Genomic DNA, 46,650 nt, shown 5'->3' with positions numbered 1-46,650 from the left:
GGGGGCCCCCCCCGCGGGCCGGGGCGGGCTCGGGCCCCGCGCGCCCCCGGCCCCGCCCCCCCCCCCCGCCCCTGCGCGGCGGGGCGGGCCCGCGGGGGCCCCGGGGGGCCCCCCCCCCGTCCGTGGTCGAACGCGAACGCTCAGGCCTTGCGCATGTACGCCCGCACCGTGAGGGGCGCGAAGACCGCGACGATGACCGCCGCGCCGACGAGCGAGATCACGGCGTCCGCACCCAGAACCCCGTTGTTCGTCAGCTCGCGCACCGCGGTGACCAGGTGCGAGACCGGGTTGACGTTCACGAAGCCCTGGAGCCAACCAGGCATGGTGTCGGGCTGGACGAACGCGTTCGACAGGAACGTGAGCGGGAACAGGATGATCATCGAGATCCCCTGGACGCTCGACGCCGTCCGGGCGATCACGCCGAAGAACGCGAAGATCCAGCTCACGGCCCACGAGCACACGATCACGAGCAGGCCCGCCAGGACGACCGACCCCAGGCCGCCCTCGGGGCGGTAGCCCATGGCGTAGCCCATCGCGAACGTGAGGGTCGTCGCGATGCCGTACCGGACGGTGTCAGCGAGCAGCGCTCCGGACAACGGCGCGATGCGTGCGATCGGCAGCGAGCGGAACCGGTCGAACACGCCCTTGTCCATGTCCTCGCGGAGCTGGACGCCCGTGACGACCGACGTCGTGATGACGGTCTGCACGAGGATGCCCGGGATGATCGTGGGCAGGTAGCTCACGACGTCGCCCGCGATCGCGCCGCCGAAGATGTACGTGAACATGAGCGTGAACAGGATCGGCTGGACCGTCACGTCGACGAGCTGCTCGGGCGTCCGGCGGATCTTCAGGAGCCCGCGGTACGCCATGGTGAACGTGTTGCGGACCGTCTGACCGACGCTCGTGCGGTTGGACAGGCTGCGGTCGGAGCCGGCCTGGATCTGCTGACGGGGGGCGGTGAGGGTCGTGGTCATCGCAAGGCTTCCTCTCGCGTACTGGTGGTGGCGCGGGCGACGTCGCCAGCGGCGGCCGTGCCTGCGGTGTCGTCCTCGCCGTCGCCCGCGACGCCGTGGCCCGTGAGGGTCAGGAACACCTCGTCCAGGCTCGGCTTGTCCATGCTGATCGAGTCGACCGCGATGCGGGCCTCGCGCAGCCGGACCAGGAGGTCCGTGACCTCGTCGGGGCCCGTCACCGGGACCGTGATGCGCCGGGCCTCGGGGGACGTGGTCGCTGGCACGCCGAACGTCGTCACGATGTCGAGCGCCGACCCCAGGTCTGCGGCCGCGACCAGCCCGAGCTGCAGCGACTGGTTGCCCACGGCGTCCTTGAGCTCGTCGGCCGTGCCCTCCGCGACGACGCGCCCGCGGTCGATGACCGCGATCCGGTCGGCGAGCTGGTCGGCCTCGTCGAGGTACTGCGTCGTGAGCACGACCGTCGAGCCCGTCGCGACGAGCTCGCGGATCGTGTCCCACATCTGCGCGCGGGTGCGCGGGTCGAGGCCTGTCGTGGGCTCGTCGAGGAAGATCAGCGGCGGCTGGGCGATGAGGCTCGCCGCGAGGTCCAGACGACGGCGCATGCCGCCCGAGAAGTTCTTGAGCGGGCGCGTGGCCGCCTCGGTCAGGCCGAACGTCTCGAGGAGCTCGGCGGCCTTGCGTCGAGCCTCGGCCCGACCCAGGCCGAGCAGGCGCGAGAAGATCACGAGGTTCTCGGTCGCGCTCAGCGTCTCGTCGACCGATGCGTACTGGCCCGTGACGCCGATGAGCTGGCGCACGACCTGGGCCTCGCGGACGACGTCGTGCCCGAAGACCCGGGCCTCGCCCGCGTCGGGGCGCAGGAGCGTCGCGAGCATGCTGATGGTGGTGGTCTTGCCGGCGCCGTTCGGGCCGAGCACGCCGTACACCGAGCCGGTGCGGATGCTCAGGTCGACGCCGTCGACCGCCCGGTTGTCGCCGAACGTCCTGACGAGGCCGTGTGCCTCGACCGCCCATTCGTGGGTCATGGATTCCTCCTGGTGGCTGATGGACCCAGCCTCCGGGAGGTGCCTGTCACGCCGGTGTCAGGGCGCTGTCACGTCGCTGTCGCCGCCCGGGACTCGCCCGGGACTCGCCCGGGGTTCCCAGAGACACAGAAGGGCCGCCGTCCCCGAGGGGACGACGGCCCTTCTCGAACGCCGCGGGCGGCGCTCGGAGCGTTCAGTCGCGGACGCGGAACGAGAGCAGCGTCCAGGTGAGCGACGTGACGAGCAGACCCGCCCCCAGCATGTGCGCCGCGACCAGGATCTCCGGCAGTCCCGTGAAGTACTGGACGTAGCCGATCAGGCCCTGCAGGAGCGTCACTGCGATCAGCACGACGACGGCCTTGCGGGCTCGGGCGGGCGCGTCCGTCTGCCGGAGGACCCGCACCGCGAGCACGACGAGCACGATCAGGAACAGCCACACCGAGGCCGCGTGGAGCTTGCTGACGAGCGCCGGGTCGAGCGCGAAGCGGTACGCGACCTCGTCGTCGCCCCCGTGCGGGCCCGAGCCCGTGGCCAGGACGCCCAGGACGAGGAGCGGTACCGAGACGGCCGCGAGCACGCGGCCCACGACACGGGTGCCCGGGTCGACGACGGTCACCGGGGCCTTGTCGCCCTCGCCGTGGCGGTAGAGGAGGTACGCCGAGACCCACACGAGCGCGGCCGAGACGAGGAAGTGGAACCCGACGACCGCGGGGTGCAGGTGCAGCAGCACCGTGATGCCGCCGATCACGGCCTGTGCCGCGACACCACCGAGCGGTGCCCAGCCGAGGCGTCGGTACGAGGACGAGCGCGAGGCGTCCGTCCACACGAGCAGCAGGAGCGCGACCGCGATGATCCCGAGCACGCCCGTGAGCGTGCGGTTGCCGAACTCGATGATCGGGTGGATCGACATCGCGGAGTGGAACTCGGGCGTGAAGCTCCCGGGCTCGCACAGCGGCCACGTCGAGCAGCCGAGCCCCGAGCCCGTCAGGCGCACCGCGCCCCCGGTCACGATGATGCCGATCTGGCCGACGAGGTTCGCGACGAGGACCGGACGGGTCCAGCGGCGGAACCGGTCGACCTTCGCGTACCAGGCGGGGGAGGTGGGTACGGGGGCGAGTTCTGCGCTGCTCACCGTCCAAAGGTAGCCGCGCGGGGAGCGGCCCCCGCTATCCGGACCCGGCCTCCGGGTGTGATGTTGGCCCGGATCGGCAGCGGCGCTGCGGGGGACCGAGCGACGACGTTCCCGGAGGCGAGCGTCTACCCGGCGAGTTCTTGACAAGACCGATACTCTGACGAGACTTTTTCTCGACCGTCCAGGGGGTTCGCATGGTTGCTCGCCGTCCGTCCGTCGTCGCCCGGCCCGGCCGCCTGCTGGCGACGACCCTGACCCTGGTCGTCCTCGCAGGCTGCACCTCGGGCGGAGAGCCGCAGCCCGGCCCGACTGCAGCACACGAGGCGGACCGCAGCCGGACGAGCGCACCGCCGGACCCGACGCCGAGCCCGACGTCGCCCGCCGCGGACGGAACGGGGGACGGCGCCCAGGAACCGTCCCCGGTGACAGGACCTGCGGACAGCCCCGACGAGTACGTGCCGGACCCCGAGGAGCTGCGCCGGGTGCTGGTCGAGACCTACACCCCGCTCATGGTGCTCCAGCCCCAGGGCTTCTCGGCGTCCCACCGGTTCCAGGCCCGGGACGGTTGGACCGTCCTGAGCTCCAACGGGAGGTGCGCCCTGTCCAGCCGTACGCTCGCGGCCCCGACGGACGGACCGACCGACGACGTCCCCGGCGCCGCGCGGGACGCGTCGTTCGCGGCGCTCCGGGACGTCCTCGCCGCCGAGCAAGGCGCGAAGAACGTGTCCGCGGAGTCGGAGTCCCTCGTGTTCGGGGAGGAGCGGACAGAGCCACGGAAGGGGACGAACGTCGCGACGCAGGACTGGACCGTCGAGCGCGCAGGATCGCCCGTCCGGAGCAGGGTCCTCGCCCGGGCGAGGACGTTCACGAGCTACTCCGGGGTGACGATGCGGGCCAGCACCGTCCTGTCCTTCGAGTGCACGGGAACGACGATCGACGAGAAGGCGTGGACCGGCGTGCTGGAGTGGCTGCGCCTGCCGGCCACGGCGGTGGAGGCCGCAGGGGTCTGGCCCGGCGCCTGAGGAGTCCTGGGCCGGCCCGGCCGGGTCCGACCCGGCCCGCGAGACGCCCGTCGGTCGCTGAGCGGCTCAGGGCAGGCGGACCGTCAGTGCCAGCGGAACAGCTTGCCCGCTCCCCACCCGAGGGCCGCGGTCCAGCCGAGCAGCACGACCACCGAGAACGCGGGCACCTCGCCGAGGAGCAGCGCGCCCCGCATCGCCTCGCCGAGCGCGCCCGACGGGAGCAGCAGCGCGACCTGCTCGAGCGCCCCGGGGAGCTGGGACGCAGGGACGAGCACGCCGCCCGCGACGGTCAGCAGGACGAGCAGCAGGTTCGCGACCGCGAGCACGCCCTCGGCGCGCAGCGTCCCCGCGAGCAGGAGCGCGAGGCTCGTGAACGCCGCGGTGCCGAGCAGCACCGCGAGCAGCGCGGGCAGGATGCCCGCCGGGTCCGGGGACCAGCCGAGCGCGAGCGCGACCCCGCCGAGCACGACCACCTGGACCACCTCGACCGCGAGCACCCCGAGGATCTTCCCCGCGAGCAGGCCTCCGCGGCCCAGCGGCGTCGTGGACAGCAGCCGTAGGACGCCGTTGCGGCGGTCGAACGCCGTCGCGATGGCCTGCGACGTGAACGCCGTCGACATGACGGCGAGGGCCAGGACGCCCGGTGTCACGAAGTCGATGCGCGAGTACCCCTGCGTGTCGAGGTCGATGAAGGACGTGCGCGCGAGCCCGACGAGCAGCATCACGGGCAGGATGATCGTCACGAGCAGCTGCTCGCCGTTGCGCAGGATCATGCGCGTCTCGAACGCCGTCTGCGACGCGACCCGGCGCCATGCGGGGGCGGCCCCGTCGGTCGGGGCCGGCGCGGCGGGGTCCGAGGCGACCGGTCCGGCCGTGGTCTGGTCGGTCATCGGAGCTCTCGTCCTGTCAGGTCGAGGAACACGTCCTCGAGGGTGCGGCGGCCGATCGTGAGGCGCGAGGCGAGCGCGCCCTCGTCCGCGAGCCACGCGGTCACGAGGGCGACGGTCGACGGGTCGACCGGCCCGGTCACGCTGTACGAGCCGGGCTGCGTCTCGGTGACGGTCCACGCGGAGGCGGGCGACGTCGTCGGGCCGGACTCGACCCGCTTGCGGAGCGCACCGGTGTCCAGGCCCTCGCGTGCCTCGAGGCGCAGCGTGCGGTTCCCGTCCGCGGACGGGCCCGCGTGCAGGAGCTCGGAGGTCGCGCCCGAGGCGATGACCTGTCCGTGGTCCACGATGTACACGTGGTCCGCGAGGTCCTCGGCCTCGTCCATGAGGTGGGTCGTCAGGACGATCCCGACGCCGTCCGCGCGCAGCTCGCGCACGAGCTCCCACACCGCGTGCCGGCTCTGGGGGTCCATGCCCGCGCTCGGCTCGTCGAGGAACACGACCTCGGGGCGGCCCACGATCGCCGCGGCGAGCGCGAGGCGCTGACGCTGACCGCCCGACAGCCGCCGGACCGTCGTCCGGGCGAAGCTCGCGAGCCCCAGGCGTTCCGTGATCTCCGCCACGTCGCGAGGGTTCGCGTACATCGACGCGACGTGGTGCAGCATCTCGAGCGCGCGCACGCCCGTGGGCAGGCCACCGTCCTGGAGCATGACGCCGACGCGCGGGCGCAGGTCGCGCGCGTTCAGCAGCGGGTCGAGCCCGAGGACCTGCACGCTGCCCTCGTCGGGGGCGCGCAGGCCTTCGCAGCACTCGATCGTGGTGGTCTTGCCGGCCCCGTTGGGGCCGAGGACGGCGGTCACGGCGCCTCGGGAGGCGGTCAGGCTCAGGTGGTCGACGACCGCCCGGCCGTCATAACGCTTGACCACGTCCTGGAGGACGACGGCGGGGGAGTCGGGCACGGTGGCGATTGTAGGGGAGCGGGCTGGGGGCGGCTGTGAGGTACGCCTTGCTTGCGTCGGAACAATTAGCGCATGAGACTGTTACCTATATCGATGACGCCTCCCGGGACCGTGCGCGCCCGCGGACCAGGCGGAAGGAACCCAGCAGGCCGACGACGTGGAGGTGAGGCATGAGCGACGACGCACGTACCGCCCGCGCCGTGCCGCCCGCAGGCCCCGTCGCCCTCCAGGGCCCGAACGACACGCACGTCCCCGTCGACGGTGACGGCACCACGCGCGAGCGCGTCCTCGCGCTCATCGTCTCCGACGGTCCCGTGAGCGCTGCCTCGCTCGCGACCGACCTCGGCCTCACGCCCGCAGGCGTCCGCCGTCACCTCGCCCAGCTCGAGACCGACGGGCTCATCGCCGTCCACGAGTCGGGCGCGGGCACCGGGATGCGCGGGCGCCCTGCCCGCCACTACGTTGCGACGAACCGCGGCCAGTCCGAGCTCTCGGGCGCCTACCCCGACCTCGCGACCCAGGCGCTGCGCTACCTGCGCGACGTCGCCGGGGAGGACGCGGTCGAGGAGTTCGCCCACCGTCGCCTCGAGGAGCTCACCGACCGCTACGCGAGCCGCATCACGGCCGACGACGTCGCGGGCCGGGCCGAGCAGCTCGCGGCCGTCCTCGCGGAGGACGGGTTCGCGGCGAGCGTGCGACCCGTCGCCGGCACCGCGACCGTGCAGCTCTGCCAGGGACACTGCCCGGTCCAGCACGTCGCCGAGGAGTTCCCCCAGCTCTGCGACGCCGAGGCCCAGGTCTTCTCCCAGCTCCTCGGCTCGCACGTCCAGCGGCTCGCGACCCTCGCGGGCGGCGGGCACGCCTGCACGACCAACGTCCCCGTGCTCCCTGCGGCGACCCGCGTACCCGAGGCGAGCGACGCCGTCGGGCACCAGACCACCGGACGCCGTGCCACCGCGCGCGGACCGCGCGCCCCGGCGCACCCCCCAGCACGACACCCCGAACCGACAGGTTCATCGACCACCGCCCCACCGCCCCCCTCCGTCGTCGACGGAACGTGGAAGGAATGACATGAGCGCTCCCACCCAGGACACCGCCGGCGTGTCCCAGAGCACCGGCCAGTCCGACGAGGAGATCATCGCCTCGATCGGCTCCTACGGCTACGGCTGGCACGACAAGGACGACGCCGGCGCGACGGCGCAGCGTGGCCTCTCCGAGGCGGTCGTGCGCAACATCTCCGCGCTCAAGAGCGAGCCCGAGTGGATGCTGAACTACCGCCTCAAGGCCCTGCGCCTGTTCGACAAGAAGCCCATGCCCAACTGGGGCAGCGACCTGTCGGGCATCGACTTCGACAACATCAAGTACTTCGTGCGGTCCACCGAGAAGCAGGCGACCTCGTGGGACGACCTGCCCGAGGACATCAAGGAGACCTACGACAAGCTCGGCATCCCCGAGGCGGAGAAGCAGCGCCTCGTCGCCGGCGTCGCGGCCCAGTACGAGTCCGAGGTGGTCTACCACCAGATCAACGAGGAGCTCGAGAAGCAGGGCGTCATCTTCCTCGACACCGACACCGCGCTGCGCGAGCACCCCGAGCTCTTCCAGGAGTACTTCGGCACCGTCATCCCCTCGGGCGACAACAAGTTCGCCGCGCTCAACTCGGCCGTGTGGTCCGGCGGCTCGTTCGTCTACGTCCCCCCGGGCGTCCACGTCGAGATCCCGCTCCAGGCCTACTTCCGCATCAACACGGAGAACATGGGCCAGTTCGAGCGCACGCTGATCATCGCGGACGAGGGCTCGTACGTGCACTACGTCGAGGGCTGCACCGCCCCGATCTACTCGAGCGACTCGCTGCACTCCGCGGTCGTCGAGATCATCGTCAAGAAGAACGCCCGCGTGCGCTACACGACCATCCAAAACTGGTCGAACAACGTGTACAACCTCGTCACCAAGCGTGCGACGGCCGCCGAGGGCGCGACGATGGAGTGGGTCGACGGCAACATCGGCTCCAAGGTCACCATGAAGTACCCCGCGATCTACCTGCTCGGCGAGCACGCCAAGGGCGAGACGCTGTCGATCGCGTTCGCGGGCGAGGGCCAGCACCAGGACGCGGGCGCCAAGATGGTGCACGCCGCCCCTAACACGTCCTCCTCGATCGTCTCGAAGTCCGTGGCGCGCGGCGGTGGGCGCACGTCCTACCGCGGCCTCGTCCAGGTCCTCGAGGGAGCGGAGCACTCCGCCTCCACCGTTCTGTGCGACGCGCTGCTCGTCGACCAGATCTCCCGGTCCGACACCTACCCGTACGTCGACGTCCGCGAGGACGACGTCTCGATGGGTCACGAGGCGACCGTGTCGCGCGTGAGCGAGGACCAGCTGTTCTACCTCATGTCCCGAGGCATGGCAGAGACCGAGGCCATGGCCATGATCGTGCGCGGGTTCGTCGAGCCCATCGCCCGTGAGCTGCCCATGGAGTACGCGCTCGAGCTCAACCGCCTCATCGAACTGCAGATGGAAGGGTCCGTCGGCTAAATGACTACTACTGCGAGCACCACACAGACCGAGCCGGTCGGCCTGAGCACGGACCACTCCCAGGCCGTCCAGGACGGCGCTCACTCGCACGGGGTCGGCGGCACGCCGCAGGGCTCCCGCGCCGAGCGCATCACCTCGTTCGACCCGGCCGTCATCACCGAGCCCACAGGCCGCGAGGAGGAGTGGCGCTTCTCCCCGGTCAAGCGACTCGCCCCGCTGTTCTCGACGACGCTCGGCAGCGCCGGCGTGCGCACGACCGTGGTCGACGCGCCCGAGGTCACGGTCGAGATCGTCGGCCGCGACGACGAGCGGCTCGGCCGCGCGGGCGTCCCGGGCGACCGCACCGCCGTGACGGCGTGGAACGCGTTCGACGAGGCGACCGTCGTCACCATCCCGGCCGAGGCAGTGGCCAGCGACGTCACGTCCGTGCGCATCGAGGGCCTGTCCGACGAGCCCACCGCGACGCACCTGCTGATCCAGGCCGAGCGCCACAGCGAGTCCGTCGTGGTCATCGACCACGTCGGTTCCGCGACGCTCACCGAGACCGTCGAGATCGTCGTCGAGGACGGCGCGCACCTCACGGTCGTGTCCGTGCAGGACTGGAGCGCGGGCGCCGTGCACGCGAGCTCGCACCGCGCACGCATCGGCCGCGACGCCAAGCTCAAGCACGTCGTCGTGACGTTCGGCGGCGACGTCGTCCGCGTGACCCCCGACGCCGAGTTCACCGGCACCGGTGGCGAGGTCGAGATGGTCGGCCTGTACTTCGCGGACGCCGACCAGCACCAGGAGCACCGCCTCTTCGTCGACCACGCCGTCCCGAGCTGCAAGTCGCGCGTCACGTACAAGGGCGCGCTGCAGGGCGAGGGCGCGCACACGGTCTGGGTCGGCGACGTGCTGATCCGCACCGAGGCCGAGGGCACCGACACCTACGAGCTCAACCGCAACCTCGTCCTGTCGGACGGTGCGCGCGCGGACTCCGTGCCGAACCTCGAGATCGAGACCGGCCTCATCGAGGGGGCCGGGCACGCCTCGGCCACCGGTCGCTTCGACGACGAGCAGCTCTTCTACCTGCAGGCGCGCGGCATCCCCGAGACCGACGCGCGTCGCCTCGTGGTCCGCGGCTTCTTCGCCGAGCTCATCCAGGAGATCGGCGTCCCCTCGGTCGAGGAGCGCCTGCTCGAGTCGATCGAGGCCGAGCTCGCCAAGTCGATGAGCGTCATCGAAGGCCGGTGACCCGACCCGCATGACTGCACAGCTTGCTTGCATGACCGACGACGTGGCGCCCGAGGAGGCGCTGCGTGTGGAGCTCGAGGGCGAGAGCGGCCCCGTCGAGGTCGCGGTCGTCCGTGACGGCGACGGGAACTGGCACGCCATCTCGGACATCTGCTCCCACGGCGCGGTCTCGCTGTCCGACGGCGAGGTCGAGGGCTGCTTCATCGAGTGCTGGCTGCACGGCTCGCAGTTCGACCTGCGGACCGGCATGCCCACCGCGCTGCCCGCGATGCGCCCCGTGCCCGTCTACCCGGTCACGATCGACGGCGAGCGCGTGCTCGTCGACATCGACCAGACCGTCTCCCCGTCCTGACCCCCTGAACTTTCTCGAATACTGGAGAACACCACATGTCCACTCTGGAGATCCGCGACCTGCACGTCAGCGTCGAGACCAAGGAAGGGCCGAAGCCGATCCTGCGCGGCGTCGACCTGACCATCAACGCGGGCGAGACCCACGCGATCATGGGCCCCAACGGCTCGGGCAAGTCGACCCTCGCGTACTCGATCGCCGGCCACCCCAAGTACACGATCACGAGCGGCACCGTGACGCTCGACGGTGAGGACGTCCTCGCGATGACCGTCGACGAGCGTGCCCGCGCGGGCATGTTCCTCGCCATGCAGTACCCGGTCGAGGTCCCCGGCGTGTCCGTCTCGAACTTCCTGCGCACCGCCAAGACCGCGATCGACGGCGAGGCCCCCGCGCTGCGCACGTGGGTCAAGGACGTCAAGGGCGCCATGGAGAACCTGCGCATGGACTCGTCCTTCGCGGAGCGCTCGGTCAACGAGGGTTTCTCCGGCGGTGAGAAGAAGCGCCACGAGATCCTGCAGATGGAGCTCCTCAAGCCCAGCATCGCGATCCTCGACGAGACCGACTCGGGCCTCGACGTCGACGCGCTGCGCATCGTCTCCGAGGGCGTCAACCGCGCCAAGGAGTCCACGGACGTCGGCGTGCTGCTCATCACGCACTACACGCGCATCCTGCGCTACATCAAGCCGGACTTCGTGCACGTGTTCGTCGACGGCCGCATCGCCGAGGAGGGTGGCCCGGAGCTCGCCGACCGCCTCGAGAACGAGGGCTACGACCGTTTCCTGACGACGGGCGCGGCCACGGCCTGACCTGTCCTGCCGCCCGCCGGTCCGCCGGCGGGCACCTGACACCTTGAGGAGACATCCGATGACCACCACCGACACCGTGCGGGCAGGGCTGAGCGCCACCGAGCTCGCCGCCGTGCGAGCCGACTTCCCGCTGCTCGCCCGCACGGTGCGGGGTGGCCGTCCGCTCGTCTACCTCGACTCGGGGGCCACGTCGCAGAAGCCGCAGGTCGTCCTCGACACCGAGGTCGACTTCTACGAGGAGCGCAACGCCGCGGTGCACCGCGGCGCGCACCAGCTCGCGGAGGAGGCGACCGAGGCGTTCGAGGACGCCCGGTCGGCGGTCGCCCGCTTCGTGGGGGCCGACGCCGACGAGATCGTCTGGACGTCCGGGGCGACGGCCGCGATCAACCTCGTCACGTACGCGCTGTCGAACGCGACGATCGGTCGTGGGGGAGAGGCTGCCCGCCGTTTCGCCCTGGCGCCGGGCGACGAGATCGTCCTGACCGAGGCCGAGCACCACGCCAACCTCGTGCCGTGGCAGGAGCTCGCCGCGCGCACGGGCGCCGTGCTGCGCTGGTTCGGCGTCGACGACGACGGGCGCATCCGCGTCGACGAGGCGGACTCGGTCATCACCGAGCGCACGCGCGTCGTCGCGTTCACGCACGCGTCCAACGTGACGGGCGCGATCACGCCCGTCGCGCCGATCGTGGCACGGGCCAAGGAGGTCGGGGCGCTCACGTTCCTCGACGCGTGCCAGTCCGTGCCGCACCTGCCCGTGGACCTGCACGCCCTCGACGTCGACTTCGCGGCGTTCTCGGGCCACAAGATGCTGGGGCCCACGGGCATCGGGGCGCTCTACGGGCGCCGCGAGCTGCTGGAGGCGCTGCCCCCGGTCACGACCGGCGGGTCGATGATCGAGGTCGTCACCATGACGGAGGCGACGTACATGCCGCCGCCGCAGCGCTTCGAGGCCGGCACGCAGGCCGTCGCGCAGATCGTCGGCCTCGGCGTCGCCGCGCAGTACCTCGACGAGCTGGGCATGGAGAACGTCGCGGCCCACGAGCACGACCTCGCGGTCGAGCTCCTCTCGATCGCCGACATCCCGGGCGTGCGGATCATCGGCCCGGCGGTGCCGGAGGACCGCCTCGCGGTCGTCTCGTTCGTCGTCGAGGGCGTCCACGCGCACGACGTGGGCCAGGTGCTCGACGCCGCCGGCATCGCCGTGCGGGTCGGTCACCACTGCGCCCAGCCGCTGCACCGCCGGTTCGGGATCGCCGCCACGGCGCGCGCCTCGGCCTCGGTGTACACGACGTCCGAGGACGTCACGGCGTTCCGGGAAGGTTTGGCGGGGGTCCGGGCGTTCTTCTCAGTGGACTGACACGCGCACGTCCACGTCGACCGTGGGCGTCTCGCGGCCTGTCTCGTCCCCGCTTTCCAGCGCACCGCAGGATGTACCGAAGGAGCAGGACCCCAGCAATGAGCAGCTCGTTGGAGCAGATGTACCAGCAGGTCATCCTCGACCACGCGAAGTCCCCGCACGGGCGAGGGTTCGTCGACCTGTCGGAGGGGCACCTCCACGGTGAGTCGCACCAGATCAACCCCACGTGCGGCGACGAGGTCACGATGCGCGTCGAGTTCGACACCGCCGACCCGAAGGTCCCGACCATCTCGAGCGTGAGCTGGGAGGGCCAGGGCTGCAGCATCTCGCAGGCCTCGCTGTCGGTGCTCACCGACCTCGTGACGGGCGCACCCGTCGCGGAGTCCGAGCACCTCGGCGACCTCTTCCGCCAGCTCATGCAGTCGCGCGGCAAGGGACTCGACGAGGACCTCGAGGACGAGCTCGGGGACGCCACGGCCTTCACCGGGGTCGCGCAGTTCCCGGCCCGCATCAAGTGCGCGCTGCTCGGCTGGGCCGCGCTGCGTGACACCCTGGCGACGTCGGGAGTCCTCGTCGGCCCGAGCGCCACCACCGCCGACCAGTCCTCGGCCGACACCCCCTTGCCCGCCCAGTCACCTCAGGCACCCCAGGAGAACCGATGACGACCGAGACCCCCGCCGCCGCTGCGGCGCCGACTCCGCCGACCGCGGCCGACGTCGAGGAGGCCATGCGCGACGTCATCGACCCCGAGCTCGGGATCAACGTCGTCGACCTCGGCCTCGTCTACGGCATCCAGGTCGACCAGAACAACCACGCTGTCATCGACATGACGCTCACCTCGGCGGCCTGCCCGCTCACGGACGTCATCGAGGACCAGTCGGCGCAGGCCCTCGACGGGCTCGTCGACGGCTTCCGCATGAACTGGGTCTGGATGCCGCCGTGGGGCCCCGAGAAGATCACGCAGGACGGCAAGGACCAGCTGCGCGCGCTGGGCTTCAACGTCTGACGCTCGCCTCAGGGTCTTGCGTCGAAGGGGCCGTCGTTCCTCCCGGGACGGCGGCCCCTTCGACGTGCCCGTCGGCTCACGCCACCGCGAGCCAGGGGACGGGGGCGGCGGCAGCCGGGCACCCGAAGCGAGCGGTGCCGCCCGACGTCACTTCGAGTGCTTGTGGTTCGTCCCCGGGTAGACGGCGTCCACCTCGACCTCGACGAGCCACCCGTTGACCGGAAGGTTCTCGATCTCGAGCGCGAAACGCGAGGGACGCGCCTCGTTGACGACCATCGGCTTGGTCGTCACGGAGCCGAGCTGGACGTCGAGCGTCGCGCCCGTCGCGAGGTTCGTGTTGGCGAAGAACTGCCGGTACGCCCGGTTCCACCCGGCGAAGTCCATCTTCGCCTCGCCCTCGGGGTTCTGGAGGAAGACCCGCATCGAGACGACGTCCTCGTAGGACAGCCCGGCCTTCGTGAGGTTCTCACCGATGCGCATGAGGACGTTGATGCCCTGGGCCTCGGTGAGGGTGACCCCGGCCGGCAGCTGCCCCCCGGGGAAGACGTCGGTCGGGATGTACCGGGCCTCGGCGGACACGCCGGGGGCCGTGTTCATCGCCGACGGACCGAGTCCCGAGGACTTGTACCAGGAGACGTTCTTGCCGATCGCGACGCCGTCGGCGATCGAGGCGGTGTCCCCCGTGATGAACGAGACGGCCTCGGTCGGCGCGGGCTCGAAGAGGTTGGCCTTCGCGTAGGCGGTGCCCGGGACGGCGACGGCTGCGGTCACGACGACCGCGGCGACGATCTTGACGCTGTTCTTCATGAGGACCTCCAGTGGCGGTGCAGCGCGCGGAGCGCCTGGCACGTGTCGGTCCGGTGGGTACCGGATGGCGAGGACCGTAGTGAGGTGCCGTTTCGGCGCGATGAACGCCGAGGTTCGGGCGGAAGTCGGGCCGATGCCTCGTATCGCCGGATCCGCCTGCAGAGGGCATCCGGCAGGAACCTCGCGAAACAGACTTGTTACCCCCGGCAACTGTCAGGAAACGCCGAGGAACCGTCCAGGGAACCTGGGGCGCCTAGCGTCACGCACGGTGCTGGCGGCGGCACCTGGCGCTCGCGGCCGTGGACCCCGTCCGTCAGACCGACAAGACGAGAGGTAGGGCATCGTGGTCTCAGAAAACGGCTCCTCCGGCGTCTCGCGCCGCAGCTTCCTCCAGGCAGTCGGCGTGGGCTCCAGCGCCGGCGTCATGTTCGCGACGATGGGCGCCGTCGGGCTCGCCCCGACGGCCGCGGCGCAACCGCGGAACGAGTCCTGGACACCCCCGAGGGGCAGCGACTTCTCGCTGACCGGGCGTTCCGCCAAGAAGGTCGTGGTCGTCGGTGCGGGACCCGCCGGGCTTGCGTCGGCGTACGAGCTGCAGAAGGCCGGCTACCGGGTGACGGTGCTCGAGGCCCGTCACCGGGCGGGTGGCCGGACGCTGACGATACGCAACGGCGACTCCGAGACGGACATCAACGGCGTCAAGCAGATCGCCCGGTTCTCCGACGGCACGTACATGAACGCGGGCGCCGGGCGCATCGCCCAGTGGATGGTGACCATGGACTACCTGCGCGAGCTGGGGGTGCCGTACGAGGTCTTCACCAACGCCAACGCCGACGCCTACCTCTACAACGAGCGCTCGGGCGCCACCCCGGGCAACCCGGTCCGGTACCGCACGGCCAAGGCCGACGTGTTCGGCTACACCTCGGAGCTGCTGAGCATGGCGGCCGACCAGGGCGCGCTCGACCAGAAGCTGACCGCCGCGGACAAGGAGAACCTGCGGTCCTTCCTGCGCAGCTGGGGGTCGCTGACGACCGACGGGAAGTACCAGGGCGGGAGCAACCGCGGGTACTCGGTCTACCCGACGGCGTGGAACGAGCACGGCACGCCGCTGCCCGGACCGGGCACGGTCTCGGAGGTGCTCGCCTCGAAGGTGGGGCAGTACTTCCCGTTCGAGATCAACTGGGAGCAGTCGATGCTCATGTTCCAACCCAAGGGCGGCATGGACACGACCTACGAGTACTTCGTGCGCGCCATCGGCAAGCAGAACGTGCTCTTCAGCTCGCCGGTCACCGGGGTCGAGAACACGAGCCGCGGGGTCAAGGTCACCTACACGGCGGCGAACGGCAAGGCTCGCCAGATCGACGCCGACTTCGCGATCGTGTCCGCCCCGGCAGGGCTCATGCGTCGCTGGAGCACCAACTGGGGCCCGGACATCGACGCGGCGCTGGGCGAGTTCGCGGTCGGCTCTCCTGCGGGCAAGATCGGCCTCCAGTACCGGTCGCGCTTCTGGGAGGACGACCACCGCATCTACGGCGGCATCACCGAGACCGACATGGACCTGGCCCACATCTGGTACCCGTCCTACGGGTACGGGGAGCGCAAGGGCCTCGTCGTCGGCTACTACAACACGGGGGCCAACGCGCGGGCCTACGCGGACATGGCGCCCAAGCAGCGTGAGCTGCGCGCGGTCGAGCAGGGCGTCAAGATCCACGGCGAGAAGTACCGGACCGAGCTCGAGAGCTCGTTCTCGATCGCGTGGCACAAGGTGCCGTACATCGAGGGCGCCTGGGCGTACCCGAACACCGAGTCCGCGCGCTTCAAGCAGCTCCAGCAGGGCGCGGGCAACGTGTACTTCGCGGGGGACTGGATGTCCGAGATCTCCGCCTGGCAGCACGGTGCGTTCTGGTCGGCGCGGTACGCCGTGCAGAACCTCCACCAGCGCGTCATGTCGAGCTGATGCGCACGAGGTCCGGGTTCCTCGACTCGTTCGAGGAGCCCGGACCGGCTGCTCGTCCGGCACGCTCGTCGGCGCCTGGGCACGGGGCGCATCGCCCGTGCCCCGGAGCGCCGGACTCCAGCCCGACCCGGCGTGTTCACCCGTCCGCGGGCGCGAGCGGCGGGCCCTCCAGGACTCGTGGGCGGTACTCGACGATCTGGATGCCGGTGTCGAAGGTGTGGTGCTCGGTCATCTCGAGGGCGACGTCGGGGTACCCGTCGTAGATCCGTTCGGACCCGGTCGCGCCGGTGATCACGGGGAACATCCCGACCCGGAACCGGTCGACGAGCCCGGCCCGCAGCAGCGCACGTGCCACGCTGAGGCTGCCGATCGTGCTCAGGATGCCGGCCTCCTCGGCCTTCATGGCGCGGACCGCCTCGACCGCGTCGCCGCGCACCAGCGTGGAGTTCGGCCACGTCAGCGGCTCGGGGAGCGTGCTGGAGAAGACCACCTTCCGTGCCGCCGTGAGCTCGTCGACCGACGCCTCCTCGTCGGCCGTGAACTCGTCCGTCCCTTCGGGCATCTGACCGGCCGCGAAGCCCGACATCAGACGATAGGTGGTCGCGCCCATCAGGTACGTGACCTGGGGTTGCTCCTGCAGCCACCCGAGGTACTCAGGGCCTTCGAGCCCCCAGAACCCGGGCCAGCCCTCGCCCGACGCGTAGCCGTCGAGCGAGGTGATGAAGTCGACGAGCAGCTCAGCCATCGGTTCGTCCCCGTCCGTGTCGATCCCTGCGGTGGTGCCGCTCGGCGGCGGCCTGGTCTCACCACTGAGACGGCGGCACGACCGGAAACTCATCGGTCCGGTGGGGTGCTCACAGCGTCGACGCCTCGAGCGCGTTGCAGTCCTGGAACGTCCCGCCGTCGTAGCCCGTCATGAACCAGCGCTGGCGCTGGTCGCTCGACCCGTGTGTCCACGCCTCGGGGTTCACCGAGCCGGTCGCGGACTGCTGGATGCGGTCGTCGCCCACGGCGGACGCGGCGGAGAGGGCGTCCTTCAGCTGGTCCGGGGTGATCTCCTGCAGGAACGGCACGCCGCGCGTGGCGTCGATGTTCGTCGCGGCGTTCCCGGCCCACATCCCGGCCAGACAGTCGGCCATGAGCTCGATGCGCACCGAGTCGGACTCGGGGCCGGTCCCGGACCGGTCCGCCGACGCCATGACACCGGTGAGCTGCTCGATATGGTGTCCGAACTCGTGCGCCGTGACGTACTCCTCGGCGAGCGGGCCGCCCGAGGACCCGAAGCGGTCGCGCAGCTCGTCGAAGAACGAGACGTCGATGTACACGGTCTGGTCGGGCGGGCAGTAGAAGGGCCCGACCGCACTGGTCGCCGCGCCGCACCCGGTCTGCGTCGAGCCCGTGAAGCTGTAGACCTCCGGGACGACGTACTCGACGCCGACCTGCTGGGGCAGGGCCTCGGACCAGTAGTCGTCGAGCGAGAGCGCGGTGGCCGACAGCCGGCACTCCCGCTCGGTGTTGGCCTGCTCGACCGTGCACTCCTCGACGAACTGCTGCTGCGCGGTGTCCTCGGCCCCGGAAGGCTGGACCACCTGGTCGCTCACCGCGCCGAGCACGCTGCCCAGGTCACCACCGTTGAGGAGCGCGAACACGACCGCCACGAGCACGGCCGCGATGCCGCCGCCCGCGATCACCGGTCCCTTGCCGCGCCCGCCCTTGCGGACCCGACCACCCTCGAATGAGCCACCCTCGTTGAACGTCACGGGTCAACGCTACTCGTCGCCGCAGGTCACGGCGTCCTGCGGTGCAACGTCGGGCGAGGACGGCCCGTCGGTGGTACCGGCCCCGACGGCGCCGCCCACCTCGCCCCCGTCCCGCACCCGCCCGCAGCCCGCCCCCGGGCAGGCGGGGGCCGAGAACGGGCTTGAGGCCGCCATGGCCGCCGGAACGGCCACAACCCCGTTCTCGGCACCCCAGGCGCGACCAGCAGCCCGACTGTGACGGACCAGCCCGCGAAATCCCGTTCCGTCCGCGGGCTCCCGGCACTAGAATCGGTGGCGTTTGTGTCTCGCGCACAGCGCGACCGCGCGAACCCCTACGCCCCCTGAACACCTCACCATCCTGCCGGAGGAACTCTCTGTGATCACTGCCCACGCCGTCGAGCTGCGCGTCGGCGCCCGCGTCCTGCTGGACGAGGCGTCCTTCCGCATCGCAGCCGGAGACCGGATCGGCCTGGTGGGTCGCAACGGAGCGGGCAAGACCACCCTGACGAAGACCCTCGCGGGGGAGACCCAGCCCACGGCCGGGCAGATCGTGCGCACCGGAGACGTCGGCTACCTGCCGCAGGACCCGCGCACGGGCGACCTCGACGTCATCGCCATGGACCGCGTCCTCTCGGCGCGTGGCCTCGACGTGCTGGTCCGCAAGATGCGTGAGACCGAGGGGGAGATGGCGAGCGCCGACGAGGAGACCCACCTCGCCGCGATGGAGCGCTACCCCAAGCTCGAGGAGCGCTTCACGGCCGCGGGCGGGTATGCCGCGGAGAGCGAGGCGCAGCGCATCACGTCGAACCTGGGCCTCGACGACCGCATCCTCGCGCAGCCCCTCAAGACCCTCTCGGGTGGCCAGCGCCGACGCATCGAGCTCGCGCGCATCCTGTTCTCGGGCGTCGAGACCCTGCTGCTCGACGAGCCGACCAACCACCTCGACGCCGACTCGATCCTGTGGCTGCGCGACTACCTGAAGAACTACTCGGGCGGGTTCGTGGTCATCAGCCACGACGTCGAGCTGCTCTCGGCGACCGTCAACAAGGTCTTCTACCTCGACGCGACGCGCGGCGTCCTCGACCAGTACAACCTGGGCTACAAGGCGTACCTCGAGCAGCGCGAGACCGACGAGCGCCGCCGTCGCCGTGAGCGCGCCAACGCCGAGAAGAAGGCCGGCACGCTGCTCGCGCAGGCCGAGAAGATGCGCGCCAAGGCCACCAAGGCCGTGGCCGCGCAGAACATGATCAAGCGCGCCGAGCGCATGCTCTCGGGCCTCGAGGGCGAGCGCGTGAACGACAAGGTCGCCAAGCTGCGGTTCCCGACCCCGGCGCCGTGCGGGCGCACGCCCATCACGGCCGAGGGCCTGTCCAAGTCGTACGGCTCGCAGGAGATCTTCGCGGGCGTCGACCTCGCGATCGACCGCGGCAGCCGCGTCGTCGTCCTCGGGCTCAACGGTGCGGGCAAGACGACGCTGCTGCGCATCCTCGCGGGCGTCGAGAAGCCCGACACGGGCGAGGTCATCGCGGGGCACGGGCTCAAGCTGGGCTACTACGCCCAGGAGCACGACACGCTCGACATGGACGTGACGGTCGTCGAGAACCTGCGGCACGCCGCGCCGGACCTCACCGACACCCAGGTCCGCTCGGTCCTCGGTTCGTTCCTGTTCTCCGGCGACGACGCGAACAAGCCGACCAACGTCCTGTCCGGTGGCGAGAAGACGCGCCTCGCGCTCGCGACCATCGTGGTCTCCGGGGCGAACGTGCTGCTCCTCGACGAGCCCACCAACAACCTGGACCCGGCCTCGCGCGCCGAGATCCTCGACGCGCTCAAGAACTACGAGGGCGCGGTCGTCATGGTCACCCACGACGACGGTGCGGTCGAGGCGCTCTCCCCGGAGCGCGTCCTGCTGCTGCCCGACGGCGACGAGGACCTGTGGAACGACTCCTACGCGGAGCTCATCTCCCTGGCCTGAGCCGCTGGAACGACGAACGGCCCGCCTGCTCCTCGGAGCAGGCGGGCCGTTCGTCGTGTCTGGGCGCGCGGTCAGAGGCGGGTCTCGGGGAGCTGAGCGTCGATGAGCGCGTCCTCCTCCTCCTCGGCCGTGGGACCGCGCTTGCGGCGCGGCGCGGTCTCGCCCGGTGCACGGCCCGTCGCCCGCTGCTCGCCGAGCAGGTCGCCCGCGGTCACGGTCTCGCGCTTCTCGCGGCGGATCAGGATGAGGAACCCGCCGATCGCGCCCGCGGCGAAGACGAACCACTGGAACGTGTACGACAGGTGCGAGCCGGGGTCGGTGTCCGGTACCGGGAGCGGGCGCAGCGACGCGGAGGGGGCGGGGTCCTCGGCCCGGAGCGAGCCGTACGCGCCCACGGTCGCCCCCTCGGCCCACGCGGCGCCGTCGGGGCCCTCGGCGAGGACCTGGGCCGTGTTGATGGCCTGGACCTGACCGGCCGGGGCGTCGCGACGCGACGCGGGCTCGTCGGCGCGCAGGCTGACCGTCACCTCGACCGTGCCCGCCGGGGGAGCGGGTACCGCGTCGGGGGCGCTCGCGTCGGCACCCAGGGGCACGAAGCCGCGGTCGACGACCATGACGACCTTCTCGCCGCCGTCGGTCGGGGCCGTCACGAACGGCACCAGGACGTGGAAGCCGGCCTTGCCACCCGCCGGACGGTTGCGCAGCAGGACCGTGGCGTCCTCGACGTAGGAGCCCTCGAGCGTCACGCGCTGCCACACGTCCTGCGGGTCCAGGACGGCGCCCGGGCCGTCGAGCACGTCCGTGAGCGGCACGGGCTCCGCGTCGTAGTTCGACTCGATGATCTCGATCTGCGCCGAGCGCGACTCGTACCGGTGCCACTGCCACCGGCCCGCGAGGACGCACAGCGCGGCCACGAGCAGGACCCCGAGCGCGAGCGTGACCCACTGGCGCAGCGTCCGGGGCTCGGCCTTGGCGTCGCGCGACACGTCGAGCGCGAGCCGGGCGGCGTCGGGCTGCCGGGCGCCCTGCGGAGCGGCGGCCGCGTCCGGTCCGCCGGGTCCTGCGGGGTGGTCGGGGCCGGGGGAGGGCTGGGTCACAGCTCGGGCCGGCGCTCGAGGTCGGCGACGGGGACGGTCTGCTTCCAGAAGTCACGGGCACCGAGGAACGTCTCGAGGTGCTCGCGGTGGTCGTCGCACGCGAGCCAGACCTTGCGGCGCTCGGGCGTGTGCAGCTTGGGGTTGTTCCAGAGCAGCCCCCAGACGGCCTCGGCGCGGCAGCCCTTGCCGCTGCAGATCAGCTCACCCTCGTCGACGGGGTCGGCGAGGTGGAGGAGGTCAACCATCGTGCGGCTCCTGGTCGGTCGTTCGGTCGGTTCGGTCGGTCGTCGGGTCGGCGGCCTGGTCGGCGGTCCGGCCCGTGGGACGGTCGGCTGTCCGGTCGGTGTCCGCCGCGTCGGCAGCGCCCGCCGCGTCTGCCGTGTCCGCCGTGTCCGACGCGGCGGGCGCGTCGTCGCGCACCCGGCCCTCGTCGTCGAGCTCGACGACCCGCCCGAGGCCCGGGTGGTCGGGCGCGGCCTCGACCTGGAGGCGCTCCATGGGCGAGACGTCGTAGGACTTCTGGTCGCGTCCCGCGTTGACGAGCAGCACCGCGACGTACGGCAGGACGATCGCGGCGCCGATCAGGACGAACGAGAACCACCCGTGGACGATCACCGCCGCGAGGAAGCACACGAGCCGGATCCCCATCTGGATGAGGTAGCGCTTGGTGCGCCGCGCCTGGTCCTCCGCGAGCGACTCCGGTGCGTTCGAGATGCTCGGCACCTGGTTGTTGCTGCTCACCCCTCCATCCTACGTTTGTCGGAACCCGACAAAGGACCCCTGCCGCCTGTGATGGTCCCTGCGCGCACGCGGTCCGGGGCGCGGGGTACGGTCGTGGCGGCGACGTGCCGGCCGCGCGGGACCTCTCCCGCCGCAGGCGTCGCCTCCCAGCCACCCGAACGAGGAGATGTCGTGTCCGAAGCCCCCGCTTCCCCCGCCCCGCGCACCGTGGTCGTCACGGGCGCCAACCGGGGCATCGGCCGCTCGATCGCCGAGCGCTTCGTCGCCAACGGCGACCGTGTCGCGACGATCTACCGCAGCGGCGACCTCCCCGAGGGGGTCTTCGGCGTCGTGGGTGACATCACCGACACCGACGCGGTCGACGCGGCGTTCACCACGATCGAGGCCGAGCTCGGCCCGGTCGAGGTCCTCGTCGCGAACGCGGGCGTGACGCGCGACCAGCTCCTCATGCGCATGACCGACGACGAGTTCGAGTCGGTCATCGACGTGAACCTCACGGGGACGTTCCGCTGCGTGCGCCGCGTCTCCAAGGGCATGATCCGTCTGCGCCGCGGCCGCATCGTCCTCATCTCCTCGGTCGTGGGCCTGTACGGCGGCCCGGGACAGGTCAACTACTCGGCGTCCAAGGCCGCGCTGGTCGGCATGGCCCGCTCCATCACGCGCGAGCTGGGCGGGCGCGGCATCACCGCGAACGTCGTGGCCCCCGGCTTCATCGAGACCGCCATGACGGCCGAGCTGCCCGAGGAGCGCCAGAAGCAGTACAAGGCCAACATCCCGGCGGGGCGCTTCGCCCAGGCGGACGAGGTCGCGGGCGTCGTGCAGTTCCTGGCGTCGCCCGACGCGGGGTACATCAGCGGCGCCGTGATCCCCGTCGACGGCGGCCTCGGCATGGGCCACTGAGGCCACCGGCACGCGCGGAACGGGACAGCCCGAACCACCGCGCGCGCCACCGGGGAGCACGGCGTGTTCCTCGACACACCGCACGACCCCCCCAGAACTGTCGGTGCGGGTCGTCCATGAGTACGCTCAAGCAGCGCACGACGAAAGAACGGAAGAAGAACTGATGGGTCTGCTCGAAGGCAAGAAGCTCCTGGTCACCGGCGTCCTCACCGACTCCTCGATCGCGTTCCACGCGGCCCGGCTCGCGCAGGAGGAGGGGGCCACCGTCGTGCTCTCCTCGTTCGGTCGCCAGATGAAGCTCACGCAGGCGTTCGCCAAGCGTCTGCCGGTCGAGGCACCCGTCGTGCAGCTCGACGTGACGAACGAGGAGGACCTCGCAGGTCTGGCCGACGCGGTCCGTGAGCACGTCGACACGCTCGACGGCGTCGTGCACTCGATCGGGTTCGCGCCGCAGTCCGTCATGGGCGGCAACTTCCTCTCCGCGAGCTGGGAGGACGTCGCGACCGCTCTGCAGGTCTCGACCTTCTCCTACAAGTCCCTCGCCGTGGCCGCCAAGCCGCTCATGACGAACGGTGGCGCCGTGGTCGGGCTGACGTTCGACGCGCAGTTCGCCTGGCCCGTGTACGACTGGATGGGCGTCGCGAAGGCCGGGCTCGAGTCCGCGAACCGCTACCTCGCGCGCGACCTCGGCCCCGAGGGCATCCGCACGAACCTGGTCTCGGCCGGCCCGATCCGCACGACGGCCGCGAAGTCGATCCCCGGGTTCGAGCAGATGGAGGACGGCTGGCCCACGCGAGCCCCCCTCGGCTGGGACCAGATGACCGCAGAGCCCGCCGCACGCGCGGTCGTCGCTCTCCTGTCAGACTGGTTCCCGGCGACGACGGGGGAGATCGTGCACGTCGACGGCGGCGTGCACGCCATGGGTCTGTGACGAGAGGGACGAACGTGCGAGATGGCCGATCGGCGGCGGCGTTCGACGCCACCGGGTCCGGGGCACCGGGCCGTACGCACCGGTTGGTGCTGCTCCGGCACGCCAAGGCCGAGCCCGCCGGGGGCGTCGACGACGTCCTGCGGCCGCTCGCGCTCAACGGTCGGCGTCAGGCCGGCCGGGTCGGTGCCGCGCTCGCCCACTCCGCGCTCGTCCCCGAGCTCGTCCTGTGCTCCTCGGCGCTGCGCACGCGCCAGACCTGGGAGCTGCTCGCCGCGAACCTCGGCGACGTCGCGCCCGAGGTCGTGGTGACGGACACCCTGTACGCCGCGGGGGTCAAGGACGTCGTGGACCTGGTCCACGGCGCCGACTCCCGCGTGCGGACGCTCCTCGTGATCGGTCACGAGCCGACCATGGCGGCCGCGGCTGCGCACCTGGCTTCCTCCAGCTCGGACTCGGGCGCCCTGGCGCAGGTCCGCGTCGGGGTCCCGACCGCGACCTACAGCGTGCTGGAGTCCCTCACGGCGTGGAGCGAGTGGACCGACGGTGTCGCGGACCTGACGTACGTCGGGCGCCCCTCGAGCTGAGCAGGGCTGAGCAGAGCCCCGACGGGCAGGCAGCATGACGACGGTCCCTTCCCCCGCTGACCGGGGGAAGGGACCGTCGTCGTGCGCGCCTCAGGCTTGTGCGTCGATGATCTCCAGCACCGCGTCGAGGCGCGGCCCCGGCACCGAGTAGGGCGCCTGGGCGACGACGACGGGCTTGGCGGCGAACGCGATCCCGATCCCGGCGGCGCCGATCATGTCGAGGTCGTTGGCGCCGTCGCCGATCGCGACCGTGTCCGCCATGTCGACGCCCTCGGCGGCCGCGAGGTCGCGCAGGGTGACCTCCTTGGTGGCCCGGTCGATCACGGGGCCGGTCGTGCGCCCCGTGAGGCGGCCGTCCGACACCTCGAGGCGGTTCGCCCGGAAGTGCGTGATCCCCAGCCGCGCGGCCAGGGGGGCCACGATCTCCTCGAAGCCTCCGGACACGAGGGCCACGGTCCACCCACGGCTCTGGAGCTCGGCGACGAGCTCGGGGGCGCCGGGGGTGAGAGTGACCTTCTCGAGCACGTCCTCGAACGCGCTGACCGGGACCCCGGCCAGGGTCGCGACGCGTTCGCGCAGCGACTCGGCGAAGTCGATCTCTCCGCGCATCGCGCGCTCGGTGACGTCCGTGACGAGCTCGCGCGTCCCGGCGTGGTCGGCGAGCAGCTCGACGACCTCCTGCGTGATGAGCGTGGAGTCCACGTCCATCACGACGAGGCGGCGGGTCGAGGCGGGGCGGGCGGTCATGGTGCTATTCAACGATGGTTCCCTTGGGGACGACGGTGATGCCCGAGTCGGTGACCGTGAAGCCCCGGGCGCGGTCCTGCTCGGGGTCGAGGCCGATGCGGGCACGCTCGGTGACGATCACGTTCTTGTCGAGGATCGCGCGGTGGACCTGGGCGTGCCGCTCGACCTGGACGCCGTCCATGAGGACGGAGTCGGAGACGGACGACCAGGAGTGCAGGTAGACGCCGGGTGACAGGACGGAGCCCACGACGGTGGCGCCGGAGATGATGACGCCGGGGGAGACGAGCGAGTCCGCGGCGTGGCCCAGCCGTCCCTGGCCCGAGTGGACGAACTTGGCCGGCGGCAGGCCCACGTACCCGGTGTGCAGGGGCCACTCGTCGTTGTACAGGTTGAAGACGGGCGTGATCGAGATGAGGTCCTTGTTCGCGTCGTAGTACGCGTCGAGGGTCCCGACGTCGCGCCAGTAGTCGCGGTCCCGGTCGGTGGAGCCGGGGACGTCGTTGCGGATGAAGTCGTAGACGCCCGCGGTGCCGCGTGCGACGAAGGCCGGGACGATGTCGCCGCCCATGTCGTGGCGCGAGTCCGGGTCGCTCGCGTCGGCCGTCACGGCGGCCACGAGCGCGTCGGCGTCGATGACGTAGTTGCCCATCGAGGCGAGGATCTCGCCGGGGGAGTCGGCCAGGCCGACGGGGTCGGTCGGCTTCTCGAGGAACGCGCGGATCTTGGCCGGGTCCTCGGGGTCGGTGTCGATGACCCCGAACTGGTCGGCCATGGAGATGGGCTGGCGGATACCGGCGACGGTGAGCTCGGCGCCCGAGGCGATGTGGGCGTCGACCATCTGGGAGAAGTCCATGCGGTACACGTGGTCCGCACCGACGACCACGACGATGTCGGGGCGTTCGTCCTCGATGATGTTGAGGCACTGGTAGATCGCGTCGGCGCTGCCGAGGTACCAGTGCTTGCCCACCCGCTGCTGTGCCGGCACCGGCGCGACGAAGTTCCCGAGCAACGACGACATGCGCCACGTCTTGGTGATGTGGCGGTCGAGGCTGTGGGACTTGTACTGCGTCAGCACGACGATGTGCAGGTAGTGCGAGTTCACCAGGTTCGACAGCGCGAAGTCGACCAGGCGGTAGATACCGCCGAACGGTACGGCCGGCTTGGCGCGGTGGGCGGTGAGCGGCATGAGCCGGTTGCCCTCGCCACCGGCGAGGACGATTGCAAGGACACGTGGGGCGGCCATGGGCAAAACCTTAAGGCCCAGAGCGTGGTTCGCATCGCCCGAACCGCAGGGTGGGCGCGGTTCGTCCCACGACGTGGTGACGGCCGCCCGGGCGGGGCGGTGCGCACGAGTCCCGCGGACCGCGCTAGCGTGTGGCGCGTGAGAGTCGACCTGCTGACCCGTGAGTACCCGCCCTACGTCTACGGAGGCGCGGGCGTCCACGTCGCCGAGCTGTCCCGTGTGCTGCGCGAGCGCATCGACGTGCGCGTGCGCGCGTTCGACGGGCCGCGCGCCGAGGAGGGCGTGACGGGCTACTCGGTCCCCGGTTCGCTCGCGTCGGCGAACGCGGTCCTGGGCACCTTCGGCGTGGACCTCGCGATGGCCGACGACGTCGCGGGCGCGGACCTCGTGCACTCGCACACCTGGTACGCGAACCTCGCCGGCCACCTGGCCTCGCTCCTGCACGGGATCCCGCACGTGCTCAGCGCGCACTCGCTCGAGCCGTTGCGGCCGTGGAAGGCCGAGCAGCTCGGCGGCGGCTACGCGCTGTCCGGCTGGGCCGAGAAGACCGCCTACGAGGCGGCCGCGGGCATCATCGCGGTCTCGGCGGGCATGCGTGCGGACATCCTGCGCTGCTACCCGGACGTCGACCCGGCCAAGGTCCACGTGGTCCACAACGGGATCGACCTGGACGGCTGGCGCCGTCCGGAGTCCGAGGCGCAGGTCGCCGCGGCGGACCGCGTGGTCCGCGACCTCGGGATCGACCCCGAGCGTCCGGCCGTGGTCTTCGTGGGGCGCATCACGCGTCAGAAGGGCCTGCCGTACCTGCTGCGGGCGGCCGCGGAGCTGCCCCCCGAGGTCCAGCTGATCCTCTGTGCGGGCGCCCCCGACACCCCCGAGATCGCGACCGAGGTGAGCGACGCCGTCGCGCGCCTCGCGGAGCAGCGCACGGGCGTGGTCTGGATCGAGCAGATGCTCCCGCGCGAGGAGCTCGTCGCGGTCCTCGCGGCCTCGACGGTCTTCGTGTGCCCGTCGGTCTACGAGCCGCTCGGCATCGTCAACCTCGAGGCCATGGCCGTGGGGCTGCCGGTCGTGGGGTCCGCGACGGGCGGCATCCCCGAGGTGATCGACGACGGCGTCACGGGCCACCTGGTCCCGATCGAGCAGGTCGACGACGGGACGGGCACGCCCGTGGACCCGGACCGCTTCGTGGCCGACCTCGCCGCGGCGCTCGTCACGGTCGTCTCCGACCCCGAGCGGGCCCGCGAGATGGGCCGTGCGGCGCGCACCCGGGTCGAGGACCACTTCGCGTGGGACGCGATCGCGGACCGCACGCTCGAGGTCTACCGCAGCGTGCTCGGGTCCGGCCCGGTCGCGTAGCGAGCCGTCGCGGCGGACATCGCCCGCCGTGCGGCCCGATCGACCTCACGCAGGGCGGTCGAGCGCTGGTCGGCCTGCCACAGGTTGACCGCGCCGCCGTCGTCGGCCGTGGCGAGGTCGACGATGGCCCGCAGGCGCGCGGCCTGCGCGAGCACGCGCACGCGGCGCGCCTCGGCCTCTCCGCGTACCGCGGGCAGGGGCCAGTCGGGGGGAGTCGTGGACCGCAGCGACGCGATCGTCTCGGCGGCGTCCTCGCGCCAGCGCGCCACGTCCAGCGAGGCGAGGGCCTCGGTCGCGGTCAGGAGCGCCACGCGCAGGTCGCGCTCGGCGTCGGCCAGCGGCCCGACGGCGGCGAGCACCTGGGTGCGCCACGTCGGCACGGGCGTCACGTGCCAGGCGACGAGGTGACCCGTCTCGTAGACGCTCCCGAACTCCGTGATCTCGGGCACGAGCGCCCACGAGCCCTCGGGGGACTGCACGAGCAGGCACTCCTGCGCGTCGGTCGCGTCCGGGCTCACGGCGGCGGGTACCCCCAGGACGTCGCCGGGAGCCGGGAGGACCGCGCAGACCTCGACCGGACCGCGGGTCCAGCGCGTGAGGAGCTCGAGGAGCGTCGAGGCGTCGTCGGCCCCCTCGACGGTGTGAGGTTCGTCGTCCTGCCGGACGGCCGCGACGGCACGCCGGAGCAGCGCGTCGTCGGGCACCTGGGCCGCGCCGGGCTGCGGTGCCAGGGCCTGTACCCACAGGGCAAGGACGACGGCGCGGGGGAGCGGGAGGGTCGAGTGGGATTCCACGTCAGCCAACCTATAGGGTCGTGTCCCATGAGCTCGGTTCTGGACCTGCAGGCAGTCACGGTGCGCCGTGGCACGAAGACCATCCTCGACTCCGTGGACTGGCAGGTGAACGAGGGCGAGCGGTGGGTGATCCTGGGCCGCAACGGCGCCGGGAAGACGACCCTGCTGCAGATCGCGGCGGCACGCATGCACCCCACCTCGGGGACCGCGGACCTCCTGGGCGAGCGCATCGGGCGCACCGACGTGTTCGGGCTGCGCCCCCGCATCGGGCTCGCGAGCGCGGCGCTCGCGGAGCAGATCCCCGCGGCGGAGACCGTGCGCAACGTGGTGCTGACCGCGGCGTACGGCGTCACAGGGCGCTGGACCGAGACGTACGAGGACTTCGACGCCGAGCGTGCTGACGACCTCCTCGCGGCCTTCGACGTGCTGCCGCTCGCCGAGCGTCTGTTCGGGACCCTGAGCGAGGGCGAGCGCAAGCGCGTCCAGATCGCCCGCGCCCTCATGACCGACCCCGAGCTGCTGCTCCTCGACGAGCCCGCGGCAGGTCTCGACCTGGGCGGCCGCGAGGAGCTCGTCGGCGCGCTCTCCGAGCTCGCGGCGGACCCGGCCTCGCCCGTGCTGGTCCTGGTCACGCACCACGTCGAGGAGATCCCGCCGGGCTTCACGCACGTCCTGCTCCTCAAGGACGGCGCGGTGCACCGCGCCGGTCCGTTGACCGAGGTCCTCACGGCCCAGAACCTCAGCGAGGCGTTCGGGCTGCCTCTGCTCGTGGCTCACGGCGGCGGCCGCTGGATGGCGCGCGCGGCTCGCTGACGGGCCCCGCCGAGGGCACGCACGGTGGCGTACGCGACACGCCCGATAGGTGCACGGATCTCGTTCTTCCGGTAAAATCTGGGCAAAGAACGCAGGTGGTGTCGACACGTCGACGACGTGCAGCGAACGAGCCTCACGACGGAAGGAACCGTCATGGACTGGTTGTGGTGGGTAGGAGCAGGTCTGCTCTTCATCCTCATCGAGATCATCTCCCTCGACCTCGTGCTGATCATGTTCGCGGGCGGGGCGTTCGCCGCGGCCGGCGTGAACGCGGCCGGTGGCCCGCTGTGGCTCCAGATCATCACGTTCGCCGTGGTGTCGGCCGCGCTGCTGCTCTCGCTGCGTCCCTGGCTGCTGCGTCACCTGCGCCATCGCGTACCCCTCGCCGAGACCGGCGCCGCCGCCCAGATCGGCCGGACCGCCGTCGTCGTGGACCGTGTGACCGAGCTCAGCGGACGGATCAAGCTCCAGGGCGAGATCTGGAGCGCGCGGACGGTGGACGGGTCGCCCGAGCTGCCGATCGGCGCCGAGGTCCGGGTCGTGCGCATCGACGGCGCGACCGCGGTCGTCCAGTCGCTCGCCCCGGACAGCCACACGGTCTGAGCGTGGCCTCGGTGTCCGTCTCGGACGCCTCGGGGAGGCCGTGGAACCCCGCGGCGTCCCGTCCGTCGCCCGTGATCGTCTCGCCGGCGGCTCGCGCCGTCGCTCCACGGCCTCGTCGCACCGGACAGTTCCCCCGTCTTCCCCGCACCGCACCGCACGACCAGTACCGCGTGACCCGTCAGCCCACCGAGAACCATCCTCAGGAGAAGATCGATGAGTGACCCAGACCCCGGAATGATCGCCGTGTACGTCGTCCTCGGACTGATCCTGCTGTTCGTGATCATCGCGCTCGTGAAGGCCGTGCGGATCGTCCCGCAGGCGACCGCGCTGATCATCGAGCGGCTGGGCCGGTACTCGAGCACGCTCGAGCCGGGACTGCACCTGCTCATCCCGTTCGTCGACCGCGTGCGCGCCGGGGTCGACCTGCGCGAGCAGGTCGTGTCGTTCCCGCCGCAGCCCGTGATCACGTCCGACAACCTCGTGGTCAGCATCGACACCGTCATCTACTTCCAGGTCACCGAGCCCAAGTCCGCGGTCTACGAGATCGCGAACTACATCCAGGGCATCGAGCAGCTCACCGTCACCACGCTCCGTAACGTCGTGGGGTCCATGGACCTCGAGCAGACCCTGACGAGCCGTGACCAGATCAACGGCCAGCTCCGTGGTGTGCTCGACGAGGCGACGGGTCGCTGGGGCGTGCGCGTCAACCGCGTCGAGCTCAAGTCGATCGACCCGCCCGCGAGCGTGCAGGGCTCGATGGAGCAGCAGATGCGAGCCGAGCGTGACCGTCGTGCGACGATCCTCACGGCCGAGGGCATCAAGCAGTCCCAGGTGCTGACGGCCGAGGGTGAGAAGCAGGCTGCGATCCTGCGGGCGGAGGGCAACGCCCAGGCGGCGATCCTCAACGCCGAGGGTGAGGCCCGCGCCATCCTGCAGGTCTTCGACGCCATCCACGAGGGTGACGCCGACCCCAAGCTGCTCGCCTACCAGTACCTCCAGATGCTGCCGAAGATCGCCGACGGCACCGCGAGCAAGCTGTGGGTCGTCCCCACGGAGTTCACGGCCGCGCTGGGCTCGATCGCCCAGGGCTTCGGCGGAGTGCCGACCCCGTCCGGTGACGGTCTGGAGGCCTCCGAGGCCGCGCGCCGCGAGCGCGACCGCGACCGTGTGAAGTTCGGGACCCCGGCGCTGGTCGACCCCGCCGAGGCCCTCGCCGAGGCGCGTCGCCAGGCCGAGGCCGCCACGGCCGACGCCACGAGCGCAGGCACGCACTCGGGCCTGCCGTTCGACCAGCAGGCCGAGCGCGGGCAACGTCCCGGCGGCCCCGGTCAGCGCTTCGCGCCGGCCCCCGAGCCAGGCACGGCCGCGCCGCGCCCCCTCGGTGCGCCCCCGGCGGACGCACCCGAGGACGGCGGCGTGGAGGGCGGCACGGAGGAGCGCCCGTAGCGTCGGCTGGTACGCGTCCCACACGGCGCGGCAGGAACAGGGGTACCCGGAGGGGCGTCGCGCGAGCGGCGCCCCTCCGGCGTTCGGCGGTGCCCTGTGGGCTCCGGGCGCCACGCCCATCCGTTGCGCCGGGCAACCTTGACGAGTGAGTGCTCACTCACTTAGAGTCGGTGGCGTGACCACACCCTCGGGCCGAGCCCGACCCATGAGTCGCGACGACCGTCGCGCGGCGATCGCCACCGCGACCGTCCCGCTTCTCGCGCGCTACGGCGCCGCGGTGACGACCCGCCAGATCGCCGAGGCCGCGAACGTCGCAGAGGGCACCCTGTTCCGGGCCTTCGAGGACAAGGACGAGCTCCTCCACGCGGCCCTGGTCGCGGCCCTCGACCCCGCCCCGCTGGTCCGGGCGATCCACGACCTTCCGGAACGCGACTCGCTCGAGACGACCCTCGTCGCCCTGGCGGACCTCATCCAGGAGAGCCAGCGTGCGACGGCCAAGATCGTCCAGGTCGCCCACCAGTTCATGGGGGACCGGCACGGCAAGCCCGGCCAGCACGGCCAGCACACCCGACCCGGCGCCCCGGACGACGCCCCGCACCGCCGCCACGGCGAGCACGGCGAGCAGGGCGCGGACTCCCACCGGGACGCCCGGATGTCCGCCGTCCAGGACATCGTCGGCGCGATCGAGGCGCGCGTCGCACCGTTCGCCGCCGAACTGCGCACCGAGCCGCGCGTCGCGGCGAGCGTGTTCTTCTTCCTCGTCCACGGTCACGCGAGCCCCATGATGTCCCAGGGCGGGCCGCTCGACCCGACCCAGATCGTCGACGTCTTCCTGCACGGCGTCCTCGACGACCCGTGCCGGGCGAACGGCCCGCCCGTAGCCCCCGTCCCGACGGCGTCGCTCGCCTGACACCGCCGCCTCGCCCTCGCGGTCGTCGCCCCGGCGACGCATGCTGGACCGGTCGGCGAGGTCACCGAAACAGCTCGACGTGCGCTCCGCCGTCGGGCATCGTCGAGATCCCCGTCCTCCTCTCGCCCCCATCCCCGACAGGACCCCCCACATGCTCCTTCGTCTACTGAGGACGTACCTGCGTCCCTATCGGACGCCCATCGTGATCCTGCTCGTGCTCCAGCTCGTGCAGACCATCGCGACCCTCTACCTGCCCAGCCTCAACGCCGACATCATCGACAAGGGCGTCACGCAGGGCGACACCGCCTACATCGTGCGTACGGGCGGCGTCATGCTCGTCATCAGCCTCGGGCAGGTGATCTGCGCGATCGTCGCGGTGTACTTCGGCGCCAAGGTCGCCATGTCGTTCGGGCGCGACGTGCGCAACGGCCTCTTCACACGCGTCCAGTCCTTCTCCGCGCAGGAGATGGGCGTGCTCGGCGCCCCGTCGCTCATCACGCGCACCACGAACGACGTCCAGCAGGTCCAGATGGTCGTGCTCATGGCCTTCACCATCATGGTCATGGCGCCCATCATGCTCGTGGGCGGCGTCATCATGGCGCTCCAGGAGGACGTCGAGCTCTCGGCGCTGCTGCTGGTCGTCGTGCCCGTCCTGGGGATCGTGGTCGGGCTGATCGTGTCCCGCATGGTGCCGTACTTCCGCAAGATGCAGAAGCGCATCGACGCGATCAACGGCGTGCTGCGCGAACAGATCTCCGGCATCCGCGTCATCCGGGCGTTCGTGCGCGAGCGTCGCGAGGAGGAGCGGTTCGCCGTCGCGAACGACCGGCTCTACGACACGTCGCTGCGCGTGGGCAAGCTCATGGCGCTCATGTTCCCGACCGTCATGCTCGTCATGAACGCGACCAGCGTCGCCGTCCTGTGGTTCGGCGCGTACCGCGTCGAGAACGGGATGCAGATCGGCGCCCTGACCGCGTTCCTCAGCTACATCATGTACATCCTCATGGCAGTGATGATGTCGACCATGATCTTCATGATGGTCCCGCGCGCCGCGGTCTCGGCCGAGCGCATCGGCGAGGTCCTCGACACCGAGACGACCGTCGTCGAGCCCCAGGCGCCCGTGCGCCTGGCGGCCCGTGCCGACCGCACCGGCGTCATCACGTTCTCCGGCGTCGACTTCCGGTACCCCGGCGCCGAGGACCCCGTGCTCCACGACCTCACGTTCACGGCCCGACCGGGCGGGACGACCGCGATCATCGGGTCCACGGGCTCGGGCAAGACGACGCTGCTCCAGCTCGTCCCGCGGCTCTTCGACGCGACGGCCGGGTCCGTGCGGATCGACGGTACCGACGTCCGCGACGTCTCGCTCCAGGACCTGTGGTCGATGATCGGCTACGTGCCCCAGAAGGCGTACCTGTTCTCCGGGACCGTCGCGGAGAACGTCCGCTACGGCAAGGAGGACGCGACCGACGAGGAGGTGTGGGAGGCGCTCGAGGTCGCGCAGGCGCGCGAGTTCGTCGAGCAGCTCGACGGGCAGCTCGACGCCCCCGTCGCGCAGGGCGGCACCAACTTCTCCGGGGGCCAGCGCCAGCGGCTCGCGATCGCCCGCGCGATCGTCCGCAAGCCCAGCGTCTACCTGTTCGACGACTCGTTCTCGGCCCTCGACTACGCGACCGACGCGGCCCTGCGGCTCGCGCTCGCCCCGCGGACCCGTGAGGCCACGGTCCTGCTCGTCGCCCAGCGCGTCGCGACCATCCGGCACGCCGAGCAGATCGTCGTGCTCGACCACGGCCGCATCGTCGGCACCGGCACCCACGACGAGCTCCTGGAGACGTGCGAGACGTACCAGGAGATCGTGTACTCGCAGCTCTCGGCGCAGGAGGCAGCATGAGCACCCAGACCCCTCGCCCGAGCGACAACCCGGGCGACAAGAACGCCGAGCCGCACGTGACGCCGTCGGGCGGCGTGCAGGACGAACCCGCGGGCGACGCGCCCGACCTGTCCACGACGCGCCTCAAGGGGCGACCCCAGGGCGGCGGCCACGGCCCCATGGGCGGCATGGGCATGCCCACCGAGAAGGCGATGAACTTCACCGGCTCGCTCAAGCGCTTCGCGGGCTACCTGCGGGTCGAGCGGCTCGCGGTCGTGGCCATCACGGTCCTGTCGGTCCTGTCCGTGACGCTCGCCGTGCTGGGCCCCAAGCTGCTCGGCAACGGCACCAACGTCATCTTCGCGGGCGTGATCGGCTCGCAGATGCCCGCGGACATCACCAAGGCGCAGGCCGTGGACAACCTGCGTGCCACGGGGCAGGGCACGCAGGCCGACATGCTCGCGGCCATGGACGTCGTGCCCGGGCAGGGCATCGACTTCACCGCGCTGCGCGTCATCCTGCTGTGGGTCCTCGCGATCTACGTCGGCTCGTTCTTCTTCGGCTGGATCCAGGGCCGCGTGACGACGTCGGTCGTGCAGCGCACCGTGCGTCGCCTGCGCGCCGAGGTCGAGGCCAAGCTGGGCCGGCTGCCGCTGTCGTACTTCGACCGGCAGAAGAAGGGCGAGGTCCTCAGCCGCGTCACCAACGACATCGACAACGTCGCCCAGACGCTCCAGCAGACGCTCTCGCAGCTCGTGACCTCGGTCCTGACCGTGGTCGGCGTGCTCGCCATGATGTTCTGGATCTCGCCCCTGCTCGCGGTCATCGCGCTCGTGACGGTGCCCCTGTCGGTGCTCGTCACGGCGCTGATCGCCAAGCGTTCGCAGCCCCAGTTCATCAAGCAGTGGGCAGCGACCGGGCGCCTCAACGCGCACGTCGAGGAGATGTACACGGGCCACGCGCTCGTCAAGGTCTACGGCCACCAGCAGACGGCCGTCGACACGTTCACCGACGAGAACGCCGAGCTGTACGAGGCGAGCTTCAAGGCGCAGTTCATCTCGGGGATCATCCAGCCCGCGATGGGCTTCGTCGCAAACCTCAACTACGTCATCGTCGCGGTCGTCGGCGGCTTGCGCGTCGCGTCGGGCACGCTCTCGCTCGGTGACGTCCAGGCGTTCATCCAGTACTCGCGCCAGTTCACGCAGCCGATCACCCAGATCGCGTCGATGATGAACCTCCTGCAGTCGGGCGTCGCCTCCGCGGAGCGCGTGTTCGAGCTGCTCGACGCCGACGAGGAGTCCCCGGACCCGTCGCCCGCGGTCGTGGTCACGGACGTGCAGGGCCGGGTCGCGTTCGAGGACGTGTCGTTCCGCTACGTGCCCGACCGCCCGCTCATCGACGACCTCTCGATCGTCGCCGAGCCCGGCCAGACGGTCGCGATCGTCGGGCCCACCGGGGCCGGCAAGACGACTCTCGTGAACCTCATCATGCGGTTCTACGAGGTCGACGGCGGGCGCATCACGCTCGACGGCGTCGACACCCGCACCATGAGCCGCGACGGGCTGCGGTCCAACATCGGCATGGTGCTCCAGGACACCTGGCTCTTCAAGGGCACCATCGAGGAGAACCTGCGCTACGGCGTGCCAGACGGCGTCGAGGTCACCGAGGAGCAGTTCCTCGAGGCGACGCGGGCGACCCACGTGGACCCGTTCGTACGCACGCTGCCCGACGGGTACGCGACCGTGATCGACGACGAGGGCTCGGGTGTGAGCGCGGGGGAGAAGCAGCTCCTGACCATCGCGCGCGCATTCCTCGCCGACCCGGCGATCCTCATCCTCGACGAGGCGACGAGCTCGGTCGACACGCGCACCGAGGTGCTCGTGCAGCAGGCCATGAACGCGCTGCGCGCCGGGCGGACGTCGTTCGTCATCGCGCACCGGCTGTCGACCATCCGCGACGCCGACGTGATCCTCGTCATGGAGGACGGCGCGATCGTGGAGATGGGCAACCACGAGGTGCTCATCGAGCGGGGCGGCGCATACGCGCGGCTCTACGAGAGCCAGTTCGCGGCGGCCGCGGTCGAGGAGGTCGCCGAGGGCGAGATGACCCGCTGACGCGGGCGTCCCGTGAACGACGAGAGCCGGTGCCGCCTTCTGGGCGGTACCGGCTCTCGGGGTTTCGCCCGGGATGAGGGCGAGGTCGCTGCTGAGGGTCAGGAAGCGGTGTACCCGGCGTTGTCGCAGATCGTCTGGAGCTCGGCCACGGCCTCGGTCACCCCGGTGGTGTCGATCTCGGTCCCGGTCTCGTCGGCGATGTCGTCAGCCATCTGGAACGGGGTCTTGATCTTGCTGATGACGAGGTTGGTGTCCTCGGGCCCAGCGAGGCGCAGGATGGCCTCGAGCTGGATGTTGGTGCTGCGCATCGCGTTCGACTGGTCGTCCGTGAGGGCCGCCATGTCGAACTCGAGCTCGTCCGTGACGCGCTGCGCGACGGACGGCTCACCGCCGTCGAAGTACTTCGCGCACACCTGGAGGTTCGTCGCGCCCGCAGGGGTCTCGTCGGTGGAGGAGCCGCTGTCGGTCGTGGTGTCGGTACCGCACGCGCTCAGGAGCGCGATCGCGCCCACGGCAGCGAGTGCCATCATCTGCTTCTTCATGCATCCATGAAATCACGCGGGAACCGGGCCGAAAGTATGTATTAGTCGTACCAGGGTGCAAGAGTGAGCGACGTCTCACCTGAGAGTTCCGTGGGAGCGTGTCGTCGTGACGGCGATCACGTGCCGCCGTCAGGACGCACCTCACAGCGACCCCTCAGCCCGCACCTGCGCCCGGCACACGTGCGTTCCGTAGACCTGGGCGCATGACACACGACCAGCACCCCGGCACCCCGCTCGACGCTCCGCCCGACCGGCGCCGACGACGACGGCGTGCGTTCCTCGCGGGCGGCCTCGCCCTGACGCTGACCCTCGGCGGAGCGACCGCGTGGGCCCTCGACCGGTACGTGGTCGAGCACGTCGAGATCGCCGACGTCGCGGCCTACGAGGCGGACCAGGCGAGCGATGTCGGGACGGAGGGCGCGTCGTCGGGCGGCTCGTCCCGGACCTCGTCGGAGACGGCGGTCTCCGCCGACGCCTCGACCTCGTCCGACGGGACGAGCGTGAGCGTGCGGCAGGTCGTCGAAGGGTCGGGCGACGACACCGTGACGTACTACGTCGCGGACGTCGTCCTGGGTGACGCGACCGACCTGCGCTCGGCGTTCGCCCAGAACGCGTTCGGGGAGAACATCACCGAGAAGACCTCCGACATCGCGGCCGACAACGACGCCCTCCTCGCGATCAACGGCGACTACTACGGCTTCCGCTCGACGGGCATCGTGATCCGCAACGGCGTCGTCTACCGCGACGAGGGCGCGCGCGAGGGCCTCGCGTTCTACCGGGACGGGACCGTCGAGGTCTACGACGAGACCACCACGACCGCGCAGGAGCTTGTCGACGCGGGCGTGTGGAACACGCTGTCGTTCGGGCCCGCGCTGCTCGACGGCGGCGAGGTGGTCGACGGCATCGACGACGTCGAGGTCGACACCAACGTGGGCAACCACTCGATCCAGGGCGAGCAGCCCCGGACGGCGGTCGGCCTGGTCGACGAGAACCACCTGGTCTTCGTCGTCGTCGACGGACGCAGCGCGGGGTACAGCCGCGGCGTGACCATGATCGGGCTCGCCGAGATCATGCAGGACCTCGGGGCGACGACCGCGTACAACCTCGACGGCGGTGGGTCGTCGACCATGTACTACGACGGCGAGCTCGTCAACGACCCGCTCGGCCGCGGCGCCGAGCGCGGCACCTCCGACATCCTGTACGTCGGGGAGTGAGGCGCCGTGATCGTGCTGATCCCGGCCTACGAACCGGACGTGGCGCTCGTCCGCCTGGTCGCGGCGCTGCGCGCGACGCGTGAGGTACGGGGGATCGTCGTGGTCGACGACGGCAGCGGACCGGGCTCCCGCCCCGTGCTCGACGACGTCGCTCACCTCGGGGCCGTCGTCGTCGGGTTCCCTGCCAACCGTGGCAAGGGCGCGGCGCTGCGGTACGGGCTCGCCGAGGTCGCGCGACGCTGGCCCGGCGAGGACGTGGTGTGTGCCGACGCCGACGGGCAGCACGCCGTCGCCGACGTCCTCCGGGTCGGGGAGCGGGTCCGTGACGAAGGTACGGCCGTGGTGCTCGGTTCACGGACCTTCGCGGGAGACGTGCCGTTGCGCAGCCGGGTCGGCAACACCGTGACCCGGTGGCTGTTCCGGGCCGCGACCGGTCTGCGGGTCCAGGACACGCAGACCGGTCTGCGTGGGTACCCCGCCTCGATGATCGGCTGGCTGCTCGACGTGCGCGGGGACCGTTACGAGTACGAGCTCAACGTGCTGCTGGCCGCGGCCCGCGAGGGGCTGGCAGTGGTCGAGGTCGGGATCGAGACGATCTACCTCGACGACAACGCGTCCTCGCACTTCCGGCCGCTCGCCGACTCAGCCCGCATCTACGCGCCGCTGCTCGCGTTCTCGCTGTCGTCGCTGCTTGCCTTCGGGATCGACACCGCGGCGCTGCTCGTGCTCGACGCGGTGACGGGGTCGCTGCTGCTCTCCGTGGTCGGTGCGCGCGGGGTCAGCGGGGCCGTGAACTTCGTGGTGAACCGGCGGGTGCTCGCGGGTGCGGCTGGGGGCGGTGCGGGTGCGGGTGCTGGTGCTGTGGGCGGCCGTGCGGGCGTGGGCGAGGGTGCCTGTGCGCACGAGCTTGAGGGAGGGCGCTGGACCGGGAGAGGGCGCGGGCCCGGTTCCGGACGCCAGGCGGCGCTGCGGTACGCGGCGCTCGCGGTCGCGCTGCTGGCGGTCGGGTACGGAGCGCTCTGGGGCCTTACCGGGCTGGGGCTCGCGCTGCTGCCGGCCAAGGTCGTGACCGAGGTGCTGCTCTTCGCGACGAGCTACGAGGTGCAGCGACGGGTGGTGTTCGGGCGCGTGGCGCCGTCGGCCCCGCGAGATGCTGCTGGTTGTCGCCTCGGTGCGTCATCTGGCGACAACGAGCAGCATCTGGGTAATGGTGCGAGCGAGGTGGATCGGCCGGGCCTCCCGGCGGACGTCCGGCGGGCCGGCGAGGTGCGCTGAGGGTCGCCCGACCGCCGAGCACGAGGTTCCGCGCGTTCGACCACGAGGTTGAGGTCGCGAATGCCTTCAGAACGACCACAACCTCGTGCTCGGCACCGGGGGGCGATGCCAGGCCGCCTCCGTGGGTGCGGGAGAATCTGAGCGTGCAGATCATCCACGTGACCGACCCCGCCGACCCGCGCCTCGCCGACTACACGAACCTCACGGACGTCGAGCTCCGCTCGAAGAACGAGCCGGAGAAGGGCATGTACATCGCGGAGAGCACCACGGTGATCCACCGGGCGCTCGCGGCAGGGCACCGGCCACGCTCCTTCCTCATGGCGGAGAAGTGGCTCCCCGGGCTCGAGGAGGCGATCTCCGCCGTCGGGCTGGACGACGGGCCCGGCGGGACGGGCGAACCCGTGCCCGTGTACGTCGCCGAACCCGCCGTCCTGGAGTCGATCACCGGGTTCAACCTGCACCGTGGCGCGCTGTCCGCGATGCACCGGCCGGTCCTGCCGAGCGTGCACGAGCTGCTCACGACCGCCCGCGACGGGCAGGGTGCGCGGCGAGTGGCGGTGCTGGAGGACATCGTCGACCACACGAACGTCGGCGCGATCTTCCGCGGGGCGGCCGGGCTCGGCGTGGACGCGGTGCTCGTGTCACCGCGGTGCTCGGACCCGCTGTACCGGCGCAGCGTCCGGGTCTCGATGGGGACGGTGTTCCAGGTGCCGTGGACGCGGCTCGAGTCGTGGCCGGGCGGCGTCGAGGAGCTGCGCGAGCACGGGTTCACCGTCGCGGCGCTCGCGCTGTCGGACGACTCGCTCACCCTCGACGAGTACGTCGCGCGCGGGGACGAGAAGTCGGCGTTCGTGTTCGGGACCGAGGGGCACGGGCTGCACCGCTCGACGCTTGCGGCCGTCGACCACGTCGTGAAGATCCCGATGGCCGGGGGAGTGGACTCGCTCAACGTCGCAGCGAGCGCCGCGGTGGTGTTCTGGGCGACGCGATGACGTCGACGCGCAGACCGAGCCAGGACGGGGCCGGGGAGTCCGGCCCTGGCTCGGGTGTCACGGCAAGACTGCGCGCCGCGGCGGTCGCTGAGGCGCTCGCCTCGGTCGGCAGTCCCGACTACCGGGTGCGGGCGACGGCCGGAGCCGCCCTGGCGACCGTGCCCGACCTGACGAGCGTCAACGAGACGTTGCACCTGCTCCTGCTGGACCCCGAGGACACCTGGGTCACCGCGACGACGGCCGAGGCGCTCCTTGCCCGCGGGGACACGGCCGGGACTCGCGTCGTGCTGGAGGCGCTCGCTCGCGCCGACGGCTCCCACCTCGACGTGCTCAGCGACGCCGTGCTCTACCCGCGGAGCGCGCAGGAGCGGGACCAGCGGCGATCAGTGGTGAGGGAGCTCTGCCGGGACGCGGACCCGGACGTGGCGAGGGCGGCTTTCCTGCTGCTCGAATAGACCCGATGACATGCGCCGACGCCTGACGGTGCCCGCCCCTGATGCCTGCGACGGCACTTTGTGACGGAAAGCACAAAGTCGCCGCTGCGGCGCTCCGCACCAGACCAGCGCCCCGTTCTTCGGACGAAACGACCCGCGCGGACCGTGGCCCGCGCACGGGCCGCAGCCCGCCGTCGGGCACTGCGGGCCTCACGGGCCGCGGCCCGCCAGAGTTGATCCGCAACAACACCTCCGGCCTGCAAAGCACCAGGTCAACGGCCCTTACCGGCCCGTGTCCCGGTTCGGGACCAAGGACGCTGCGACGGGACCTAGGTCCCGGTACGCACGAGTGAGCTCGTCCATATGTTGTGGGTGCCCCCAGCCCCACTTCTCGGACGGAGACACCCGGTGGTCACAGCCGACGTAGCCCCCAGACCAGCACACCAGGTGAGCACCGACGCGCGCCGCGACCTCCTCGACTGGGACCCCAACGACCCCCAGCGCTGGGACTCGAAGGTCGCGTGGAGCACCCTCTGGGTCACGACGTTCAACCTCATGCTCGCGTTCATCATCTGGTACCTGCCGGGCGCCCTCATCCCCACGCTCGGCACGGTCACCGGGTGGGACCTGAGCGAGAGCCAGTCGTACTGGCTGCTCGCGATGCCCGGCCTGACGGGCGGGCTCCTGCGCATCGTCTGGATGATGCTGCCGCCCATGCTCGGGACCCGGAAGATGCTCACGCTGTCCGCGCTCCTCATGATCATCCCGTTCGTCGGCTGGACCTGGGTCGTGATGCTCCCGACGCAGCCCTCGTACGCGCTGCTCGTCGCGCTCGCGCTCGCCGCGGGCCTCGGCGGCGGCGTCTTCTCGGGCTACATGCCCTCGACGTCGTACTTCTTCCCCAAGAGCAAGCAGGGCACGGCCCTGGGCCTGCAGGCCGGCATCGGGAACTTCGGCGTCTCGGTCGTCCAGTTCGTCGTGCCGTGGGCCATCGGGTTCGGGATGTTCGGCCTCGCGGGCCAGCTCGCGCACCCGCAGAACGCCGAGCCCCGACAGGTCTGGCTGCAGAACCCGGGCCTCATCTTCATCCCGTTCGCCGTGGTCGGCGTCGTGCTCGCCTGGACCCTGCTCAAGTCGGTGCCGGTCAAGGCCAACCTCAAGCAGCAGTTCGACATCTTCCAGAACAAGCACACGTGGCTCATGACCATGGAGTACGTCCTGACGTTCGGGATCTTCTCCGGGCTCGCCGGCACGTTCGGCATGCTCCTCAAGCAGCAGTTCGGGCCCGAGTACCTGACGTGGGTCTTCCTCGGTGCGCTCGTCGGCTCGCTCGCCCGCATGTGCTGGGGGCCGCTGTGCGACCGCTTCGGCGGCGGCGTCTGGACCGTGGTGTCCGGGATCGGCGTCGCGGCCTCGGCCGGGCTCGTCCTGTTCGGCCAGGTCACGGTCGTGGACGGCGAGACGCCGAGCCTCCCGATCTTCATGACCGGGATGGTCCTGATCTTCTTCTTCTGCGGGATCGGCAACGCCGCGACCTTCAAGCAGATGCCCATGATCTTCCCGGCCCGTCAGGCGGGTGGCGTGATCGGCTGGACCGCCGCGATCGCGGCGTTCGGGCCGTTCCTGTTCTCGATGCTGTTCAACTACCTGCCGAGGACGGCCGTGTTCGGCGGGATCATCGCCTACGCGCTGCTGTGCGCGGGCATCGCCTGGCACTTCTACGCACGGCCCGGCGCCGAGGCCAAGAGCTGACCGTGCGACCGCCCGCAGTGCTCACCACCGGCCCCCGGGCCCGACGCTCAGCAGGCGTCGGGCGCGGGGCCGGCGGTGCCGAGAGCCCCGGGCCCCGCGGCCCCCGGCGCCCCGGACACGACGATCGGGATCGGTGCGGCCTCGTCGTGGCGTCCCCGGTCGACGGTCTCGAGCCGCGCGACGCAGTGGTGCTGGCCGAAGTTCGGCACCAGGGCCGTGGCGCGCAGGTCCGAGCCGAGCTCGGCCAGGGTGCCGTTGATGAAGCCCGCGTGCAGCGAGCACACGACCTGCGGTGTGCTGCGGGCGGTCGCCACGAACGGGCAGTTGTTGAGCACGAGCGCGTCCATGCCCTTGCCGGGTGCGGAGACCTGCGCGGACGGCTCGCCGCGCGGGGTCGGCGCGAACCACAGCGCGTCGAGCTTGGACACGAGCAGGGTCGAGACCTCGTCCTCGGTGAGCACCTCGCCCGGAGCGGGGCAGTCGGCGAGCTTCTGCCCCCACGTGCGGCCCACGGTGTAGGTGAGGGTCGCGGCCTCGGGCACGTTGGCGGCGACAGCGGTCGTGAGCGCCTCGGCCAGGAGCCGGTAGGCCTGGGCTCGCTCGTGCGTCTGGTTGGGCAGGGTGCCGCGGTAGAGCACCTTGGGCCGGCCGGGCGTCGTCCGGGTCTGCTGGGTGCGCTCGGCGAGCCCGGCGTCGACGAGCGACTCCAGGTGGAAGCGCGCGGTGTTCTGGTGGATGCCGACCTCGTCGGCGATGTCCTGGACGGACACCGGCGCCTTGGAGTCGCGCAGCAGCTGGATGACGTGCGTACGCCTGCCGCCGTGGTCGCTGCGACCCGTCGTGCCGTCGAAACCTCCGTAGACCTGCTGCCTGGGCACCTGCTCGCCCCACTTCTTCCCGCTCGTGGACCACTGACGTCGAGGCGTCCGGCTGCCCCCGGCCGACGTCCTCACCACGACAACCATCGCACGAACGCCCCCCACGCCGTTCCCGAGGAGCACTCGCCATGACCATCGACGACCCCGCGACGATGTCGCCCCTGATGAAGAAGCTGCTCAGGACGCGCAGCCACTTCCCGCAGACGGAGGTGTTCGACTCGGCGCACGCCATGATCGAGACGGACCCCTCGGAGTGGGACCGGTTCTACCGTGACCGGTGGGCGCACGACAAGGTCGTGCGCTCGACGCACGGCGTGAACTGCACGGGCTCGTGCGCGTGGGACGTGTACGTCAAGGACGGCCTCATCACGTGGGAGCACCAGGGCACGGACTACCCGACGACGGGGCTCGACAGCCCCGAGTACGAGCCGCGCGGCTGCCCGCGCGGCGCCTCGTTCTCCTGGTACACGTACTCGCCGTCGCGCGTGCGATATCCCTATGTGCGCGGCGTCCTGCTCGACATGTACCTCGACGCGCGCTGCCGCCTGGGCGACCCGGTGCTCGCGTGGGCCGAGGTCGTCGAGAGCCCGCTCAAGGCGACGCTCTACAAGCGCGCTCGCGGCAAGGGCGGCCTGGTCCGCGCGGACTGGGAGCTCGCGACCGAGATCATGGCCGCGGCCCACGTCTACACGATCAAGGCGTACGGGCCGGACCGCTGCGTCGGGTTCACCCCGATCCCCGCGATGTCGATGGCGAGCTTCGGTGTCGGGACGCGCTTCCTGTCGATGATCGGCGGGACCCTGCTGAGCTTCTACGACTGGTACGCGGACCTGCCGCCCGCGAGCCCGCAGATCTGGGGCGACCAGACCGACGTCCCGGAGTCGGGCGACTGGTGGAACTCGAGCTACATCATGATGTGGGGCTCGAACGTCCCCGTGACACGCACGCCCGACGCGCACTTCCTGGCCGAGGCCCGCTACAAGGGGACGAAGGTCGTCGCGGTCAGCCCCGACTACGCGGACAATGTGAAGTTCGCGGACGACTGGCTCGCGCCCGCCCCGGGCACCGACGGCGCGCTCGCGCAGGCCATGGGCCACGTGCTGCTCACCGAGTTCTACCGCGACCGCCAGGTCCCGTACTTCGAGGCGTACTCGCGCACGTACACGGACGCGCCGTTCCTGGTCACGCTCGACGAGTCCCCGGCGGCCCGTGCGACGGCGGAGGGCACAGCGCCCGACGGCGGAGCCGTCCCGGTCTTCCGGCCCGCCAAGTTCCTCACGGCGGCCGACCTGGACGGGCTGCCCGTCGCGGGGGCGACGGGGCAGCGCCCCGAGTTCCGCCCGGTCTTCCTCGACGCGGCCGCGGACGCGCTCACGGTGCCGAACGGCACGCTCGCCGACCGCTGGACCGAGGACGGCGTGGGGCGCTGGAACCTCGACCTCGAGGACCACGACCCGGCGCTGAGCCTGCTGGGCCTGACGCACGCGGGAGCCGAGGCGCAGGGGGTCGTCGTCGAGCTGCCGCGCTTCGACGTGGGGGAGACCGAGGGCGGCTCCTCGGTCCTGCGCGGCGTCCCGGCGATCCGCGTGGGCGACCGCCTCGTGACGACGGTGTTCGACCTGCTCATGGCGCAGTACGGCGTGGGCCGCGAGGGGCTGCCCGGCACGTGGCCCACGGGCTACGACGACGTGACGTCGCCCGGGACGCCCGCCTGGCAGGAGGCCCTGACCGGGGTCCCGGCCGAGCAGTGCACCCGGATCGCGCGCGAGTTCACGCGCAACGCCGAGGTGAGCAAGGGCAGGTCGATGATCATCATGGGCGCGGGCACCAACCACTGGTACCACGCCGACACCATCTACCGGACGTTCATCGCGCTCCTGACGCTGACCGGGTGCCAGGGCGTCAACGGCGGTGGGTGGGCGCACTACGTCGGGCAGGAGAAGGCGCGCCCCGTGACGGGGCAGCAGCACATGGGCTTCGCGCTCGACTGGCAGCGCCCCACGCGCCACATGGCCGGCACGGCGTTCTGGTACACCGCGACGGACCAGTGGCGCTACGAGGGCTTCGGTGCGGACGAGCTCGCGTCGCCGACCGGTCCGGGCACCCTCAAGGACCGCAGCATGATGGACTGCCTGACCCAGGCGGCCCGCATGGGCTGGACGCCGTCGCACCCCGGGTTCGACCGCAACCCGCTCGACCTGTGCGACGAGGCCGCGGCCGCGGGCGTGCCGGTCGCCGACCACGTGGTCTCCGAGCTGCGCAGCGGGAACCTCAGGTTCGCGGTCGAGGACCCCGACGACCCGCAGAACTTCCCGCGCGTCCTGACGGTCTGGCGCGCGAACCTCATCGGCAACTCGGCCAAGGGCAACGAGTACTTCATCAAGCACCTGCTCGGCGCGGACTCGTCGCTGCGCGCGCACGAGACCCCGCCCGAGCGGCGCCCCGAGGAGGTCGTCTGGCGCGACGAGGCCCCCGAGGGCAAGCTCGACCTGCTGACCAACATCGACTTCCGCATGACCTCGACGTCGCTGTTCGCCGACGTGGTCCTGCCCGCGGCGACCTGGTACGAGAAGCAGGACATCTCGACCACGGACATGCACCCGTTCGTGCACGCGCTCAATGCGGCGATCGCACCACCGTGGCAGGCCAGGACCGACTACGACGCGTTCCTGGGCCTCGCGGACAAGGTCTCCGAGCTCGCCAAGACCCACCTGGGCACCCGCACCGACGTCATCGCGGCGCCGCTCACGCACGACACCCCGGACGAGATGGCCCAGCCGGGCGGCGTCGTCCTCGACTGGCGCAAGGGCGAGTGCGAGCCCGTCCCGGGCGTGACCATGCCCCGGCTCGTGGTGATCGAGCGTGACTACACGCAGATCGCCGAGAAGATGCGCGCCGTCGGGCCGCTGATCTCGAAGGTCGGGACCACGACCAAGGGCGTCACGGTCGTGCCCGAGCAGGCCGTCGAGTTCCTCGCGAAGGCCAACGGCGTGCGCAAGGACGGCGTCGCGAAGGGCCGCCCGTCGCTCGAGACCGCGGCGCACATGTGCGAGGCCATCCTCGCGCTGTCGGGCACGACCAACGGCGCGGTCTCGGTCGCGGGTTTCAAGGCCCTCGAGAAGCGCGTCGGCAAGCCGCTCGCGGACCTCGCGGAGGAGAACCACGACCGTCAGGTCACGTTCGCGCAGACCCTGACCGGGCCGCAGAACGTCTTCACGAGCTACGAGTGGTCCGGCTCGGAGCAGGGCGGGCGGCGGTACTCGCCCTTCGTGGTCAACGTCGAGCGGCTCAAGCCGTGGCACACGCTCACGGGGCGTCAGCACTTCTTCGTCGACCACGACTGGATGACCGAGCTCGGCGAGCAGCTCCCGGTCTACCGGCCGCCGCTCGACATGGCGCGCCACTTCGGTCACCAGGGCTTCAGCGAGCCGGGCTCGACCGAGGTCACGGTGCGCTACCTGACGCCGCACTCCAAGTGGTCGATGCACTCGCAGTTCCAGGACAACCCGTACATGCTCGCGCTCTCGCGCGGGGGCCCCACGATCTGGATCTCCGAGGAGGACGCGCAGACCGCGGGCATCGCGGACAACGACTGGATCGAGGCGGTCAACCGCAACGGCGTGGTCGTGGCCCGGG

General features: G+C 71.3%; 43 protein-coding genes (1 of these 43 only partly in view). 27 read left to right on the top strand and 16 right to left on the bottom strand.

Annotation, left to right across the window (positions count from 1 at the left end; all coding sequences use genetic code 11):
• Positions 1-140: 140 nt before the first annotated feature.
• The 3 genes from WFH32_RS17275 to WFH32_RS17265 form a co-directional block, all read right to left on the bottom strand.
• Entirely contained in the window at positions 141-974 is an 834-nt protein-coding gene (locus WFH32_RS17275) for an ABC transporter permease (RefSeq protein WP_191796410.1), read from the bottom strand.
• The gene (locus WFH32_RS17270) at positions 971-1,999 is read right to left on the bottom strand and encodes an ATP-binding cassette domain-containing protein (RefSeq protein ID WP_336708536.1); all 1,029 of its coding nucleotides are present in this window, start codon (positions 1,997-1,999) and stop codon (positions 971-973) included. The genes WFH32_RS17275 and WFH32_RS17270 overlap by 4 nt, the downstream gene beginning before the upstream one ends.
• Positions 2,000-2,192: 193 nt before the next feature.
• The gene (locus WFH32_RS17265; RefSeq protein ID WP_336708535.1) at positions 2,193-3,131 is read right to left on the bottom strand and encodes a COX15/CtaA family protein; all 939 of its coding nucleotides are present in this window, start codon (positions 3,129-3,131) and stop codon (positions 2,193-2,195) included.
• A 194-nt stretch (positions 3,132-3,325) separates the two neighbouring features.
• On the opposite strand from WFH32_RS17265, the gene WFH32_RS17260 reads away from it, so the two are divergent.
• The gene (locus WFH32_RS17260; RefSeq protein ID WP_191796413.1) at positions 3,326-4,153 is read left to right on the top strand and encodes a hypothetical protein; all 828 of its coding nucleotides are present in this window, start codon (positions 3,326-3,328) and stop codon (positions 4,151-4,153) included.
• Between the two features lie 83 nt (positions 4,154-4,236).
• On the opposite strand, the gene WFH32_RS17255 is transcribed toward WFH32_RS17260, so the two are convergent.
• Both WFH32_RS17255 and WFH32_RS17250 read right to left on the bottom strand, forming a co-directional pair.
• Complete coding sequence (locus tag WFH32_RS17255; protein ID WP_191796414.1) at positions 4,237-5,043, bottom strand: ABC transporter permease; 807 nt, start codon at positions 5,041-5,043, stop codon at positions 4,237-4,239.
• Positions 5,040-5,999 carry an ABC transporter ATP-binding protein gene (locus tag WFH32_RS17250; RefSeq protein WP_191796415.1) on the bottom strand — a complete coding sequence of 320 codons (960 nt, stop codon included), beginning with the start codon at positions 5,997-5,999 and terminating at the stop codon, positions 5,040-5,042. Before WFH32_RS17250 ends, WFH32_RS17255 begins: the two co-directional genes overlap by 4 nt.
• A gap of 170 nt (positions 6,000-6,169) precedes the next feature.
• On the opposite strand from WFH32_RS17250, the gene WFH32_RS17245 reads away from it, so the two are divergent.
• The 8 genes from WFH32_RS17245 to WFH32_RS17210 all read left to right on the top strand — a co-directional run bounded on the left by WFH32_RS17245 (position 6,170) and on the right by WFH32_RS17210 (position 13,276).
• On the top strand, positions 6,170-7,069 hold the full coding sequence (locus WFH32_RS17245) for a helix-turn-helix transcriptional regulator (protein ID WP_191796416.1): 900 nt from the start codon (positions 6,170-6,172) through the stop codon (positions 7,067-7,069).
• A gap of 1 nt (position 7,070) precedes the next feature.
• A complete protein-coding gene (gene sufB, locus WFH32_RS17240; RefSeq protein WP_191796417.1) occupies positions 7,071-8,525 on the top strand; it encodes a Fe-S cluster assembly protein SufB in 1,455 nt (484 codons plus the stop codon).
• Complete coding sequence (gene sufD / locus WFH32_RS17235) at positions 8,526-9,758, top strand: Fe-S cluster assembly protein SufD (protein ID WP_191796418.1); 1,233 nt, start codon at positions 8,526-8,528, stop codon at positions 9,756-9,758. It begins immediately after the preceding gene.
• A gap of 10 nt (positions 9,759-9,768) precedes the next feature.
• Positions 9,769-10,110, top strand: a complete 342-nt coding sequence (locus tag WFH32_RS17230) for a non-heme iron oxygenase ferredoxin subunit (protein ID WP_030152220.1) — start codon at positions 9,769-9,771, stop codon at positions 10,108-10,110.
• Between the two features lie 35 nt (positions 10,111-10,145).
• Positions 10,146-10,913, top strand: coding sequence for a Fe-S cluster assembly ATPase SufC (sufC, locus tag WFH32_RS17225; RefSeq protein WP_138824653.1), 768 nt, complete (start codon positions 10,146-10,148; stop codon positions 10,911-10,913).
• 58 nt (positions 10,914-10,971) lie between these two features.
• Complete coding sequence (locus WFH32_RS17220) at positions 10,972-12,270, top strand: cysteine desulfurase (protein ID WP_191796419.1); 1,299 nt, start codon at positions 10,972-10,974, stop codon at positions 12,268-12,270.
• A gap of 98 nt (positions 12,271-12,368) precedes the next feature.
• On the top strand, positions 12,369-12,932 hold the full coding sequence (gene sufU / locus WFH32_RS17215; protein ID WP_191796420.1) for a Fe-S cluster assembly sulfur transfer protein SufU: 564 nt from the start codon (positions 12,369-12,371) through the stop codon (positions 12,930-12,932).
• Complete coding sequence (locus WFH32_RS17210) at positions 12,929-13,276, top strand: metal-sulfur cluster assembly factor (RefSeq protein ID WP_191796421.1); 348 nt, start codon at positions 12,929-12,931, stop codon at positions 13,274-13,276. Before sufU ends, WFH32_RS17210 begins: the two co-directional genes overlap by 4 nt.
• Positions 13,277-13,423: 147 nt before the next feature.
• On the opposite strand, the gene WFH32_RS17205 is transcribed toward WFH32_RS17210, so the two are convergent.
• The gene (locus WFH32_RS17205) at positions 13,424-14,083 is read right to left on the bottom strand and encodes a Rid family hydrolase (protein ID WP_191797845.1); all 660 of its coding nucleotides are present in this window, start codon (positions 14,081-14,083) and stop codon (positions 13,424-13,426) included.
• A 343-nt stretch (positions 14,084-14,426) separates the two neighbouring features.
• On the opposite strand from WFH32_RS17205, the gene WFH32_RS17200 reads away from it, so the two are divergent.
• A complete protein-coding gene (locus WFH32_RS17200) occupies positions 14,427-16,040 on the top strand; it encodes a flavin monoamine oxidase family protein (protein ID WP_336708529.1) in 1,614 nt (537 codons plus the stop codon).
• 136 nt (positions 16,041-16,176) lie between these two features.
• On the opposite strand, the gene WFH32_RS17195 is transcribed toward WFH32_RS17200, so the two are convergent.
• Together WFH32_RS17195 and ypfJ are read right to left on the bottom strand one after the other, a co-directional pair.
• Complete coding sequence (locus WFH32_RS17195) at positions 16,177-16,785, bottom strand: dihydrofolate reductase family protein (protein WP_336708527.1); 609 nt, start codon at positions 16,783-16,785, stop codon at positions 16,177-16,179.
• Between the two features lie 109 nt (positions 16,786-16,894).
• Positions 16,895-17,800 carry a KPN_02809 family neutral zinc metallopeptidase gene (gene ypfJ, locus WFH32_RS17190; RefSeq protein WP_336708525.1) on the bottom strand — a complete coding sequence of 302 codons (906 nt, stop codon included), beginning with the start codon at positions 17,798-17,800 and terminating at the stop codon, positions 16,895-16,897.
• Between the two features lie 376 nt (positions 17,801-18,176).
• Between ypfJ and WFH32_RS17185 the strand changes: the two genes are divergently transcribed.
• A complete protein-coding gene (locus WFH32_RS17185; RefSeq protein WP_138824646.1) occupies positions 18,177-19,775 on the top strand; it encodes an ABC-F family ATP-binding cassette domain-containing protein in 1,599 nt (532 codons plus the stop codon).
• A gap of 71 nt (positions 19,776-19,846) precedes the next feature.
• Here the strand turns inward: WFH32_RS17185 and WFH32_RS17180 are convergent, their stop codons facing one another.
• Genes WFH32_RS17180 through WFH32_RS17170 form a run of 3 tightly spaced genes read right to left on the bottom strand, consistent with a single transcriptional unit; the run spans position 19,847 to position 21,613 of the window.
• Positions 19,847-20,872, bottom strand: a complete 1,026-nt coding sequence (locus tag WFH32_RS17180) for an SURF1 family cytochrome oxidase biogenesis protein (protein ID WP_336708523.1) — start codon at positions 20,870-20,872, stop codon at positions 19,847-19,849.
• Positions 20,869-21,117, bottom strand: a complete 249-nt coding sequence (locus WFH32_RS17175; protein WP_138824645.1) for a hypothetical protein — start codon at positions 21,115-21,117, stop codon at positions 20,869-20,871. Before WFH32_RS17175 ends, WFH32_RS17180 begins: the two co-directional genes overlap by 4 nt.
• Entirely contained in the window at positions 21,110-21,613 is a 504-nt protein-coding gene (locus WFH32_RS17170) for a DUF3099 domain-containing protein (protein WP_318244256.1), read from the bottom strand. The genes WFH32_RS17175 and WFH32_RS17170 overlap by 8 nt, the downstream gene beginning before the upstream one ends.
• A gap of 171 nt (positions 21,614-21,784) precedes the next feature.
• On the opposite strand from WFH32_RS17170, the gene WFH32_RS17165 reads away from it, so the two are divergent.
• From WFH32_RS17165 to WFH32_RS17155, 3 genes are all read left to right on the top strand, one after another.
• Positions 21,785-22,513, top strand: coding sequence for a beta-ketoacyl-ACP reductase (locus WFH32_RS17165; protein ID WP_336708522.1), 729 nt, complete (start codon positions 21,785-21,787; stop codon positions 22,511-22,513).
• 163 nt (positions 22,514-22,676) lie between these two features.
• Positions 22,677-23,444, top strand: coding sequence for an enoyl-ACP reductase FabI (fabI, locus tag WFH32_RS17160; protein ID WP_138824644.1), 768 nt, complete (start codon positions 22,677-22,679; stop codon positions 23,442-23,444).
• An 86-nt stretch (positions 23,445-23,530) separates the two neighbouring features.
• Complete coding sequence (locus WFH32_RS17155) at positions 23,531-24,028, top strand: SixA phosphatase family protein (protein ID WP_336708520.1); 498 nt, start codon at positions 23,531-23,533, stop codon at positions 24,026-24,028.
• A 90-nt stretch (positions 24,029-24,118) separates the two neighbouring features.
• On the opposite strand, the gene serB is transcribed toward WFH32_RS17155, so the two are convergent.
• Together serB and WFH32_RS17145 are read right to left on the bottom strand one after the other, a co-directional pair.
• Positions 24,119-24,775 (bottom strand): phosphoserine phosphatase SerB, encoded by a 657-nt coding sequence (serB, locus tag WFH32_RS17150; protein WP_336708519.1) that lies wholly within the window; start codon positions 24,773-24,775, stop codon positions 24,119-24,121.
• Positions 24,776-24,779: 4 nt separating this feature from the next.
• Complete coding sequence (locus tag WFH32_RS17145; protein WP_138824642.1) at positions 24,780-26,018, bottom strand: glucose-1-phosphate adenylyltransferase; 1,239 nt, start codon at positions 26,016-26,018, stop codon at positions 24,780-24,782.
• A 138-nt stretch (positions 26,019-26,156) separates the two neighbouring features.
• On the opposite strand from WFH32_RS17145, the gene glgA reads away from it, so the two are divergent.
• Positions 26,157-27,377, top strand: a complete 1,221-nt coding sequence (gene glgA / locus WFH32_RS17140) for a glycogen synthase (protein WP_336708516.1) — start codon at positions 26,157-26,159, stop codon at positions 27,375-27,377.
• Here glgA and WFH32_RS17135 read toward each other — a convergent pair.
• On the bottom strand, positions 27,341-28,171 hold the full coding sequence (locus tag WFH32_RS17135) for a hypothetical protein (RefSeq protein WP_336708514.1): 831 nt from the start codon (positions 28,169-28,171) through the stop codon (positions 27,341-27,343). The two genes, glgA and WFH32_RS17135, sit on opposite strands and share 37 nt — an antisense overlap.
• Before the next feature lie 27 nt (positions 28,172-28,198).
• Here WFH32_RS17135 and WFH32_RS17130 point away from each other — a divergent pair, with 27 nt between their 5' ends.
• The 6 genes from WFH32_RS17130 (at position 28,199) to WFH32_RS17105 (ending at position 35,927) form a co-directional block, all read left to right on the top strand.
• The gene (locus tag WFH32_RS17130) at positions 28,199-28,984 is read left to right on the top strand and encodes an ABC transporter ATP-binding protein (protein WP_191797829.1); all 786 of its coding nucleotides are present in this window, start codon (positions 28,199-28,201) and stop codon (positions 28,982-28,984) included.
• A gap of 153 nt (positions 28,985-29,137) precedes the next feature.
• Positions 29,138-29,587: an NfeD family protein gene (locus WFH32_RS17125; RefSeq protein WP_138824638.1), complete on the top strand. Its 450-nt coding sequence runs from the start codon at positions 29,138-29,140 to the stop codon at positions 29,585-29,587.
• A gap of 213 nt (positions 29,588-29,800) precedes the next feature.
• On the top strand, positions 29,801-31,033 hold the full coding sequence (locus WFH32_RS17120; protein WP_191797826.1) for an SPFH domain-containing protein: 1,233 nt from the start codon (positions 29,801-29,803) through the stop codon (positions 31,031-31,033).
• 175 nt (positions 31,034-31,208) lie between these two features.
• Positions 31,209-31,943 (top strand): TetR/AcrR family transcriptional regulator, encoded by a 735-nt coding sequence (locus WFH32_RS17115; protein ID WP_336708513.1) that lies wholly within the window; start codon positions 31,209-31,211, stop codon positions 31,941-31,943.
• 151 nt (positions 31,944-32,094) lie between these two features.
• Positions 32,095-33,834 (top strand): ABC transporter ATP-binding protein, encoded by a 1,740-nt coding sequence (locus WFH32_RS17110; RefSeq protein ID WP_191797824.1) that lies wholly within the window; start codon positions 32,095-32,097, stop codon positions 33,832-33,834.
• Positions 33,831-35,927, top strand: coding sequence for an ABC transporter ATP-binding protein (locus WFH32_RS17105; RefSeq protein ID WP_442946349.1), 2,097 nt, complete (start codon positions 33,831-33,833; stop codon positions 35,925-35,927). Before WFH32_RS17110 ends, WFH32_RS17105 begins: the two co-directional genes overlap by 4 nt.
• Positions 35,928-36,025: 98 nt before the next feature.
• Here the strand turns inward: WFH32_RS17105 and WFH32_RS17100 are convergent, their stop codons facing one another.
• Positions 36,026-36,469 carry a hypothetical protein gene (locus WFH32_RS17100; RefSeq protein ID WP_336708512.1) on the bottom strand — a complete coding sequence of 148 codons (444 nt, stop codon included), beginning with the start codon at positions 36,467-36,469 and terminating at the stop codon, positions 36,026-36,028.
• A 203-nt stretch (positions 36,470-36,672) separates the two neighbouring features.
• On the opposite strand from WFH32_RS17100, the gene WFH32_RS17095 reads away from it, so the two are divergent.
• From WFH32_RS17095 to WFH32_RS17075, 5 genes are all read left to right on the top strand, one after another.
• Positions 36,673-37,683, top strand: a complete 1,011-nt coding sequence (locus WFH32_RS17095; RefSeq protein WP_336708511.1) for a phosphodiester glycosidase family protein — start codon at positions 36,673-36,675, stop codon at positions 37,681-37,683.
• 6 nt (positions 37,684-37,689) lie between these two features.
• Complete coding sequence (locus WFH32_RS17090; RefSeq protein WP_336708510.1) at positions 37,690-38,958, top strand: glycosyltransferase family 2 protein; 1,269 nt, start codon at positions 37,690-37,692, stop codon at positions 38,956-38,958.
• Between the two features lie 137 nt (positions 38,959-39,095).
• Positions 39,096-39,950, top strand: coding sequence for a TrmH family RNA methyltransferase (locus tag WFH32_RS17085; protein ID WP_442946353.1), 855 nt, complete (start codon positions 39,096-39,098; stop codon positions 39,948-39,950).
• On the top strand, positions 39,947-40,405 hold the full coding sequence (locus WFH32_RS17080; RefSeq protein WP_336708508.1) for a hypothetical protein: 459 nt from the start codon (positions 39,947-39,949) through the stop codon (positions 40,403-40,405). The genes WFH32_RS17085 and WFH32_RS17080 overlap by 4 nt, the downstream gene beginning before the upstream one ends.
• Before the next feature lie 426 nt (positions 40,406-40,831).
• Positions 40,832-42,136: an MFS transporter gene (locus WFH32_RS17075; RefSeq protein ID WP_318244252.1), complete on the top strand. Its 1,305-nt coding sequence runs from the start codon at positions 40,832-40,834 to the stop codon at positions 42,134-42,136.
• 47 nt (positions 42,137-42,183) lie between these two features.
• Here the strand turns inward: WFH32_RS17075 and WFH32_RS17070 are convergent, their stop codons facing one another.
• Positions 42,184-43,092: a helix-turn-helix transcriptional regulator gene (locus tag WFH32_RS17070; RefSeq protein ID WP_336708507.1), complete on the bottom strand. Its 909-nt coding sequence runs from the start codon at positions 43,090-43,092 to the stop codon at positions 42,184-42,186.
• A 50-nt stretch (positions 43,093-43,142) separates the two neighbouring features.
• On the opposite strand from WFH32_RS17070, the gene WFH32_RS17065 reads away from it, so the two are divergent.
• Positions 43,143-46,650: the 5' portion of a nitrate reductase subunit alpha gene (locus WFH32_RS17065; RefSeq protein ID WP_336708506.1), read on the top strand. Its footprint extends 260 nt past the window's final position; only the first 3,508 of its 3,768 coding nucleotides appear in the window; the start codon lies at positions 43,143-43,145; the stop codon falls past the right edge of the window.

This window comes from Oerskovia sp. USHLN155, assembly GCF_037145535.1.
GTDB classification, from domain to species: Bacteria; Actinomycetota; Actinomycetes; order Actinomycetales; family Cellulomonadaceae; genus Oerskovia; species Oerskovia rustica.
This window is presented reverse-complemented; position numbering and strand designations above follow the sequence as displayed.

Bases quoted from the DNA above. Each gene is read 5' to 3' on its own strand.
- WFH32_RS17275 (WP_191796410.1), bottom strand. From the start codon at position 974: ATGACCACGACCCTCACCGCCCCCCGTCAGCAGATCCAGGCCGGCTCC.
- WFH32_RS17270 (WP_336708536.1), bottom strand. From the start codon at position 1,999: ATGACCCACGAATGGGCGGTCGAGGCACACGGCCTCGTCAGGACGTTC.
- WFH32_RS17260 (WP_191796413.1), top strand. From the start codon at position 3,326: ATGGTTGCTCGCCGTCCGTCCGTCGTCGCCCGGCCCGGCCGCCTGCTG.
- WFH32_RS17255 (WP_191796414.1), bottom strand. From the start codon at position 5,043: ATGACCGACCAGACCACGGCCGGACCGGTCGCCTCGGACCCCGCCGCG.
- WFH32_RS17245 (WP_191796416.1), top strand. From the start codon at position 6,170: ATGAGCGACGACGCACGTACCGCCCGCGCCGTGCCGCCCGCAGGCCCC.
- sufB (WP_191796417.1), top strand. From the start codon at position 7,071: ATGAGCGCTCCCACCCAGGACACCGCCGGCGTGTCCCAGAGCACCGGC.
- sufD (WP_191796418.1), top strand. From the start codon at position 8,526: ATGACTACTACTGCGAGCACCACACAGACCGAGCCGGTCGGCCTGAGC.
- WFH32_RS17230 (WP_030152220.1), top strand. From the start codon at position 9,769: ATGACTGCACAGCTTGCTTGCATGACCGACGACGTGGCGCCCGAGGAG.
- sufC (WP_138824653.1), top strand. From the start codon at position 10,146: ATGTCCACTCTGGAGATCCGCGACCTGCACGTCAGCGTCGAGACCAAG.
- WFH32_RS17220 (WP_191796419.1), top strand. From the start codon at position 10,972: ATGACCACCACCGACACCGTGCGGGCAGGGCTGAGCGCCACCGAGCTC.
- sufU (WP_191796420.1), top strand. From the start codon at position 12,369: ATGAGCAGCTCGTTGGAGCAGATGTACCAGCAGGTCATCCTCGACCAC.
- WFH32_RS17210 (WP_191796421.1), top strand. From the start codon at position 12,929: ATGACGACCGAGACCCCCGCCGCCGCTGCGGCGCCGACTCCGCCGACC.
- WFH32_RS17205 (WP_191797845.1), bottom strand. From the start codon at position 14,083: ATGAAGAACAGCGTCAAGATCGTCGCCGCGGTCGTCGTGACCGCAGCC.
- WFH32_RS17195 (WP_336708527.1), bottom strand. From the start codon at position 16,785: ATGGCTGAGCTGCTCGTCGACTTCATCACCTCGCTCGACGGCTACGCG.
- WFH32_RS17175 (WP_138824645.1), bottom strand. From the start codon at position 21,117: ATGGTTGACCTCCTCCACCTCGCCGACCCCGTCGACGAGGGTGAGCTG.
- fabI (WP_138824644.1), top strand. From the start codon at position 22,677: ATGGGTCTGCTCGAAGGCAAGAAGCTCCTGGTCACCGGCGTCCTCACC.
- serB (WP_336708519.1), bottom strand. From the start codon at position 24,775: ATGACCGCCCGCCCCGCCTCGACCCGCCGCCTCGTCGTGATGGACGTG.
- WFH32_RS17145 (WP_138824642.1), bottom strand. From the start codon at position 26,018: ATGGCCGCCCCACGTGTCCTTGCAATCGTCCTCGCCGGTGGCGAGGGC.
- WFH32_RS17130 (WP_191797829.1), top strand. From the start codon at position 28,199: ATGAGCTCGGTTCTGGACCTGCAGGCAGTCACGGTGCGCCGTGGCACG.
- WFH32_RS17125 (WP_138824638.1), top strand. From the start codon at position 29,138: ATGGACTGGTTGTGGTGGGTAGGAGCAGGTCTGCTCTTCATCCTCATC.
- WFH32_RS17120 (WP_191797826.1), top strand. From the start codon at position 29,801: ATGAGTGACCCAGACCCCGGAATGATCGCCGTGTACGTCGTCCTCGGA.
- WFH32_RS17110 (WP_191797824.1), top strand. From the start codon at position 32,095: ATGCTCCTTCGTCTACTGAGGACGTACCTGCGTCCCTATCGGACGCCC.
- WFH32_RS17105 (WP_442946349.1), top strand. From the start codon at position 33,831: ATGAGCACCCAGACCCCTCGCCCGAGCGACAACCCGGGCGACAAGAAC.
- WFH32_RS17100 (WP_336708512.1), bottom strand. From the start codon at position 36,469: ATGAAGAAGCAGATGATGGCACTCGCTGCCGTGGGCGCGATCGCGCTC.
- WFH32_RS17095 (WP_336708511.1), top strand. From the start codon at position 36,673: ATGACACACGACCAGCACCCCGGCACCCCGCTCGACGCTCCGCCCGAC.
- WFH32_RS17080 (WP_336708508.1), top strand. From the start codon at position 39,947: ATGACGTCGACGCGCAGACCGAGCCAGGACGGGGCCGGGGAGTCCGGC.